Source organism: Leisingera sp. ANG-S5 (genome assembly GCF_000813925.1).
Lineage (GTDB): Bacteria > Pseudomonadota > Alphaproteobacteria > Rhodobacterales > Rhodobacteraceae > Leisingera.
In genome coordinates this window covers 1-55,140 of record NZ_JWLH01000010.1, presented here as the reverse complement: position 1 = coordinate 55,140, position 55,140 = coordinate 1, and the positions used below count along the sequence as shown (strand labels likewise).

The 55,140-nt window shown below is 63.8% G+C and carries 56 protein-coding genes and 1 tRNA gene (1 of these 57 only partly in view); 17 read left to right on the top strand and 40 right to left on the bottom strand.

The window, feature by feature from the left end; translation table 11 throughout:
• The 9 genes from RA25_RS22165 to RA25_RS14805 all read right to left on the bottom strand — a co-directional run.
• Positions 1 to 403: the 5' portion of a type II secretion system F family protein gene (locus RA25_RS22165; protein WP_052254259.1), read on the bottom strand. Its footprint begins 590 nt before the window's first position; the window shows 403 of its 993 coding nt (coding positions 1-403); its start codon is at positions 401 to 403; its stop codon lies beyond the left edge, outside the window.
• Positions 403 to 1,797, bottom strand: coding sequence for a CpaF family protein (locus RA25_RS14840; protein WP_241477423.1), 1,395 nt, complete (start codon positions 1,795 to 1,797; stop codon positions 403 to 405). Before RA25_RS14840 ends, RA25_RS22165 begins: the two co-directional genes overlap by 1 nt.
• 1 nt (position 1,798) lies before the next feature.
• Positions 1,799 to 3,028, bottom strand: a complete 1,230-nt coding sequence (locus RA25_RS14835; protein WP_039173542.1) for an AAA family ATPase — start codon at positions 3,026 to 3,028, stop codon at positions 1,799 to 1,801.
• Between the two features lie 23 nt (positions 3,029 to 3,051).
• Positions 3,052 to 3,696 carry a TadE/TadG family type IV pilus assembly protein gene (locus tag RA25_RS14830; protein ID WP_039173539.1) on the bottom strand — a complete coding sequence of 215 codons (645 nt, stop codon included), beginning with the start codon at positions 3,694 to 3,696 and terminating at the stop codon, positions 3,052 to 3,054.
• Entirely contained in the window at positions 3,693 to 4,196 is a 504-nt protein-coding gene (locus RA25_RS14825) for a TadE/TadG family type IV pilus assembly protein (protein WP_019298057.1), read from the bottom strand. Before RA25_RS14825 ends, RA25_RS14830 begins: the two co-directional genes overlap by 4 nt.
• Positions 4,197 to 4,201: 5 nt before the next feature.
• Positions 4,202 to 5,656 (bottom strand): TadE/TadG family type IV pilus assembly protein, encoded by a 1,455-nt coding sequence (locus RA25_RS14820; RefSeq protein WP_039173535.1) that lies wholly within the window; start codon positions 5,654 to 5,656, stop codon positions 4,202 to 4,204.
• Between the two features lie 30 nt (positions 5,657 to 5,686).
• Positions 5,687 to 6,499 (bottom strand): Flp pilus assembly protein CpaB, encoded by an 813-nt coding sequence (cpaB, locus tag RA25_RS14815; protein ID WP_039151272.1) that lies wholly within the window; start codon positions 6,497 to 6,499, stop codon positions 5,687 to 5,689.
• 181 nt (positions 6,500 to 6,680) lie between these two features.
• Positions 6,681 to 6,878: a Flp family type IVb pilin gene (locus tag RA25_RS14810; protein ID WP_019298054.1), complete on the bottom strand. Its 198-nt coding sequence runs from the start codon at positions 6,876 to 6,878 to the stop codon at positions 6,681 to 6,683.
• A 227-nt stretch (positions 6,879 to 7,105) separates the two neighbouring features.
• On the bottom strand, positions 7,106 to 7,801 hold the full coding sequence (locus tag RA25_RS14805) for a GntR family transcriptional regulator (protein WP_019298053.1): 696 nt from the start codon (positions 7,799 to 7,801) through the stop codon (positions 7,106 to 7,108).
• Between the two features lie 134 nt (positions 7,802 to 7,935).
• On the opposite strand from RA25_RS14805, the gene RA25_RS14800 reads away from it, so the two are divergent.
• Positions 7,936 to 8,634, top strand: a complete 699-nt coding sequence (locus tag RA25_RS14800; RefSeq protein ID WP_039173532.1) for an aspartate/glutamate racemase family protein — start codon at positions 7,936 to 7,938, stop codon at positions 8,632 to 8,634.
• A gap of 22 nt (positions 8,635 to 8,656) precedes the next feature.
• Entirely contained in the window at positions 8,657 to 10,024 is a 1,368-nt protein-coding gene (locus RA25_RS14795) for an NCS1 family transporter (protein WP_019298051.1), read from the top strand.
• Positions 10,025 to 10,093: 69 nt separating this feature from the next.
• On the opposite strand, the gene pbfA is transcribed toward RA25_RS14795, so the two are convergent.
• The 4 genes from pbfA to RA25_RS14775 all read right to left on the bottom strand — a co-directional run bounded on the left by pbfA (position 10,094) and on the right by RA25_RS14775 (position 15,438).
• Positions 10,094 to 11,440, bottom strand: coding sequence for a (R)-1-hydroxy-2-aminoethylphosphonate ammonia-lyase (pbfA, locus tag RA25_RS14790; protein WP_039173531.1), 1,347 nt, complete (start codon positions 11,438 to 11,440; stop codon positions 10,094 to 10,096).
• A gap of 79 nt (positions 11,441 to 11,519) precedes the next feature.
• On the bottom strand, positions 11,520 to 12,968 hold the full coding sequence (gene phnY / locus RA25_RS14785; RefSeq protein ID WP_039173899.1) for a phosphonoacetaldehyde dehydrogenase: 1,449 nt from the start codon (positions 12,966 to 12,968) through the stop codon (positions 11,520 to 11,522).
• Between the two features lie 17 nt (positions 12,969 to 12,985).
• Positions 12,986 to 14,230 carry a phosphonoacetate hydrolase gene (gene phnA, locus RA25_RS14780; RefSeq protein WP_039173529.1) on the bottom strand — a complete coding sequence of 415 codons (1,245 nt, stop codon included), beginning with the start codon at positions 14,228 to 14,230 and terminating at the stop codon, positions 12,986 to 12,988.
• Between the two features lie 20 nt (positions 14,231 to 14,250).
• Complete coding sequence (locus tag RA25_RS14775) at positions 14,251 to 15,438, bottom strand: 2-aminoethylphosphonate--pyruvate transaminase (RefSeq protein ID WP_039173527.1); 1,188 nt, start codon at positions 15,436 to 15,438, stop codon at positions 14,251 to 14,253.
• 116 nt (positions 15,439 to 15,554) lie between these two features.
• Between RA25_RS14775 and RA25_RS14770 the strand changes: the two genes are divergently transcribed.
• Positions 15,555 to 16,457 carry a LysR substrate-binding domain-containing protein gene (locus tag RA25_RS14770; RefSeq protein ID WP_039173897.1) on the top strand — a complete coding sequence of 301 codons (903 nt, stop codon included), beginning with the start codon at positions 15,555 to 15,557 and terminating at the stop codon, positions 16,455 to 16,457.
• Between the two features lie 78 nt (positions 16,458 to 16,535).
• On the opposite strand, the gene RA25_RS14765 is transcribed toward RA25_RS14770, so the two are convergent.
• The 4 genes from RA25_RS14765 to RA25_RS14750 all read right to left on the bottom strand — a co-directional run bounded on the left by RA25_RS14765 (position 16,536) and on the right by RA25_RS14750 (position 20,311).
• A tRNA-Arg gene (locus RA25_RS14765) sits at positions 16,536 to 16,612 on the bottom strand.
• Positions 16,613 to 16,703: 91 nt separating this feature from the next.
• Positions 16,704 to 18,089, bottom strand: coding sequence for a sensor histidine kinase (locus RA25_RS14760; protein ID WP_039173524.1), 1,386 nt, complete (start codon positions 18,087 to 18,089; stop codon positions 16,704 to 16,706).
• 15 nt (positions 18,090 to 18,104) lie between these two features.
• Positions 18,105 to 19,523, bottom strand: a complete 1,419-nt coding sequence (locus tag RA25_RS14755) for a dihydrolipoyl dehydrogenase family protein (protein WP_039173521.1) — start codon at positions 19,521 to 19,523, stop codon at positions 18,105 to 18,107.
• A 2-nt stretch (positions 19,524 to 19,525) separates the two neighbouring features.
• Positions 19,526 to 20,311 carry a TVP38/TMEM64 family protein gene (locus RA25_RS14750; protein ID WP_039173519.1) on the bottom strand — a complete coding sequence of 262 codons (786 nt, stop codon included), beginning with the start codon at positions 20,309 to 20,311 and terminating at the stop codon, positions 19,526 to 19,528.
• 318 nt (positions 20,312 to 20,629) lie between these two features.
• Between RA25_RS14750 and rpmH the strand changes: the two genes are divergently transcribed.
• The 10 genes from rpmH to RA25_RS14700 all read left to right on the top strand — a co-directional run bounded on the left by rpmH (position 20,630) and on the right by RA25_RS14700 (position 29,242).
• Complete coding sequence (gene rpmH, locus RA25_RS14745) at positions 20,630 to 20,764, top strand: 50S ribosomal protein L34 (protein WP_008554144.1); 135 nt, start codon at positions 20,630 to 20,632, stop codon at positions 20,762 to 20,764.
• Positions 20,765 to 20,787: 23 nt separating this feature from the next.
• On the top strand, positions 20,788 to 21,213 hold the full coding sequence (gene rnpA / locus RA25_RS14740) for a ribonuclease P protein component (RefSeq protein ID WP_039173517.1): 426 nt from the start codon (positions 20,788 to 20,790) through the stop codon (positions 21,211 to 21,213).
• Positions 21,214 to 21,269: 56 nt separating this feature from the next.
• Complete coding sequence (gene yidD, locus RA25_RS14735) at positions 21,270 to 21,500, top strand: membrane protein insertion efficiency factor YidD (RefSeq protein ID WP_039151097.1); 231 nt, start codon at positions 21,270 to 21,272, stop codon at positions 21,498 to 21,500.
• Positions 21,501 to 21,556: 56 nt separating this feature from the next.
• The gene (gene ttcA, locus RA25_RS14730) at positions 21,557 to 22,444 is read left to right on the top strand and encodes a tRNA 2-thiocytidine(32) synthetase TtcA (protein ID WP_039151095.1); all 888 of its coding nucleotides are present in this window, start codon (positions 21,557 to 21,559) and stop codon (positions 22,442 to 22,444) included.
• 66 nt (positions 22,445 to 22,510) lie between these two features.
• A complete protein-coding gene (locus tag RA25_RS14725; protein WP_039173515.1) occupies positions 22,511 to 24,052 on the top strand; it encodes a putative bifunctional diguanylate cyclase/phosphodiesterase in 1,542 nt (513 codons plus the stop codon).
• Positions 24,053 to 24,197: 145 nt separating this feature from the next.
• On the top strand, positions 24,198 to 26,003 hold the full coding sequence (gene yidC, locus RA25_RS14720; RefSeq protein ID WP_039173510.1) for a membrane protein insertase YidC: 1,806 nt from the start codon (positions 24,198 to 24,200) through the stop codon (positions 26,001 to 26,003).
• The gene (locus RA25_RS14715; protein ID WP_039173508.1) at positions 26,003 to 26,755 is read left to right on the top strand and encodes an MOSC domain-containing protein; all 753 of its coding nucleotides are present in this window, start codon (positions 26,003 to 26,005) and stop codon (positions 26,753 to 26,755) included. The genes yidC and RA25_RS14715 overlap by 1 nt, the downstream gene beginning before the upstream one ends.
• On the top strand, positions 26,755 to 27,402 hold the full coding sequence (yihA, locus tag RA25_RS14710) for a ribosome biogenesis GTP-binding protein YihA/YsxC (protein ID WP_019298036.1): 648 nt from the start codon (positions 26,755 to 26,757) through the stop codon (positions 27,400 to 27,402). The genes RA25_RS14715 and yihA overlap by 1 nt, the downstream gene beginning before the upstream one ends.
• A gap of 5 nt (positions 27,403 to 27,407) precedes the next feature.
• Complete coding sequence (locus RA25_RS14705) at positions 27,408 to 27,773, top strand: DUF2946 family protein (RefSeq protein WP_193747983.1); 366 nt, start codon at positions 27,408 to 27,410, stop codon at positions 27,771 to 27,773.
• A gap of 71 nt (positions 27,774 to 27,844) precedes the next feature.
• Positions 27,845 to 29,242: a PepSY-associated TM helix domain-containing protein gene (locus tag RA25_RS14700; protein WP_039173506.1), complete on the top strand. Its 1,398-nt coding sequence runs from the start codon at positions 27,845 to 27,847 to the stop codon at positions 29,240 to 29,242.
• A gap of 138 nt (positions 29,243 to 29,380) precedes the next feature.
• On the opposite strand, the gene RA25_RS14695 is transcribed toward RA25_RS14700, so the two are convergent.
• A complete protein-coding gene (locus tag RA25_RS14695; protein ID WP_019298033.1) occupies positions 29,381 to 30,109 on the bottom strand; it encodes an SDR family NAD(P)-dependent oxidoreductase in 729 nt (242 codons plus the stop codon).
• Between the two features lie 134 nt (positions 30,110 to 30,243).
• Between RA25_RS14695 and argB the strand changes: the two genes are divergently transcribed.
• Positions 30,244 to 31,104: an acetylglutamate kinase gene (argB, locus tag RA25_RS14690; protein ID WP_039173504.1), complete on the top strand. Its 861-nt coding sequence runs from the start codon at positions 30,244 to 30,246 to the stop codon at positions 31,102 to 31,104.
• A gap of 101 nt (positions 31,105 to 31,205) precedes the next feature.
• Here argB and RA25_RS14685 read toward each other — a convergent pair whose 3' ends face one another.
• Positions 31,206 to 31,538: a GYD domain-containing protein gene (locus RA25_RS14685; protein WP_029205014.1), complete on the bottom strand. Its 333-nt coding sequence runs from the start codon at positions 31,536 to 31,538 to the stop codon at positions 31,206 to 31,208.
• 238 nt (positions 31,539 to 31,776) lie between these two features.
• On the opposite strand from RA25_RS14685, the gene RA25_RS14680 reads away from it, so the two are divergent.
• The 3 genes from RA25_RS14680 to RA25_RS14670 all read left to right on the top strand — a co-directional run bounded on the left by RA25_RS14680 (position 31,777) and on the right by RA25_RS14670 (position 33,526).
• The gene (locus RA25_RS14680) at positions 31,777 to 32,478 is read left to right on the top strand and encodes a hypothetical protein (protein ID WP_039173501.1); all 702 of its coding nucleotides are present in this window, start codon (positions 31,777 to 31,779) and stop codon (positions 32,476 to 32,478) included.
• Entirely contained in the window at positions 32,475 to 32,972 is a 498-nt protein-coding gene (locus RA25_RS14675) for a SixA phosphatase family protein (RefSeq protein WP_039173498.1), read from the top strand. Before RA25_RS14680 ends, RA25_RS14675 begins: the two co-directional genes overlap by 4 nt.
• Before the next feature lie 101 nt (positions 32,973 to 33,073).
• Positions 33,074 to 33,526, top strand: a complete 453-nt coding sequence (locus RA25_RS14670) for a DUF411 domain-containing protein (RefSeq protein WP_039173495.1) — start codon at positions 33,074 to 33,076, stop codon at positions 33,524 to 33,526.
• Positions 33,527 to 33,609: 83 nt separating this feature from the next.
• Here RA25_RS14670 and RA25_RS14665 read toward each other — a convergent pair whose 3' ends face one another.
• From RA25_RS14665 to RA25_RS22760, 21 genes are all read right to left on the bottom strand, one after another.
• The gene (locus RA25_RS14665) at positions 33,610 to 34,401 is read right to left on the bottom strand and encodes an amino acid ABC transporter ATP-binding protein (protein WP_039173494.1); all 792 of its coding nucleotides are present in this window, start codon (positions 34,399 to 34,401) and stop codon (positions 33,610 to 33,612) included.
• A gap of 12 nt (positions 34,402 to 34,413) precedes the next feature.
• Positions 34,414 to 35,712: an amino acid ABC transporter permease gene (locus RA25_RS14660; protein ID WP_019298026.1), complete on the bottom strand. Its 1,299-nt coding sequence runs from the start codon at positions 35,710 to 35,712 to the stop codon at positions 34,414 to 34,416.
• Positions 35,713 to 35,715: 3 nt separating this feature from the next.
• Entirely contained in the window at positions 35,716 to 36,948 is a 1,233-nt protein-coding gene (locus tag RA25_RS14655) for an amino acid ABC transporter permease (protein ID WP_019298025.1), read from the bottom strand.
• 126 nt (positions 36,949 to 37,074) lie between these two features.
• A complete protein-coding gene (locus RA25_RS14650) occupies positions 37,075 to 38,091 on the bottom strand; it encodes an amino acid ABC transporter substrate-binding protein (protein ID WP_029205012.1) in 1,017 nt (338 codons plus the stop codon).
• Positions 38,092 to 38,322: 231 nt separating this feature from the next.
• Entirely contained in the window at positions 38,323 to 39,027 is a 705-nt protein-coding gene (locus tag RA25_RS14645) for an ATP12 family chaperone protein (RefSeq protein WP_039151064.1), read from the bottom strand.
• 3 nt (positions 39,028 to 39,030) lie between these two features.
• Positions 39,031 to 39,699 (bottom strand): HAD family hydrolase, encoded by a 669-nt coding sequence (locus tag RA25_RS14640; RefSeq protein WP_039173491.1) that lies wholly within the window; start codon positions 39,697 to 39,699, stop codon positions 39,031 to 39,033.
• Complete coding sequence (locus tag RA25_RS14635) at positions 39,696 to 40,742, bottom strand: RluA family pseudouridine synthase (protein WP_019298021.1); 1,047 nt, start codon at positions 40,740 to 40,742, stop codon at positions 39,696 to 39,698. Before RA25_RS14635 ends, RA25_RS14640 begins: the two co-directional genes overlap by 4 nt.
• The gene (crcB, locus tag RA25_RS14630) at positions 40,739 to 41,119 is read right to left on the bottom strand and encodes a fluoride efflux transporter CrcB (protein WP_019298020.1); all 381 of its coding nucleotides are present in this window, start codon (positions 41,117 to 41,119) and stop codon (positions 40,739 to 40,741) included. The genes RA25_RS14635 and crcB overlap by 4 nt, the downstream gene beginning before the upstream one ends.
• Before the next feature lie 198 nt (positions 41,120 to 41,317).
• Positions 41,318 to 42,640: a replication-associated recombination protein A gene (locus RA25_RS14625; RefSeq protein ID WP_019298019.1), complete on the bottom strand. Its 1,323-nt coding sequence runs from the start codon at positions 42,638 to 42,640 to the stop codon at positions 41,318 to 41,320.
• A complete protein-coding gene (locus RA25_RS14620; RefSeq protein ID WP_039173488.1) occupies positions 42,640 to 44,046 on the bottom strand; it encodes a trypsin-like peptidase domain-containing protein in 1,407 nt (468 codons plus the stop codon). The genes RA25_RS14625 and RA25_RS14620 overlap by 1 nt, the downstream gene beginning before the upstream one ends.
• Before the next feature lie 222 nt (positions 44,047 to 44,268).
• Entirely contained in the window at positions 44,269 to 45,345 is a 1,077-nt protein-coding gene (locus tag RA25_RS14615; protein WP_039173485.1) for a 3-deoxy-7-phosphoheptulonate synthase, read from the bottom strand.
• Positions 45,346 to 45,641: 296 nt separating this feature from the next.
• Positions 45,642 to 48,062, bottom strand: a complete 2,421-nt coding sequence (locus RA25_RS14610) for a CHASE3 domain-containing protein (RefSeq protein ID WP_039173482.1) — start codon at positions 48,060 to 48,062, stop codon at positions 45,642 to 45,644.
• 171 nt (positions 48,063 to 48,233) lie between these two features.
• A complete protein-coding gene (gene rplQ, locus RA25_RS14605; RefSeq protein WP_019298015.1) occupies positions 48,234 to 48,662 on the bottom strand; it encodes a 50S ribosomal protein L17 in 429 nt (142 codons plus the stop codon).
• Positions 48,663 to 48,798: 136 nt separating this feature from the next.
• On the bottom strand, positions 48,799 to 49,815 hold the full coding sequence (locus RA25_RS14600; protein ID WP_019298014.1) for a DNA-directed RNA polymerase subunit alpha: 1,017 nt from the start codon (positions 49,813 to 49,815) through the stop codon (positions 48,799 to 48,801).
• 113 nt (positions 49,816 to 49,928) lie between these two features.
• Positions 49,929 to 50,318 (bottom strand): 30S ribosomal protein S11, encoded by a 390-nt coding sequence (gene rpsK, locus RA25_RS14595; protein ID WP_019298013.1) that lies wholly within the window; start codon positions 50,316 to 50,318, stop codon positions 49,929 to 49,931.
• A 14-nt stretch (positions 50,319 to 50,332) separates the two neighbouring features.
• Positions 50,333 to 50,701 (bottom strand): 30S ribosomal protein S13, encoded by a 369-nt coding sequence (gene rpsM, locus RA25_RS14590; RefSeq protein WP_019298012.1) that lies wholly within the window; start codon positions 50,699 to 50,701, stop codon positions 50,333 to 50,335.
• Between the two features lie 224 nt (positions 50,702 to 50,925).
• On the bottom strand, positions 50,926 to 51,321 hold the full coding sequence (locus RA25_RS14585) for a hypothetical protein (RefSeq protein WP_039173479.1): 396 nt from the start codon (positions 51,319 to 51,321) through the stop codon (positions 50,926 to 50,928).
• Positions 51,322 to 51,392: 71 nt separating this feature from the next.
• Entirely contained in the window at positions 51,393 to 52,040 is a 648-nt protein-coding gene (locus RA25_RS14580; RefSeq protein ID WP_019298010.1) for an adenylate kinase, read from the bottom strand.
• The gene (secY, locus tag RA25_RS14575; protein WP_019298009.1) at positions 52,037 to 53,401 is read right to left on the bottom strand and encodes a preprotein translocase subunit SecY; all 1,365 of its coding nucleotides are present in this window, start codon (positions 53,399 to 53,401) and stop codon (positions 52,037 to 52,039) included. Before secY ends, RA25_RS14580 begins: the two co-directional genes overlap by 4 nt.
• A 111-nt stretch (positions 53,402 to 53,512) precedes the next feature.
• Positions 53,513 to 53,983 (bottom strand): 50S ribosomal protein L15, encoded by a 471-nt coding sequence (gene rplO, locus RA25_RS14570; protein WP_019298008.1) that lies wholly within the window; start codon positions 53,981 to 53,983, stop codon positions 53,513 to 53,515.
• 141 nt (positions 53,984 to 54,124) lie between these two features.
• Positions 54,125 to 54,646, bottom strand: a complete 522-nt coding sequence (locus tag RA25_RS22760; protein ID WP_152612211.1) for a hypothetical protein — start codon at positions 54,644 to 54,646, stop codon at positions 54,125 to 54,127.
• Positions 54,647 to 55,140: the final 494 nt, after the last annotated feature.

The window sequence follows — 55,140 nt, the reverse complement described above, 5'->3', positions numbered from 1 at the left end:
CCAGGACCGCAATCGCAGCGGCCTGCAACAGCCCCGCAAATCCCGCCGCGGCAAGAAAGATCAGCACCCCCAATGCGCCGCATGCGGTCCAGAACACGCCTGTGCTTAGCGGCACATCCGCCTGGCGCAGGATCTTCGGAAGAGCACCGGCCACAGGAATGCGCTGCCAGCCGGTGCGGCGCGGCGGCGGCTTCAGGATGGCAAGGCGCTCGCTGCCGCTGCGCCCCTGATTGATCAGCCGCATCCGGCGGCTGCGGAAGACCACCGAACGGCTCTTGCGGCTGGTCAGCTGCCGCAGGCCGGACAGCAGCAGCAGAACGCCCACCGCCACGCCGCAGTACACCGCATATCCGCCCAGATGGCCGTTCCATTCATGCAGTTCTTTCAACAGATCATTCAGCATCAGGCGCCCTCCGGCTGGAACAGAGTCTGGTCAAAGCCAACGCCCGCAGCCTCCAGCAGCGCAGCGCATTGCGGCCGGATGCCAGTTGGAATGAACTCGCCCGCGATGCCGCCCTCCGCGGTCTTACCCATCCGCCGGAACACAAAGATGTCCTGCATGGTGATCACCTCCCCCTCAAGGCCGGTGAGTTCGGAAATGCTCATCACCCGCCGCTGGCCGTCCGACAGCCGCGCCAGCTGCACGATGATCTGCAAGCCGGAGGCGATCTGCGCCCGGATTGCCGGCAGCGGCAGCTCCATCCCCATCATCGAAACCATCTGCTCGATCCGGCCCAGCGCGTCGCGGGCGGAATTAGCGTGCACCGTGGTCATCGAACCGTCGTGGCCAGTGTTCATCGCCTGGAGCATGTCAAAGGTCTCGGCACCACGCACTTCGCCGACTATGATCCGGTCCGGGCGCATCCGCAGGGCGTTGCGCACCAGGTCTCGCTGGCTGACGGCACCGCCGCCGGACGGATTGGGCGGACGGGTTTCCAACCGCACCACATGCGCCTGCTGCAGCTGCAGCTCCGCAGCATCCTCAATGGTGACGATCCGTGCACGCGGATCGATCCCCGCTGAAATCGCGTTCAGCATCGTGGTCTTGCCGGAGCCGGTGCCGCCGGAGATCAGGATATTCATCCGCGCCTCGACCAGCGCCTGCAGGAAGGCGGCTGCACGCCCGTTCAGCGCGTTGCCCGCCACAAGCTTCTCCAGCGTCAGCGGGTCACGGGCAAACTTGCGTATCGACAGCGACGGGCCGTCGATGGCACAGGGCCGGATGATCGCGTTGACCCGGCTGCCATCCTCCAGCCGGGCATCCACCCAGGGGTTGCTCTCATCCACCCGGCGCCCGACGCGCGAAACCACCTTGTCGATAATCCGCAGCAGGTGCTTTTCGTCACGGAACCGCACACCCGTCTGCTCCAGCACGCCGCTGCGTTCGACAAAAACCGTCTTGTGGCCATTGACCAGAATGTCGTTGATGCCGGGGTCCGCCAATAATGGCTCCAGCGGGCCCAGCCCCAGAACCTCGTCGATCAGCTCATCCACCAGGCGGCGGAATTCATCCGCGCGCAACGGGTTGTTCTCCTCTGCCAGAACATCGCCGACCAGCGCCGCCACCTCGCGGCGCAGCTCTTCCGGCTCAACCTTGTCGATCACCGCCAGATTCAGCCGGTCGATAACCGCTTCGTGCATCCGGCTTTTCAGCTCCAGAAAGGCTGTCAGCTTGCGGGTTTCCTCACTGATTTCCGGCTCGCCCCCAGGCGGCTGCGCGCCTACCTCCGGCCACAGCGGCACCACAGTATCCGCAGGAGAGACGTTTTCTGTTCGCTTGCCAAAATTCCTGAACATCTCAAACCGCCTTTCCGTGCTGGGGCTGCGCCGCACCGGCGCGGGCATTCTTAGTTTCAATCAGATCGCGGGACAGCCGCCGGATCGCCTTGGCCAGGCTGGAACGCCCAGCGGCTGCCGACAACGGCACGCCCCTGTCAGCCGCAGCAGAGGCCGCCGACGGATCATTGGGCAGCCAGTATTTGAACGGCTTCTGCAAAAGCTTGGCCGCTTCCTTGTGGTGGCTGGCAGCGATCAGCGGCTTGCGCTCGCGGCTGATCACGATGTCGGTCTGCAGGCTCATGCTGGCCTCGGCATAGAAATCCAGCAGCCGACGCGCCTGACTGATTGCCGGCACTGAGCTGCCGGTCACCATCAGCAGCCGCTCGCTGGCCTCCAGAACCGGTGTCAGCCAGTCTGCCAAGGCGCGCGGCAGGCCGATCACCACGAAATCGAACTGCAGGCGCAGATGCGCAATCAGCGTCTGCACCTGTTCCGGCCTCAGCGCATGCAGCGGCGCGATCTCGGCCGGTGCGGCCATGACCCACAGGCCCGGCGCCGCCTCGGTCAGCGACTGTTCGGCAAAAACCTGGTCAGGCACGAAACCTTCGCTAGCCAGTTCATAAAGGCAGCGGTTCGGCGGCAGATCTAGAAAGCTGCCGATGGCACCGAACTGCAGGTCGAAGTCAAGGAGAGCGACCTTAAATTCCGCCTCCTGCCGCCGCAGCCCGCGCCGGCAGGTCATGCAATCAGCCAGGTTCACCGCCAGCGTCGTCGCCCCGGCACCCCCGCAGGACTGGCTGACCGCAATCACCATCCCCTCACGGTTGCCCCGGGCACCGCCGGGGACGGGCTGCGGCTCATCTGCCCGCAGGCATTTGCGGATCGCCGCCGACATCTCATCGGCAGAGGCCGTATCAGGCAGCACGTCCTGCACCCCGGCCTCTGTCAATTGCCGCAAATCGGCAAACGGCATACTGGAACCCGCCAGAGCCAGGATCCGCGCCGCACCGCCAGTGTGGCGCATCATCTCTTGCACCGCAGCGGCATCGCGAGCCGCATCTGCCCCGGCACGGAAGATGATCAGGTCGTTTTCCTTGGCCAGCTGCAGCGCGGTGCCGTTAATTTCGCTGAGCGCCGAGGCGCATTTCCGCACCCCGGTGCCCGGCTGGAACTGCGCCACGCTGGCAACCAGCGCACAGACAGCCGGGTCTTCTGAGATGACCACGATGGATTGTGTCTCAGCCTGCATCGGCCTCTCCTTCCTCTATCGCTTCAGCCGCTCTGGCCCAGTGCCAGATCCTCGCCCGGCAATGACACACTCATCGACGGAAAGGGCACCGAGGCGCCCAGCGCGCCTCCCCCGGCGGACCCCGCCAGCGCTGCCAGCCGCCCAAGCGGCGATACGAATTCAAACGTCTGGTTTTGCAGCTCCACCGTGACCACGGGAACATAGGGCCCGCCCAGGAAGCCGAGGCTGCCGTCGTAGCTGTAGCTGAACGACAGCGCGGCAATGGTGGCGTCGGGCGGCATCGCACCGCCTACCAGTGCCCAGATTTCATTCGCTGTGGCGTTGGCCGCGGAACCTGAGCAGGTCACCGTGCCCGCATTCAGGCAGATGTCCGGCCCTGCCCGGCAGGAGGTGCCGTAAATGGGCAGCGGGGCATTGGCAGACGGATCGCGCCGGTGGATCTGCGGTACCCCGGCACAGGCAGGCGGGCGCACCGCCGCCACCCGCGCGGCCACATTCATCGCCCGCTCCGCCACCACGTAGTGAAACGCCATACGGCCGTAGTCGATGATACCCATGAACAAGAGCAGGAACAGCGGGATCGCAACCCCCAGCTCCACCAGCGCGGCGCCGTTCTGGTCCCGGCGGAAACGGCGCAATGCGGCATATGCCCTTCCTGGCCCGATCATGTCCCGAACACCCGGCTTTGATCGGTGATGACCGTGTTGATGGTGTTCAGGCTGCCGCCGTTCAGCGCAAAGATGCCGGCAAACGGAAAGGTCATGGTCAGATTGGCCTGCACCTCCACCACCGGAGCCGGTGAAATCCGGTAGCTTCCGGCTTGGCAGGTCAGGCTGGGGGTGACTGCGGTCACGTTCAGGCTGGGTGGAAACAGCGCATCGCCATCAATGCTCTCACGCACGATGTCCAGCAGCTGCGGCTGGTGCGCGGCGACGGAGCCGCCGGTGGAGCAGATGTCCTGCGGCGCCACCCGCGCCAGGTAGCGCGCAGCATCGCGCACACCGGAGATTGCCGCCTGGTAAGACCACATCATCCGCCCGCCTTCGATGATCACCGCAAAGACCAGCAGCATCAGCGGCAGCATCAGGGCAAACTCCACCAGCACCGCCCCCTCTTCTCCTTTGCGAAAGGCGGCCCAGCGGGCGGCGGTATGTTTTGCCTCCCCCATCCCGCTCACCTGTAGAGCTGCACGACGTCGCGGAAAATGCCCGCATCGCCGGTGCCCCCTGCCCCGCCGCCAGCGCTGCCGACAACCTCGCCCCAGATATTGAGCGTCGGAGGAGAGGTTGTGTGGGTGCCAACCGGCTCAGTCAGGAAGATCTTCACGAATTCCTCAACCGGAACACCGGTGACGGACCCGCTGACCGGATTTGCCGTGCAGTCGATCCCGGCTGCAATGACAACGCGGCGGTTAATGTCAGCGCTTTGATTGGCTGAGCACATAGGGCGGCCGGTTTCGTCCAGACCCGAGAGAATGGGGTTGCCGGACCCTGGCCCGCCTGCTGCGTTTATCTCTGCCACATAGTATTCAAACCGCGTGGCGGCGGCGGGGTGCGGATCCACACCACCATAGTTTGCGTCCACATATTTGGTCCGGCCCGCCGCCCAGTTCCCATCTCCAAAGCGGGCGCATCCGCCGCTCTCGAAACAGTTGTCCCTGGGCAGCGCCACTGAATCGGCGGCTTCCTCATTGTTGCCGATGCAGCTGCCACCTCCCTTTGGCTTGCGCCCCTTGATGACATTGGGTGCGGGCGGGTAGTCGGGGTCATTGCGCTTGCCGTTCATGATCGCGTGATACATGTCGAAGCGCACGTTGAAGACCGCATCGCGGATGCCGACCTTCTGGCCCGGCTCGATATCGACGCCGCGCTGGCTGAAACACTGGGTAATGCTGCCCTCGGCGCCCAGCAGGCAGGCATCCAGCTGCGCGCCGTTGAGACCCGCACAGGGGCCATCCTCATCGACCAGCACCTTGCCCGGATCAAGAAAACCGAAATCCCCCGGCCCCCAGGCGGCCCCATTGCCGCCGGAGCGCAGCAGGATCATTTCGCCGATGCTGGCATCCGCGGAAAACCCCGGCGGCACGCAGAACATCAGCGGGGTGATATCACAGGCATACTGGGTGAAGCCCGCCACTGACGATGCCCGCGCCTGTTCGTTCGGGCGGTTTGTTCCGGTCAGCGCAGCAAAAGCCGCGCCGTAATAGGCGCCAACCGTGCTGGGCGTTGCCACGGCACGGACAAAGGCCGCCTCTGCCGGATCGGTGGTCACAGATGTCAGGGCAGCAGTATCGTCTGCGGGCAGCTCGGAAAAAAACGTCAGCGTGTAATCGGTATCGCCGCTCAGCACGCTGCCACCGCCGCCAAAGGTCTTGCGGTCGCTGATCAGATTGGCTGCTGCGGCGCGGGCGCGGGTGATGGCATCGTCCTTGCCGTCCAGTTCCCCCGCAGCCGCCAGCGCCACATTGTCCGTAAACGATTGCAGCTCGCTGCGGGTGATACCGGTGCGCCCCAAGTCGAAGGACATCGCGGCAATGCCCAGAAGCACCACGAAAGTCAGCCCCCAGGTGACCAGCATGGTGCCGCTGTCTTCCCGGGCAAACTGTCTTATGCGGGTATTCAGGCTCATGGTCTGGCAAGGCTCCCGGGGCCGCGGCCCTCAGCGGATTTCGGTTTCGGACACTTCGGTGCCGCGGCGGATCAAAACGGTCTTCCGAACCGGCTGTTCGACCTCCTCCTGCTGCGGCCGCAGATTGCGCAGCACGTCGTTCAGGCTGATCGAGTCCAGCGGCACTTCCTCTGCCGGTGCATCCAGATTGCGCAGGGTCAGGCTCAGCGTGCCGGCCCGCTGCGCCAGCGCCAGGCGCTGGCCTTCGTCCGGGGTCACTTCAACCGTGACGGTGCGGGCCACACCGGGCGTTTCGGATTCTTCGTTGGCATCCTGGTCCACCCCGATCACCCGGGCGTTCTGCAGAATTGTCACGGTCTTCAGGCCGGCACCGCGGCCCTGGGTCAGCAGGACATCAACGCTGTCACCCGGCGTCACAAAGCCGCCCACCGCGGTTTCCGCGCTGACCTTGATGGCCATCGCCCGGTGGTCCGGGCTGAGCGTCTGCACGATGGTCACCTTCTCGCCGAACTTGGAAATCTTCGCAGCCCGGATCAGCTCCCCCTGCGCAATCGCGCGGCGGGCGCGGCGCGGCGGCTGGCCGGGATCCGGCAGCAGCACGTCATAGCTGGTGAATGTGCCTGCGGGCCGCGCTTCGGCCGGCCAGGCGATGGTAGTCAGGGACTGCGCCGTCAGCGCTGTGCCGAAAGCAATATCCTGCGACGCAACGACGACCTCGACCAGCGCCGGGCCTTCTGAACCGCCCGTCACGGCCTGGCCGTCGATGTAATCCTTGGCGACATAGGCGGAGCCGCCCGCCAGGGCCAGCCCGGAAATCATGCTGAGAAGTGATGAAATATTCATGCCAAACATCCTTTCGTCGCTGGCTGACGCAGCAGAAGGACGGTCCCGGCATGTGGTTGACGACTGAGTCCGCAGGCTTCTGCTTCCTGCCATGCTTGCCGCCGCCCTTCTGCCGGGCGGCCTTCAGGCGCACAGGCTCTGCTCCCCCTTGCAGAGCCTGTGCTGCCTTGCTGGCGAAACCCTACTGAGTTGCAGGGCGTTCGCCGGGCATTTCGTTGCCCGCGGCGATCATGCCGCCTTCGACATCCAGCGCCAGGTTGCTCAGGGCAGTCACGCCCAGCGCCACTGCCAGCGCAATGGCAATGCCGTATTCCACCAGCGTCACACCGCGCTCATCACGGCGCAGCTTGGACAGCATCTTTTTCACATATCCAGTCATGTCAGTCTCCCATCAGATAAACACCGGCACGCCGGCGGTTCATATGGCTGCAGCACCATCCGGCACCGGCCTGCATTGACTCTAGCGGGCGCGAAACGCGCAGCGCATCAGCCGGAAAGACCAGAAACACACGTCATGGATGTATTTGTCCCCGGGGCCTTCGCGGGCGGGAGGGGAGTCGTCAGGACAGGGAGTTTGACCGCAGCAGATACGCTCTGCGCGCTGCCTTACTTGGCCGACGGTGTGCTGCGCGGCACCATCAGCTGCTCCTGCAGGCTCATCGGTGCGGCAGGCGGCTCGTCGAAGTTCAGCCCTGCCTCCAGATGGCGCAGGTGCTCGTCGGCCAGCCGGACCAGCTCATCGGTACTGCCGGCCTCCAGCGCATCGACAATCCGGTCGTGCTCATCCTCGGCGCAGGAGGAACTGCCGGTGGGGGAGTAAAGCCCCAGGATCAGCGTGCTGCGCATGGTCAGCTCCGACAGGAACCGCTCCAGCACCAGATTGCCGGCAATCTGCGCAATCCGCATATGAAACTGGCGCGAGGCGCGCAGCTCTGCCGGTTTGTCACCCGCTCTGCGCGCCGCGGCTTCCTCCAGGATGTTGCCCCGCAGAAAGGCAATGTCGTCCGGCGAGGCCTGCCCGGAGGCGTGGCGCGCAATGGTGCGCTCGATCGCGCGGCGGGCCTGGAAAATGTCGCGCGCCTCCTTGGGCGAAGGCGTCATCACAAAGGCGCCGCGGTTCGGGCGCAGCTCCACCACCTGCTGCGCCGCCAAGGAGGCCAGCGCCCGGCGCACATTGGCACGGTTGCAGGAAAACAGATCGCTCAGCGCCTGCTCGCCCAGCTTGGTGCCCGCTGGCAGCCGCTGTTCGGCAATCGCGTCGAGAATCGCATTCACGATCAGATCTTCGGGAGAATCCTTCATGGAGCCTCAAAAAAGTTTTCCTGCGCCGCCGCAACTTAAGGGCCGTCAGAGCGCTTGGCAATGGCGCCGCGGCGTGGTCGGCTTGACGTGTTATCAAATATTGTTAACAATAAATGACAACAAAGGAGGAGCGCATGAAAATCCTGGTCGTCAATCCCAACTCGACCGAGTCGATGACGCGGAAGATCGTCGCGGCTGCCGAGGCCGCTGCCAGCCCCGGTGTCACCATCATGGGTGCCACCGCAGCAGGTGCGCCCGCCAGCATCGAAGGCCATTTCGACGAGGCGATGTCGCTGCCCGGCCTGCTGGCCCAGGTGGCGGCGGGCGAGGAGCAGGGCGTGGACGGCATCGTTGTCGCCTGTTTCGACGATCCCGGCATCGGCGCCTGCCGTGAGCTGGCGTCCGGGCCGGTGCTGGGCATTTGCGAAGCGGCGGTAAAGGCGGCCAGCATGCTGGCAACCTCCTTCACCGTGGTCACCACCCTGCCCCGCGCAGTGCCGGTGATCGAACATCTGGTCCACGGCTACGGCCTCAGCCACCAGTGCCGCCGGGTGCGCTCTGCCGCGATCCCGGTGCTGGCGCTGGAGGAGGAAGGATCAGGCGCGCGCCAGAAAATCCGCGCCGAGATCCTGCGCGCCATCGAGGAGGACCATTGCGAAGCGGTGGTGCTGGGCTGTGCCGGCATGGCCGATCTCACGGCGTGGCTCAGCCAGGAAACAGGCATTCCCGTCATCGACGGGGTCAGCGCGGCAACGCGGATGATCGAGGCGCTGGCGGGCTGCGGCCTGAAGACCAGCAAGATCAACGCCTATGCGCGCCCCAACCGGAAATAATGGTATCGTCAGGGAGGACAACATGACCATGAACGCAGAACTGGAAGCCGCCAGCCCCGGCGGTGTAACAGAGGACCACAGCAGCAAGGGCATCGGGGAGGAGAGCCTTGCACCGCAGGAAACGCGGATCATGGATCCGTGGTCCTATCTCTTTGCCTGGCTGGGCGGCTGCGTGTCGATCGGCACCTTCACCATCGGCTCCGGCCTGGTGGGCACACTGAACCTGCTGCAGACCTTTGTTGCCATCGCCATCGGCTGCACCGTGATCGGCCTCGCGCTGATGATCAACGGCCAGGCCGGGCACAAATACGGCATTCCCTTCATGGTGCAGGCACGCTCTGCCTTCGGCTTTGCCGGAACCCGCCTGCCGGCGCTGGTGCGTTCCGTTCCCGCCATCGTCTGGTTCGGTTTCCAGAGCTGGATCGGCGCAGGCGCCCTGAACCTCGTCTCCGACACGCTGTTCGGCTACGACAACATCGTGGTGTTCTTCATCGGCTTCCAGCTGCTGCAGATCGGCCTGTCGGTGCTGGGCTTCCACGGCATCAAGTGGCTGGAGAACATCGGCTCCGTCTTCATCATCGGCTCGCTGGTCTACATGTTCTTCAGCGTGATCAGCAAATACGGCGAGGAAATCTCCGCCAATCTGGTCAATGTCGAAGGCACCTGGGGCGCGCCCTTCTGGGGAGCCACCATGCTGTTCCTGGGCATCTACAGCACCATGATGCTGAACGTCTCCGACTACTCGCGCGAGCTGCGCCGCAACGTCGGCCCGTTCCGCCAGGTGGCGATCTATGCCAACTCGATCCTGCCCGCGACACTGTTTATGGGGCTGATCGGCCTGATGGTCTCCGGCGCCACCGGCGAGGTCGACCCGATCAAGGTGTTCTCCAGCGCCGTCGACAACAAGCCGCTGCTGGTCATCACCCTGCTGTTCATCGCCTTTGCGCAGGTCACCACCAACATCCTGAACAACGTGGTGCCGCCGGCCTACGCACTGATGGATATCTTCAAGATCAAGTTCAAGACCTCCGCCGTTATCGTCGGCCTCTTGGCCTTCGCCACCTTCCCGTGGGAACTGGTCAAGGATGAATCCGCCGCTGGCCTCAGCCTGTTCATCCAGACCTATTCCGCCTTCCTGGGCCCGATCTTTGCGATCCTGGTGGTGGACTACTTTATCCTGCGCAAGCAGAAGCTGGATCTGGACAAGCTTTACGATGAAACCGGCCCCTACCAGGGCGTGAACTGGGCCGCGGTCATCGCCATGGGCATCGGGGTTGCAGCAGCGCTGATCTTCTCCGGCATCTCCTGGTACGCCAGCCTGCTGCCCGCCGGTGTCTCCTACTACTTGCTGATGCAGCACTTGCCGGCCGCCAAACGGTTCCTGGACTGACCGCAAGGCACCAGGCAAATGGAAAGCCCCGCCGATGGCGGGGCTTTTCCTGTGCGCCGAAATGCCGGATCAGACAGCCGCCTTCACCGCGGCAATCACGATATCGAGCGCCCGGTCCAGATCCTCGCGGGAAATGGTCAGCGGCGGTGACAGGGTCAGCACGCTGCCCTGGCTGATCTTATAGCTGAGGCCGGCCTCAAGGCAGGCGTAATAGATCTGCTCTGCCATGGCGATGTCGGGCGACATGGTCTGGCGGTCCTCGACAATCTCCACCCCGAACATCAGCCCGCGGCCGCGGATGTCGCCGACGATGGCCACCTGGCCCAGCGCATCGCGCAGCCGCTCCAGCGCGCGGCGTCCCAAATCGGCAGAACGCTCCACCAGCCCTTCCTCTTCAATGATCTGCAGCGTGGTCAGGGCGGCGCGGGCAGTCACCGGGTTTTTCTCATGCGTGTAATGGCCGATGGCAAAATCTCCGCAGACATCCAGATCGCGCCGCGCCACGCAGGCAGCGATGGGCAGAATGCCGCCACCCAGCGATTTGCCCAGCGTCAGGATGTCCGGCACGATCCCGTCATGCTGGAAGGAGAACATCTGCCCGGTTTTGCCCAGCCCGGTGGGAATCTCATCCAGGATCAGCAGCACGCCATGCTTGTCGCAGATCTCGCGCACCGATTTCCAGAACCCCGGCGGCGGCACATTCGGGACCGCACGCATCGCCTCGGCGATGAAGGCGCAATAGTCGCCGTCGCGGCCCAGCACATAGTCGATCATCCGCGCGCAGGCCTCGGCGCTGGCCTCCAGCGACTTGTGGCCATAGGCGCAGTTTGACGGGCTGAACGGCGCCACATGCTCCGTTCCCGGCAGCAAAGGGCCTGCGATATGGCTGCGGAAAGTGGCCTCTCCCCCGACCGAGGCGGCGCCAAACCCCGCGCCATGGAACGCATCCCAGAAGCTGAGCGTCTTGAACCGCCCGGTGGCGGCGCGGGCGATCTTCAGCGCCACCTCATTGGCGTCGGAACCGCCGGTGGTGAACAGGGTCTTGCCCAGATCGCCGGGGGTGATTGCCGCCAGTTTCTCGGCCAGTTCCACCGCGGGTTCATTGGTGAAACGGCGCGGTGCAAACGGCAGGTTGTCCAACTGCTGCTTGATGGCCGCAACCAGTTTGGGGTGGCCATAGCCCAGATGGTGCACAGAGTTACCGTGGAAATCCATGTAGCGGCGGCCGTCCATATCCTCGATCCAGATGCCTTCGGCCTTGGCGATGGTGCTGACGCAGGGGCTGGATAGGCTCTGGTGCAGGAAGGCATCCGCATCCCGCTCCAGCAGCGGTGCGGAATGGGGGCCGATGGATGTTTTCAGCCAGGCCTTGCGGGCCTCGGACGTATTGGATTCACCTTCCGTATGGACGAGCATGTGCCGCCTCCGTGCAGGGGGTCAAAAGAGAAAGCTAAAAAGGCCGGGGCCAGGTGGAGCCAGCCCCGGCGGGCCGGTGTTATTCCGGCCAGGGGAGTGAGTAGGTCTTCACGTTGGTGAAGAATTTCATCGCCTCGATCACACCTTCCTTGACGCCATTGCCCGAGTCCTTGATGCCGCCGAAGGGGGACATCTCGATCCGGTAGCCGGGCTGCTCCCAAATGTTACAGGTGCCCACGTCCAGACCGTTGATATAGGCAATCGCCCGGTTCAGATCATTGGTGCAGACACCCGACGACAGCCCGAACTCGGTGGAGTTGGAGATCCGCATCACCTCAGCGTCGTCATCCGGCACCCGGACGATGGGCACGATGGGGCCAAAGGTCTCCTCCATCACCAACTCGCTGTTGTGCGGCACCTTGTCGACCACGATCGGCGGCAGCAGCGCGCCCTGGCGGCCAGGGTGGTAGAGGATCTCGGCCCCCTCGGCCTCGGCCATGTAGACACGTTTCTCGAACAGCTCCGCCGCCTTGTCGTGGATGACGCAGCCGAGTTCCGTCTCGGGATCCTGCGGATCGCCGAACTTGATCTTCTTGGCTTTTTCCAGAACCAGCGGCACGAAGCGCTCCGCGACACTTTCCTGCACCAGGATGCGCTTGATCGCGGTGCAGCGCTGGCCGGAGTTGCCGGTGGCGCCCGCCACGGCAATGGTGGCCGCCTTTTCCAGATCGGCATCGGACAGATCATTCAGCACGATCAACGGATCGTTGCCACCCAGTTCCAGCGCCTGGCGCTTGTAGACGCCCTTTTCGGCAATCATCTTGCCCACCGGCACACCACCGGTGAAGGTGATGATGTCGATGTTTTCATTGGTGATCATCTCGTCGCCAATGTCCTTGGGCCAGCCGGTGACCACCTGGAACATCTCCGGCGGCAGCCCCGCTTCGTACAGGATATCGGCCAGCGCAATGCAGGTCAGCGGCGTCAGTTCGGTCGGCTTACAGACCATGCAGTTGTTGGTCGCAATCGCGGGCGCAATCTTGTGGCTCACCATGTTCAAAGGATGGTTAAACGGGGTGATCGCCGAGATCGCCTTGACCGGTTCGCGCTTGGTGAAGATCTTGCGCGCCTTGCCGTTGTGCGTCAGATCGCAGGAAAAGATCTCGCCATCGTCCTTCAGCGCCTCGGCAGCGGCAAACTGATAGACGTCCTGCGCACGCTTGGTCTCATAGATCGCGTGCTGGTGGCAGATGCCCAGCTCCAGCGTCAGCCATTTGGCCAGCCACTCTCGCTTCTCGCCGATCAGCTCCCCTGCCCGCTGCAGGATCCGGCTGCGCTCATAGCGGGTCAGCTTGGGCGTATAGTTCGCGGCAATCTCAAACGCCTTGCGGGCGTGCTCGGCCTGACCGGCCGGCACATGGCCCACCACCTCGTTGGTATAAGGGTAGAGAACCGGCACGGTTTCCTCGGTAAAGACCACCTCGCCGCCGATGCGCATGCCCTCGTTGCGGATTTCGGTATCGCTCATCGCCTGATCCTTCATGGTTACAGCGCCGCCGCCTGCGCGGCATAGAAAAACGCATCAAAGTTGCGCAGCACCGGGCGCTCCGGCAGCGGCAGGACGCGGTTGCAGATGAAGGGTACCTCCTGTTCGGTCAGCCCGCCATGGCTGCGCAGCGGTTCATTGAGCGCGGCCAGATCGTGGCGGTGCTCAGACGTGCCGATGCAGATGTTCTCGCCCGAAACCAGGATGATGTCGCCGATCCGGTCGGCGGGCAGCTCGAACCGTGCCACCGCCTCCTCGCGGGTCAGCACACCGGTAATCGCGTCATAACCCGCGAGCCGCTCCATGATCTCCGCACGGTCCGCGCCCTCTGGCAAGTAGCAGGTGGCAAAGGAGCCAAGCGCGCCGTGATGCACCACATAAGGGTCGGTGATCGGCAGGATCACCCGCGCCTGGCCCTCGCCCAGCCAGTCATCCATCAGGTCCTGCACATAGATCACGCTGGGGGAGCCGTCGGCGTGGTGCTTGGGCTTCATGCCGTGGTCGGCGGTCACCACGATGGCAGCGCCCAGCGCGTCAAGCTCCGTCAGGTACTTGTCGAACATCTCATAGAAGGCCTTGGCCTCTGCCTGATCGGGGCTGTACTTGTGCTGCACATAGTCGGTGGTGGTCAAATACATCACATCCGGCGCCCATTCCTTCAGCAGTTTTACACCGGCGGCAAAGACAAACTCGCTGAGTTCAGCCGAGTAGACCTCCGGCTGCGCCATGCCCAGCCACTCGCTGGCTTTCTCCTGTCCGTGCTCGGCTGCGGTCGAAGTGTCGGATTTTTCTGCAGAGAAGCACTTGGCTCGGTCGTCGCCGAACTCCAGGCCTGCCCCCAAGAGCGCCCGCAGCTTGTCCTTGGCAGTGACCACGGCCACCCGCGCGCCAGCGTCATAGAACGCCTTGAACACCGTCGGCGCCCGCAAAAAGCGCACGTCGTTCATCATCACCTCTTCGCCGGTGTCCGGGTCGATCAGGTAGTTGCCGCAGATCCCGTGCACCACCGGCGGACGGCCTGTCGCAATCGACAGGTTGTTGGGGTTGGTGAACGAGGGCACCACCGAATGCGCCAGCCGGTCGGTGCCTTCCGCGCGCATCCGCTTGAGCGTGGGCATCAGACCGTCAGCAATTGCCTTGTCCAGATACTCCGGCTCGCAGCCGTCCAGGCAGATGGCAATCGCGCAGGTCTTGGGCACATCATAGGCGCGGCCGTTTGCCACGACGGGGGATTGAATGGTCATATGTCGAAGTCCTTTATGTCTCAGGCGGCCAGTTTGGCGCGTTCTTCCAGCGCCGCGGCGGGCGGGGCCGCGCTGGCGACGCCCATTTCGGCAAGTGTTTCCTTGGCGGCAGTCACGACCTGCCGCATCACATGTTCATCCATCTGCCCGATGCAGCCGACGCGGAAACTGTCCACAACCGTCAGTTTGCCCGGATAGATGATAAAACCCTTTTCCTTCATCAGATCGTAGAAGCGGTCGAAGACGAAATTCGCATCCGCAGGGCAAAAGAATGTGACGATGATGGGCGACAGCCAGCGGTTCTGCAGCAGCGTCTCGAACCCCAGCTCGCGCATGCCAGCAACCATCACATCACGGTTGCGGGTGTAGCGGCCACCGCGCCCCGCGACGCCGCCTTCAGCCTCATGCGCCTTGAGCGCCTCAAGGAAAGCCGCAACCACATGGGTCGGCGGGGTGAACCGCCATTGGCCGGTCTTTTCCATATGCGCCCATTGCGCATGCACATCCAGCGACAGCGAATGGCTGTTGCCCCTGGCGGCTTCCAGCTCCGCCTTGCGGGCAATGACAAAGCCGAAGCCCGGCACGCCCTCAATGCATTTGTTGGCCGAGGACACCATCGCTTCATAGCGGATCTGCGACGGCTGCAGTTCAATCGCGCCAAACGCTGACATCGAATCGATCAGCAGCTTGCGGCCCGCAGCATAGACGGCCTCGGAAATCTCCTCCACCGGGTTCAGGATGCCCGAGGAGGTTTCGCAGTGGATCGCCACCACATGAGTGATCAACGGATCATTTGCCAGGATCTGCGCCACTTCATCGCCGCGCGGCGGCAGGTAATCGCCCTTGTCCAGCAGCTGATAGGCGCGGCCCAGGTATTGCAGCGTCTGCGCCGAGCGCAGCCCGTAGGCGCCATTGGCCAGCACCAGCGCCTTACCGTCCCGCGGCACAAAGGACGCCAGCATCGCCTCCACCGCAAAGCTGCCGGAGCCCTGCATCGGCACGCAGTCATATTCGCCAGCCCCCTCCCCCAACAGCGCCAGCAGGCGGCTGCGCATGTCGCGGGTCATGGCACGGAAGTCATCGTCCCAGCTGCCCCAGTCCCGCAGCATGGCTTGTTTCACCTCATAGGATGTGGTCAGCGGCCCAGGGGTCAGGAGGTAAGGTTCGCCTAGAAAAGGCGGGTCAATCTGCGGTGCGGAAGCGGTCATTGCCTGTCTCCAATGCATGGTTCGAGAGCATGATTGCGCCAGCCTCAATCATATGTAAAATTGCAAAAAACAATTCAATGATAGGCCATGCCTATACAAAGTCACAGGGACGGATCATGCGCCATTCACAGCTCAAGGCCTTTCACCACGTGGCCCTCCTGGGCGGCTTTTCCCGCGCTGCAGAGGCGCTGCGCCTGACCCAGCCCGCGGTCTCCGAACAGGTGCGCAAGCTGGAGCAGGACCACGATCTGCTGCTGTTCCGGCGCGAGAAGAAGCGGGTGTTCCTGACAGAAGCGGGCGAGGAGCTGCTGCATCTGACCAAGCAGTATTTCGAGGTCGAAACCCAGATCGGGGACTATCTGTCAGCCACCCGCGCCGCGGTGGAAGGGGAACTGCGCATCATCGCGGACTCCGCCCAGCACATGACCGGTTTCCTGGGCCCGTTCCAGAAACGCTATCCGAATGTCGTGATCTCTCTGCGGGCCGGAAACACTGGTGAAATCATTGACGAGCTGCGCGCCTATAATGCCGAAATCGGCGTGGCCGGCAGCCTGTCTCCGGGCAAGGACATGAGCGTGCTGAACCTCGGCGCCACCGGCATCGTCGCCTTTGCCGCCCGCGGACTGCTGATGGCTTCGCAAACGGCTCTCTCGTTCCAGGAACTGGCGCAGCTTCCGCTGGTCTTCCGCGAGGAAGGCTCCAAGACCCGTGAGAAAGTGGAGATGGCCGCCCGCGAACACGGCATCCGCCTGAAGCCCGCGATCGTCGCCGAAGGCCGCGAGGCCGTGCGTGAGCTTGTGGCCTCCGGTGCTGGCATCGGGTTTGTCTCCGAGGCCGAGTTCGGCCATGACAACCGCCTGGTCAAATACGGCCTGCGCGATGCGGATCTGGAGATGAGCGAAAGCATCATCTACCTGACCCAGCGCCGCGACGTCCGGGTGATCCGAGCCTTTATGGAGTTCGCCAAAGGTGTTCAGGCCGATAGGGATACCCTGCAAAACACTGTGCACCCAGGCTGATCGCAAGGACATCGGCCGTTCACCCCGGGCAGCGCATCAGCCGAGGAATCATGAGGCATCGCCTGAAAATTTAGGAAGTGGCGGACCGAGGAGGATTCGAACCCCCGACCCCTTGATTCGTAGTCAAGTACTCTATCCAGCTGAGCTATCGGTCCACTGCGGCGGGGTTTAATCATAGCATCGGGGAGTCGCAACCCCAAAACGAAAAATTATCTGCTGCCCTGCCGCACACCGCGGCCGCAGAGGTCAGAGGGTGCCGTCGCCCTTGGGCAGGCAGATTTCGAATATGGTGCCTTCAGGGCCGGTTTGCGTCAGCTTCACGCTGCCGCCATGGCCGCGGGCCAGCTCGCCGGCAATCGCCAGCCCCAGGCCGGTGCCGCCCTTGCGGATGCCGCCCTGAAACGGCGTGAACAGATTGTCCTGCGCCTTCTTCGGCAGACCCGGCCCGGTGTCGGCAACCGTGATGTACCAGGCCTCGTCCTCTTCGCGCGCGTCCACCGTGATACGGCCCGGCTTGCCGCTGGCTGCAATCGCCTGGCGGGCATTACGCACCAGGTTCAGCACGATGCGGAACAACTGCTCCGGGTCGGCGCGCAGCATCATCGGCTTGGCCACCGCATTGATGATCTCCACATTGCCGCTGTCCGCTGCCAGCAGTTCGCTTTCGGCGATGTCGGCGGTGATCTCATGCAGGCAGACCACGCCGAATGTGGGCGATGGCTCCTCCGCCTTGCCAAAAGCCAGGGTGCCTTCGCATAAGGATACCGCGCGGGTGATCGAATTCACCAGCTTCGGCGCCAGGCGGCGCACCAGCGGGTCCTCGCTCATCTCAATACGGTCGGTGAACAGCTGCGCCGAGGTCAGGATGTTGCGCAAATCATGGCTGACTTTGGCAACCGCTCCGCCCAGCTGCGCCAGCCGCTCGCGCTGCTTCAGCGCCTGGGTCAGCTCGGTCTGCAGCTGCATCAGCGCCTCCTCGGCCTCGCGCAGCTCCACCACGCTGGAGCTCGGGTGGATGATGCCGCGCGCATCCTCCGGCGCCGCCGCATAGCGCTGCATGTAGCCGACCACGCCCTTGATCGGCTTCACCAGCACGATCCGCACCGCGATGAACAGCAGCACCGCGGTAAAGACAGAGATCACGGCGGACAGGATCAGGATCCGCACCCCGTAGTCGATCATTGCAGTGCGCAGCGGCGCGGTCTCCATCGTTACCTCGATCAGCAGCCCCGCCTCGCGCACTGGCGCGCCGATCACCCGGATGATCTCATTCTCCGGGCGGGCCAGCCGCATCATCGCATCGCGGATCAGGGTCATGGCACCGGCCATGCGCAGATCAAAGGTGCCGGTGATCTCCCGCGGGATCGGCGAGGCCAGCATCAGCTGGCGGATCTCGTCGCGGCGCAGCACCACGTTGTAGACGCCCGCGTTCTCCAGCAGTTCCGCTTCCAGCTCTGTCTCCAGCATGTCATCGGCCAAAAGCGCCAGCGAGGCGATCTGCGCCCGCTCCAGCCGGTCGGCCAGATAATCCTCGCGGAACCGCGCAATCGACGGCACAAAGATCAGCACCTCGGCCAGCATCACGAAGACCGTGGTCAGGATCAGGAATCGGCCCGAGAGCGTGTTGAGCATGAAGCGGCCTTCAGTTCATGAAATCCAGCGCTGAACAAAGCGCACGGCGCGTTTAACAAAGCTACTCTCAAACAGCCGCGGGGAGAAATAGGCCCCCGCCACCCGTTTGTTAATCTCGCTCATACTGGGATAAGGCGCAACCATTGCAGCCACTTGGCTCATTTTCAGGGTGTTGGCGATGGCCATCGACCATAGCCCGATCAGCTCCCCCGCCTGATGGCCCGCGATGGTGGCGCCCACGGGGCGGCCCTTGAAGACCATGACTTTGATGAAACCATTGATCTTGCGCTCGGCAATAGCGCGGTCGTTGTGATGGTAGTCGAACCGTGCCACCTCAAGCTTCACCCCGTAACGATCACGCGCCTGCATTTCGGTCAGTCCCACCTGTGCCAGTTCGGGATCGGTATAGGTGGCCCAGGGGATATGGCTGGTCTTCGCTTTGGACGGCAGGCCGAACAGGGCAGAGCGGATGATGACGCTGGCATGGTAGCCTGCCACATGAGTGAACTGCATCCCGCCCGCCACATCGCCAATGGCATAGACGCGGCGGTTGGTGGTCAGCAGGCTCTCGTCCACCTTGATGCCGTTGCCTTCTGTTTCGATCCCGGCGGCGGCGAGGTTCAGCCGTTCCATGTTGGCCTTGCGCCCCACCGCCATCAGCAGGTGGCTGCCCTTGAAGGTGCTGCCGTCCTTGGTCTCAACCTCAATCGCCCCGGCCTGACCGCCAATGCGGGAGACCATAGCGCCCTCGGCAATTTCCACACCCTCGGCGCGCAGCGCATCCAGCACCAGCGCCGCCGCTTCGGGATCATCCTTGCCCAGCGCCTTGAAGCCTTCGATCACTGTCACCTTGCAGCCCAGCCGCACATGGGCCTGCGCCATTTCCATGCCAATTGGACCACCGCCGATGATCAGCAGGTGCTCCGGCTTCTCGCGCAGGTCGAACAGTGTCTCGTTGGTTTCATAGGGAACCTTGTCCAGTCCCGGAATAGGCGGCACCAGCGGCGCCGAACCGGTGGCAATCACCATCCGCCGCGCCGTGATGCGACAGTCTCCGGCGGCCACCTCGGTTTCCGAGACGAAATGCCCGAATTCGCGGATCACCCGCACGCCGAAGCCCTCAAACCGCTCCTGGCTGTCCACCGGGGCGATGGTTTCGATGACCTGATGCACATGATCCTTGGCCGCCGCGTAATCTGCCTGCGGCACCTGATCTGCCACGCCAAAGGCTTGCGTGTGCGCCTGCCCGTAAGCCGCCTTGGCACTCGCCAGCAGCGCCTTGGAGGGCACACAGCCGTAATTCAGGCAGTCGCCGCCCATCTTGTGGCCTTCCAGCAGCACCACATCAGCCCCCATCTGGCTGGCGCCCGCCGCCACCGACAGCCCGCCGGAGCCGGCCCCGATCACCAGAAGATCGCATGTGATGCTTTGCATGTTCAGCTGTCCTTCTTCGCTTGCCCGCGCAGGTTGCCGCGCACCGCTTTCACGATGATCGGCATCGCCGCCAGCACGCACAGTCCCAGGATAGGCCCGATCACATGCGGCTCCCACAGCAGGCTCAGGTCCGGATCGCCGCCGCGGTCAAAGACAGAGCCGACGCCAACGCCGATCCAGGTAAACACGATGGCACCGGGAATGATGCCCGCCGCGGTGGTCCACAGGAAGTTGCGGAATTTCACCCCCACCAGAGCGGGCAGCAGATTGGCGACAAAAAACGGCACCGCCGGCACCAGCCGCAGCAGCAGCAGAACCTCGACCTCATTTTCGCGCAGCGCCTGTTTCAGCATCTGCACCCGGCCCTCTGCCGCTTCGATCTTGGCGGTCAGCCAGGCCCCCAGCCCCATACGCGCCGCCAGAAAGATCCCCGCCGCGCCGATGGTGGCTGAGATCACGTTGAACGCGGTGCCTGCCGCCAGCCCGAACAGGAAGCCGCCGGTGACCGACGCCACCGCCGCACCGGGCAGCGAGAACACCACGATCACGATGTAGATCCCCATGAACAGCGCCACCAGCCCCAGGTAGTTCTGATCCCGGAACGCCATCAGCGCCTCCCTGTTGTCGCGCAGCGTGTCGAAGGTCAGGTAATCCTTCAGCACCACCGCGCCGATCAGCGCCACCGCCACCACCGCAATCAGCGGCAGATGCCGCGCCAGGCCCGGCTTGGCGCCGTCCTGTTCCTTGGGCTGGGGGCCTGTTTCCGGTGTCTCTGTCATGTCACTCATCGGTCCGTCTCAAATGAAGCTCTTTGTTGCTACGCATAAAATGGCCCCTGCGCGAGGTCCGGCAGCCCCGGATCACAGGCGCTTGATCGCCTGCCCCGGATTCGTGAGCTTTGTGGCAGAATCACTGCCCCGATGTTACATCCGCCCTGCCCGGAGGCCGCTCCGGCGCGGTTTTTGGCAGAAATGTTGCATATCTCCCCGAAAACCCGCCCCGCAGGGTTTGACTTACCCGCCATTCCCTCCTAAAGACCGGGCTTCGAGATAGACCCCGGGCGGGCGATTCCGCGCACCCGAAGAAAAAATGTGGAGACCGGAGCGATGAAACGCACCTATCAGCCTTCGAACCTGGTTCGCAAACGCCGCCACGGCTTCCGTGCGCGCATGGCCACCAAGGCAGGCCGCAAGATCCTGAACGCACGCCGCGCCCGCGGCCGTAAAGAACTGAGCGCATAAGCTCAGTTCCTGTTCTGACGGACATGACACCGCCGGAGGCCCCCAAGGACGGCAACGCTGCCCGCGGGGACACGCCTCCGGCGGTGTCCGTTTGTCCGCATGACACCCAAAAGATCGAGGTCATGGCCAAGCGCCGTGATTTCCTTGCCTGTGCCCGCCCCCCTGCCCGCAAGCAGGGCACCAAGGCGATGATGGTGCAGGGCCGGAACCGCCGTGATGACGGCGGCATCCGCATGGGTTTCACCTGCTCCAAGAAAGTCGGCAATGCGGTCGCCCGCAACCGCGCCAAGCGCCGCCTGCGCGAGGCGGCGCGGATGATTCTGCCCACCCATGGCCGCCCCGGCTGGGATTACGTGCTGATCGGCCGCGCCGTTGAGACCGCCCAGCGCCCGTTCGAGGAGCTGAAGCGCGACCTTATCTATGCATTGAAAAAGATCCACGGCCAGTAACCGCCCCGGCCTTTGACCGCATTGCCACTAGGCCGCTCTGCCCCTATCTATCCGCCATGACCCCGCTGGCCCATATCCTAGCCCTGCCTGTGCGCGCCTATAGGCTGCTGTTCAGCCCCTGGGTCGGCTTCAACTGCCGCTACCAGCCCACCTGCTCGGCTTATGCATTGGAAGCTTTGGAGAAACACGGCGCCATCAAAGGTGCCTGGCTGACCGCGCGGCGCATCGGCCGCTGCCACCCGTTCGGCGGCGACGGCTATGATCCGGTGCCGGAGAAAAGGGACTGATCCCTCGCACGCCTTTTTTCCTTGGCAAAACGCCCGTCCTCGGCTAGGGCGCGCGCATGCTTGATGATGATCTGGACGAAATCCACCCGCTGTTTGCCGGCGCCCCCTCGACCACTGAGTTCAAGAAACTCAGGAAGCGCATCGTGCGCTACGCGCGCGAGGCGATTGAGCAATACGGCATGGTGGAGCGCCGCGAGGACGGCAGCACGCCCAAGTGGCTGGTCTGCCTGTCGGGCGGCAAGGACAGCTATACCCTGCTGGCCGTTCTCTATGAGCTGAAATGGCGCGGGTTGCTGCCTGTGGACCTCTTGGCCTGCAACCTCGATCAGGGCCAGCCCGGCTTTCCGGCGACGGTGCTGCCGGAGTTCCTGGAAAAGATGGGCGTGCCGCACCGGATCGAATATCAGGACACCTATTCCATCGTCGTCGACAAAGTGCCGCAGGGGCGCACCTACTGCGCGCTCTGCTCGCGTCTGCGCCGCGGCAACCTCTACCGCATCGCACGCGAAGAGGGCTGCTCGGCGGTCGTGCTGGGCCATCACCGCGACGACATCCTGGAAACCTTCTTTATGAACCTGTTTCACGGCGGCCGGCTGGCGACCATGCCGCCCAAGCTGGTCAATGAGGAAGGCGACCTGTTCGTGTTCCGCCCGCTGGCCCATGTGGCAGAGGCCGACTGCGAGAAATTTGCCCGCTCCATGAACTACCCGATCATTCCCTGCGACCTGTGCGGCAGCCAGGACGGGCTGCAGCGCCAGCAGGTGAAACAGATCCTGGACCAGTGGGAATCAAACTCGCCGGGCCGCCGCCAGGTGATGTTCCGGGCACTGATGAATGCACGGCCCTCGCATCTTCTGGACCCGAAACTGTTCGATTTCGCGGGCCTTGAGCTGAAGATTGCCGATTCCGCGGACGAAAATCCGGAAATTCCCCAGCTGCGTTAACTCCCGGGTTATATCAGCACCTTAGTCTCAGGGCCGAACGAACGGCTGCAGACGAAAGGTCTGGGAATGACAAATACGGGTTCAGGCATTTTGGCACGCCTCAGGCAGACCCTTGCCCCCGCTCTTGCGGGACCTGCGATGCTGGCCTTTCTGCCCGCCCTGACGCTTGCCACTTTCTGGCTTGGCGGCGAAACCGCGCTGCTGGCAGTTGCCCTGGGCCTGCCCGTGCTGATTGCCGCTGCCGGCGGCTTCAGCAAGCGCGGCAACACGGTGCCGCGCGACGCTGTCACCGGCATGATCCTGCGCGACGGGTTTGAGCAGGAGGCCGCCCGGATCCACACGGAATGCAGCGAGGGCGGCCTGCGCTCTGCCATCTTCGTGCTGGAGCTTGACGACTACAAGGAGCTGACCGACCGCCACGGGCAGGAGGCCAGCGACCGGATCATGCAGCATTGCGGCGCGCAAATCGTGTCGGCGCTGCGCCAGAACGACATCATCGCCCGGATCGGCGACAGCCGCTTTGCGGTCTGCCTGGCACCGACCCTGCAACTGGATCTGGAGCTGTGCATTCAGCTGGCCGGGCGGATGCAATCCGCGACGGAGGAGCCGGTGGCGCTGGACGGCACCACCCTCTACATGACCTCCTCGCTTGGCTTCTGCCAGCACAACCGGGCGCCCGGCAGCACCAACGCCGAATGGAACAACGCCGCCATCGCCGCCCTGTCGGAGGCGCAAAGCAACGGCCCCGGCGGCATCCGCGCCTATTCCGCTGATATGCCCGGCCACGCCAGCAGCCGCTCCAGCCTGCGCGACGAAGCCGCAGCGGCACTGGAAACTGGCCAGATCCAGGCCTGGTTCCAGCCGCAGATCTGCACCGACACCGGCCGGGTTTCGGGGTTTGAGGCGCTGGCCCGCTGGCTGCACCCGGTGCAGGGGCTGATCCCGCCCTCTACCTTCCTGCCCGCGCTGGAGGAGGCCGGGCTGATGGACCGTCTGAGCCAGGTGATGCTCTATAACGCGCTGGTCGCCATCAGGGCCTGGGACGAGGCCGGGGTGAAAGTGCCTTGCGTCGGCGTCAACTTCGCCACCCAGGAGCTGCGCAACCCGGGCCTTGCAGGCCGCGTCAAATGGGAGCTGGAGCGTTTCGGCCTGCCCGCGGACCGGCTCTGCGTGGAAATCCTGGAAACCGTGATGACCGATCAGCCCGACGATGTGGTCACCCGCAATATCCTCTCCCTCAGCGAGATGGGCTGCCCGATCGACCTCGACGATTTCGGCACCGGCCATGCCTCGATCTCCGCGGTGCGCCGCTTCAATATCTCCCGCATCAAGATCGACCGGTCCTTTGTGATGAAGGCCGATCAGGACCCGGAGCAGCAGAAACTGATCTCTGCCATTCTGACCATGGCCGAGCGGCTGGAGCTGGAGACCCTGGCCGAAGGGGTGGAAACCGCAGGCGAACACGCGCTGCTGGCACAGCTGGGCTGCGGCCATGTGCAGGGCTTTGGCATCGGCCGCCCGATGCCGTTCGACCAGACGCTTGATTGGATCGCCGCGCATGAGGCCAAGCTGCAGGATGCGCCCGCGATTGGCCGCCAAACGCCCTGACAGCCCCCCTGAACGCTCAATTCCTTTGATTTTCTGCCGCAGCGGTGCCCTTTGACGCGCCGCTGCACCGCGATTCTGCTTGACCTTTGCGGCCCACCTCTGTTGAACCCCACGTGTCCTTCCCTACACGAGGTGGCAGTCCCCAATGGACGATCAGAACAAAAATCTTATTCTCGCAACCGTACTCAGCTTTCTGGTGATCCTCGGGTGGTATACTTTCTTCCCGCCGCCGGAACCGGAACAGGCGCCGGAAACCGCGGTCACTGAAACCGCCCCGGCCGGCGACACCGCCGCAGCGCCCAGCGCCGCTGGTGCCGATGCCGTGGCCGAGGCTGCCCCGGAAGACGCCGCCGCCCCGGATGCGCCGCGCGTCGCCATCGACACGCCCCGCGTCACCGGCAGCATCTCGCTGCAGGGCGGCCGGATCGACGACCTGTCGCTGAAGGACTACCGCGAGACGCTGGATGAAGGCTCCCCGATCGTCAAACTGCTGAAACCGGTGGGCGAGGCCGGCGCCTATTACGCGCTCTACGGCTGGGCCCCGGGTGCGGGCCTGACCCTGAACGACGTGCCGGGCGCCAACACCATCTGGTCTGCCCCGGACGGCGCCACCCTGTCCGCGGACAGCCCGGTGACGCTCACCTGGGACAACGGCAAGGGCCTGACCTTCTCCCGCACCATCGCGGTGGATGAGGACTACATGTTCTCGGTCACCCAGTCGGTTGCCAATGCCTCCGGCGGCACCGTGTCGCTGGCGCCCTACGGCACCTTGGCCCGCCACGGCCAGCCCGAGGGGCTGAAGAACTTCTTCATCCTGCACGAGGGCCTGGTCGGCATGACCGACGGCGAGCTGGCCGAGACCGACTATGATGACATGGCCGACTTTGAGCCCGACCCGCGCGACGGTTCCAAGTCCAGCGTCAAGCAGGTCGAAGCCAACGGCTGGATCGGCTTCACCGACCACTACTGGATGTCCACCCTGGTGCCCGCACCGGGCCAGGGTTTCCGCTCCATCGCCAAGTTCGACGAGCGCCGCGAGATCTACCAGACCGACATCGTGCTGCCGACCGTCACCGTGGCCGAGGGCCAGTCCTCCGAAGTGACCACCCAGCTGTTTGCCGGCGCCAAGGAATGGGACGCCATCCGCGGCTACGAGAAAGCGGGCATAGAGGGCTTCCTGGACGTGATCGACTGGGGCTGGTTCTTCTTCCTGACCAAGCCGATGTTCTGGCTGCTGCACAACCTGAACGTCCTGATCGGCAACATGGGCTGGGCGATCATCGGCCTCACGGTGGTGATCAAGATCCTGGTGTTCCCGCTGGCCTATAAATCCTATGCCTCCATGGCGAAGATGAAAGAGCTTCAGCCGGAGATGGAAAAGCTCAAGGAGCGCGCCGGCGACGACCGCCAGAAGATGCAAAAGGAGATGATGGAGCTCTACAAGAAGGAGAAGGTGAACCCCGCCGCGGGCTGTCTGCCGATCCTGATCCAGATCCCGATCTTCTTCTCGCTCTACAAGGTGATCTTCGTCACCCTGGAACTGCGCCACGCACCCTTCTTCGGCCCGTTCCAGGACCTCAGCGCGCCGGACCCGACCTCGATCATGAACCTGTTCGGTCTGCTGCCCTTCGCCTCCCCGGCACCGGAAAGCATCCTGGCCCTGGTCTTCATCGGCATCCTGCCGATCCTGCTCGGCATCTCGATGTGGCTGCAGCAAAAGCTGAACCCGGCGCCCACCGACCCGACCCAGCAGATGATCTTTGCTTGGATGCCTTGGGTGTTCATGTTCATGCTCGGCGGCTTCGCCTCCGGCCTGGTGGTCTACTGGATCGCCAACAACACGATCACCTTCAGCCAGCAGTACCTGATCATGCGCAGCCACGGCTATAAGCCGGACGTGTTCGGCAACATCAAGTCGAGCTTCAAGAAGAAGCCCAAGGCTGAGAAGTGATGACCCATCAGGTCACAGACATCTGGCGCCACCCGCTCAAATCCCATGGGCGGGAGGCACTGGAAAGCGTCACCATGATCGCCGGGCAGACCATGCCCGGCGACCGTGTTTGGGCGGTTGCTAACGAACAGTCCAAGGCTGATGGCAGCAAATGGGTGGTCTGCGGCAACTTCTCCCGCGGGTCGCAGTCCCCTGCCCTGATGGCCATCAACGCGCGGCTGGAGGACGCTACCGGGCTTCTCACGCTGACCCACCCGCAGCGGCCCGACTTTACCTTTGATCCCGAAAATCCGGCGGACCTGCAGCGCTTTCTTGATTGGGAAAAGCCGCTGCTGCCCGCTACCGCCCGCGCCTCAGCCCGCATCATCCGGGTGCCGGGCCGCGGCATGACTGACACTGACTTCCCCTCGGTCTCCCTGTGCAATTGGGCTTCCCACCGCGCGGTAGAGCAGGCCATTGGGCACGAACTCTCTCCCCTGCGCTGGCGCGGCAACATCTGGTTCGACCTGGATGATCCTTGGGCCGAAAACAATTGGCTGGGCCGCGAGGTGCAGATCGGCGAAGCCGTCTTTGCGGTGCGCGAGCGTGTGGTGCGCTGCCAGGCGACCACTGCCAACCCCGAAACCGGCGAACGCGACGCCGATACGCTCAAGACCCTGAAAGAAAATTGGGGCCACCAGGATTTCTCGGTCTACGCCGAGGTGGTGCGCGGCGGCGAAATCCGCCTGGGCGACGCGGTAAAGGTGCTGTGATGCAGATGCAATTTTCCCTGGCCGAAGCGCCGGACGACATTTCCGCTGAAAAGGGCCGCAAGCTGTTTGCGGGCGAGACCGAGTTCCTGAAAGGCGTGGTCGCGATGAACGGCCTGCCGGATGCCGACCGGGTGGAGGTCTGCTTTGCCGGCCGTTCCAACGTCGGCAAGTCGAGCCTGATCAACGCGCTGACCGGCACCAAGGGCATTGCGCGCGCCTCCAACACACCGGGCCGCACCCAGGAGATCAACTTCTTCACCCAGGGGCCTGAGCTCTATCTGGTCGACCTGCCCGGCTATGGCTATGCCAACGCACCGCTCAAGGTGGTGGAGCAATGGCAGAAACTCTTGAAACGCTATCTGTCAGGCCGCCAGAACCTGCGCCGCGCCTTTGTGCTGATCGACAGCCGCCATGGCGTGAAGGCGGTGGATGACGAGATCATGAAGCTCTTGGACAGCTCCGCCGTTACCTTCCAATGCGTGATGACCAAGGCCGACAAGGTCAAGGAAAAGGACCGCGCCAAGGTGCTGGAACAGGTCAAGGGCGCGCTGGCGAAACACCCCGCCGCCTACCCCGAGATCGTGCTGACCTCGTCTGAGAAGGGCGACGGCATCGCCACCCTGCGCTCGATCATCGCGGGGCTGTAACACCCGTGCTCAGCCGCCTGCCCTCCCTGCTGGTTGTGATCGCCCTGGCCGTCGCCGGGCTGATCCCATCCGGCTGGATGCCGGCCTCGGCGCAGGACGGCAAGGTGCTGCTGGTAATCTGCACCGGCCACGGCCCGGTAGAGACCTGGGTTGACCTGGACAGCGGCGAACCCCATGCGCCCGCCGAGCAGATGGAAGACCGCAGCTGTCCCTTCGCCGCGCTTGGCGCGGTGGCGCTGCTGCCGGACAGCCTGATCGAGCTGAACCTGGAAACACCACTCAGCGACCGCTGGTCGCGCGAGGCCTTCACCCATCACACCGCCGGTTTCCACTGGCGCTACGACGCCCGCGGTCCGCCCGCGCTCTCCTGACTTTCTGAACAAACCTGACATTTCCGCCGGCGCCCCGCGCGCCCGGCCCTGTTCCGATATGGAGAGACCCAATGGCAACCAGCCAACCGCATTCCGCGGGCCAATCGCGCCCGCTTTCCCAAAAATTCTACGCCGCCGTCTGGCGCTGGCATTTCTATGCCGGCCTGTTTGTTATCCCCTTCCTGATCATGCTGGCCGTGACCGGCCTGATGATGATGTTCATCACTCAGTTCGACGGCCGCGACGGCGAGAAAATCACCGTCACCCAAGGCCCCGCCGAACTGACCCTGGCTGAGCAGGAGGCCGCCGTGCTGGCCGCCCAGCCCGGCACCATCGCCGAGTGGATCGGCCCCAAGGCCCCCGATCTGGCCGCCGTGTTCCGAGTGAAAACGGATGACGGCCAGCGCCTGGTCGCCCTTGACCAGTACAGCGGCGAGGTGATCGAGGTCTGGGACCGCCGCGCAGGCTGGTACGATCTGGCCGACAACATCCACTCCACCCTTCTGATTGGCGACACCGGCGACCGGCTGATCGAGATTGCCGCCGGTTTGGGTATCGTGCTGGTGCTGACCGGCCTCTACCTGTGGTGGCCGCGCGGCAACACCATCAGCGCCTTTGTCCCCAACCTCCGCACCCGTGGCCGCGCCTTGTGGAAGAACCTGCACGCCGTGACCGGCTTCTGGATGTCGGCCCTGCTGGTGATCTTCCTGATCTCGGGCTTGTCCTGGACCGGCATCTGGGGCGGCCAGATGATGCAGGCCTGGAGCACTTTCCCGGCAGCCAAGTGGGACAACGTCCCCCTGTCGGACGACATCCACGCCAGCATGAACCACGGGTCCACCAACGACGTGCCCTGGGCGCTGGAGCAGACCCCGATGCCCGCCTCCGGCTCTGACGCCGGGATCACCGGCACGATCGAGGGCGCGCCTGTGGATGCCGCCAGCCTGATCGCCCTGGGCCGTGCCCTGGGCATGGAGGGCCGCTTCCGCCTCGCCTACCCCGGCGGCGAAACAGGCGTCTGGACCCTCAACCGCGACAGCATGAGCGGCGACGGCGACAGCCCCTTCATCGACCGCACCGTGCATGTGGACCAGTACAGCGGCAAAATCCTCGCCGATGTGAAGTACGAGGACTACTCCTGGGCCGGCAAGGCGATGGCCGTCAGCATCCCCTTCCACATGGGACTGATGGGCACCTGGAGCTTCGTGCTGAACGCGGTGTTCTGCCTCGCGGTGATCTTTGTCTGCGTCTCCGGCCTGGTGATGTGGGTCAAGCGCCGCCCCGCCGGTGCCCCCCGCCTCGCCGCGCCGCCGGAACCGGCAGATATGCCGTTCTGGAAGGGTGCTGCGCTGATCGCGGTGCTGGTCTCGCTGGCCTTCCCGCTCACCGGCCTGGCGCTGCTGGCCGCGCTGGCGTTCGACGTGCTGCTGCTCGGCAACCTGCCGGTGCTGAAACGCGCGGTGAGTTGAAGAAAAACGGAGGGCAGCGCCCGTCCCGGCGGGGTGGGAAGCGAAGCGCCCGCCCCGTCGTGCTGGAAGCACGCCTTCGGCATGACGGAGGGCGGGACGGGCGCTGCCCGGCCTCACGGCCAGGCGGTAGATCTGCAACTACACGTGCTGCGCGCCGTTCACCTCGATCTCGGCGCCGGAGATGTAGGAACTGCCCTCCGAGCACAGGAAATAGATCGCTGAGGCGACCTCCTCCGGCTGGCCCAGCCGCTGCATCGGCAGCTTCTCGACGATCTTCTCGGTGCCGGGCGACAGGATCGAGGTCTCCACCTCCCCCGGCGCAATCGCGTTGACCCGCACCCCCATCGGCCCGAAATCATGCGCCATTTCGCGGGTCAGCGCCGCCAGTGCCGCCTTTGACGTGGCATAGGCCGCGCCGGCAAAGGGATGCACCCGGCTGCCCGCGATCGAGGTCACGTTGACCACAGAGCCCTTGGCTGCCGCCAGTTCGTCCTTCAGGCCGCGCGCCAGAACCACTGAGGCAAAGAAATTCACGTGAAACACCTTGCCCCAATCCATCAGGTCGGTGTTGAGCGTGCTGAGCCGCTCCCCCTCCGGCCCCTTGGGCGAGATGCCCGCGTTGTTGACCAGGGCATCCAGCTGCCCGTCCAGCATCTCCTGGATCCGGCCCACCGCGTTGATGGTGTCCGACGGGTCCGACAGGTCCAGCTGCACATGGTTTTCCTGACCGCCGCCCCAGGGGCATTCCTGCGGGAACGGCTGGCGCGAGCAGGTGATGACCCGCCAGCCCTCGGCATTGAAGCGGCGCACGGTGGCATGGCCGATGCCGCGGCTGGCACCCGTCAGCAGTAGTGTCTTCTGGCGCATGGCGCCCTCCTGATGAGAGAATCTGCGCCGAGCCTAGCATCCGCGCCGCCATCTGCAACGGGCTGCGCCAAACCCTCCCCTTGGCAGCAGCGCCGGAACCCCGTAACACATCCTGACCAAGGGATGATGCAGCAATGAAGAAACAAGACATGAACCGCGATTGGATTGCCACCGCCGAAACCCTCTCCAGCGCGCTGCCGTATTTCCAGCGCTTTGCCGGGGCGATTGTCGTCATCAAGCTGGGCGGCCACGCCATGGGCAGCGACGAGGCGATGGAGACCTTTGCCCGTGACATCGTGCTGATGCGCCAAGTGGGGGTAAACCCGGTTATCGTGCATGGCGGCGGACCGATGATCAACGCGATGCTGGAAAAGCTGCAGATCAAGTCGGAGTTCGTGAACGGCAAGCGGGTCACTGATGCCGCCACCATGGAAGTGGTGGAGATGGTGCTGTCCGGCGTCGTCAACAAGCGTATCGTGCAGGCGATCAACAGCCAGGGCGGCCGCGCCGTCGGCCTGTCGGGCAAGGACGCGAACCTCATCACCTGCGATCAGGCCGACCCGGATCTGGGCTTTGTCGGCGCGCCCGCGGAAATGGACCCCAAGGTGCTGCACGGGCTGTTTGAGAAGAACATGATCCCGGTCATTGCCCCTATCGGCGCAGGCCGGAATGGCGAGACCTACAACATCAACGGCGACACGGCTGCCGGCGCCATCGCAAAGGCGCTGCAGGCCGACCGCCTGCTGCTGCTGACGGATGTGGCCGGCGTCAAAAACGCCGATGGCGAAGTGGTGACCGAACTGAAGGCGGCGGACGTCGAGGAGATGACCGCCAGCGGCGTCATCGCCGGCGGCATGATCCCCAAGACCGAAACCGCGCTGGACGCGGTCCGCGGCGGCGTGCGCGCCTGCATCATCGTCGACGGACGGGTGCAGAACGCGGTGCTGCTGGAGCTTTACACCGACCACGGCGCAGGCTCGATGATCCGCGCCTGATGGCGTCAGGAAATCAGGTCAAGAGGGGCGCTGCCCCTCTTGGCTCTCCCGGGCCAATCCGCCCCGGGATATTTTCAGTCAGATGAACGGAGGGCTGGGCCTCAGCTCCCCGGCGCCTTGTAGGCACCTGCAATCGATCCCGCCTTCTTCTGAATTTCCGTAAATTCATCCGAGGTGAAGGCACGCACGGTCCTGAGGTTGCTGACCGCGCCGCTGGCGCCGGTTGCCAACAGGCCCGCCAGCAGACCGCTGATGTCGTCAATCGTGACCTTGATCGCAAAATCGCGGTCCCCCGTGGTCAGATAGAAGGTCTCCAGCTTGCCGCCCGCTGCCTCGACAAGGGCCCGCGCCGCGGCCTCGCGGTCGCTGGGGTTCTCGATCATCGCCTTCATTGCGGAAGACGTGTAGTTCCCGGTCACGATAAATCTCGGCATTTGGTCACTCCCTGGGGTGGAAAATGCACGCCGCTGCTGGGCAGGATGCCGAACTTTGCGGCCTGCATGCCCCCGGGGCGGAGGATACCACAAATCCGCTTTTCAGCATATGTGCCCGGCCGCGGCGGCAGCGGACGGCGGGAAGACGCCGGCAGGCGATTGCGGGACGTTTTTTGCCCTCCGGCCAGGCTCCGGGCGCTGCTAGGCTCATCCCAAGCCCGCCGGAAGGACACCGCCAATGACCCTGACAGACCAGCCTGCCCCCGCCCCCCGCAGCCTGCCGACCTGGAACAGCATCGAAACGGCCGCCGCTGCGGCCGGGCTGGAGGTCTGCGCGGCCCTGCATCCGGCGCGCCAGCCGGTTCAGGCACTGGCAGGAGGCACCCTGATCCTTCTGGGCACCGGCACCGCCTTCTGGCCGCTGTTCAAGACCAGCCCCGAATACCAGGACAGCGTGCCCGACCCGGTCGACAGCTGGTCCGGGCGGGTGGTTGGCGCGCTGGCAAGGGATTTGGGCGGCACCGCCTATTTCCCTTTTGGCGGCCCGCCCTACACGCCTTTCATCAACTGGGCGCTGGCGTCGGGGCGGTTCTTCACATCACCGTCACAGATGCTGGTGCATGATACTGCCGGCATGATGATTTCCTTGCGGGGGGCCATTCATTTTGAACAGGAATTTGACATCCCCCCTGCACCTTTGGCACAGTCTCCCTGCGACTGCTGCCCCTCGCGTCCCTGCCTTGCCGCCTGCCCCGTCAGCGCCCTGGCCGACGGAGGCCCCTACGATCTGGCGGCCTGCCACGCGTATCTCGACACCAGCGCAGGCGCCGGCTGCATGTCCGGTGGCTGCCTTGCCCGGCGGGCCTGCCCGCTGAGCCGCGCCGCCGGCCGCGACCCAGAACAAACCGCACATCACATGAGGCATTTTCACCCGCAATGACCTGCACCCTGATCCTGACCCGCCACGCCAAATCCGCCTGGGACACCAATGTGCCCAGCGACCACGCCCGCCCGCTGAACAAGCGCGGACGCCGCTCAGCCCCGGCCATTGCCGCCTGGATGCGCGAATGCGGCTACCTGCCGGATCAGATCATCTCCTCCTCTGCCCAGCGCACCCGCGAGACCTGCGAGCTGATGGAACTGGGGGTGCCTGCAACTTTCACCGAGCGGCTGTATCACGCCAATTCGGACATCCTGTTCAAGGTGCTGAGCCAGGCGGAGAAACCGCGGGTCATGCTGGTCGGCCACAATCCCGGCATTGCCGCCTTTGCCCATACCATCGTGTCCAGCCCGCCGGACCATGCGCGGTTCGACGACTACCCGACCGGTGCCACCCTGGTTGCGGAATTCGACATTGAGAGCTGGCGGGATCTGACCTGGAGCAGCGGCAAGGTGATCGACTTTGCGGTGCCGCGGGAGCTTTTGGGCGAGTGAGACCTGCGGCAAGCTGGCGCATCCCGCGCGGGAGGGCTCTGGCACAGGTGCGGCTGCGTGCCTAGGTTGCCTGACAGACCTTTCCCGGACTGGAGACCGTCATGCACCGCCGTTCCCTGCTGCTGGCCGCAGCCGCCCTCCCCCTCGCATCCCTGCCCGGTTTTGCCGCGGCGGCAGAGACCATTCGCATCATGAAGTCGCCCAGCTGCGGCTGCTGCACCGCCTGGGCCGATCATGTGACCGCCGCCGGTTTTCAGACCGAGGTGCGCAATGTCGCGGATGAGGAGCTGTGGGCAATGAAGGAGCGGCTGGGTGTCAGCGGCGATCTCGCCTCTTGCCACACCGCGATGGCCGGGCCTTATGTGATCGAGGGCCATGTGCCTGCCGAAGACATCCAGCGGCTGCTGGCGGAACAGCCGGCCGCGCTGGGGCTCTCCGTGCCGGGGATGCCGATCGGCTCGCCGGGGATGGAAATGGGCGATGAGCGCGAGGCGTTTGACACCCTGCTGATCCTGACCGATGGCACCACCGAAGTGTTTGCCAGCCATTCCTGATCTCACCCATTCCTGAACGCAGGTTCCGAAACAAAAAAGGCCGGGCGCAGTGCCCGGCCTTTCTGTTTGGTGGTGCCGTTTTCTCAGTGGCCCAGGATCTGGCTGAGGAACAGCTTGGTGCGGTCGCTCTTCGGGTTGTTGAAGAACTCTTCCGGCTCGTTCTGTTCCACGATCTGGCCCGCGTCCATGAAGATCACCCGGTTCGCCACCTGACGGGCAAAGCCCATCTCGTGGGTCACGCACAGCATGGTCATGCCTTCTTCGGCCAGTTCGATCATGGTGTCCAAGACCTCCTTGATCATCTCCGGGTCGAGCGCCGATGTCGGTTCATCGAACAGCATGATGCGCGGCATCATGCACAAGCTGCGCGCGATGGCCACACGCTGCTGCTGGCCGCCCGACAGCATGCCCGGGTACTTGTGGGCCTGCTCCGGGATCTTCACCTTCTCCAGGAAATGCATCGCCCGCTCTTCGGCTTCCTTCTTGGGGGTCTTGCGGACCCAGATCGGCGCCAGGGTGCAGTTCTCCAGGATGGTCAGATGCGGGAACAGGTTGAAGTGCTGGAACACCATCCCGACCTCGGACCGGATCTTGTCGATGTTCTTGAGGTCGTTGGACAGTTCCGTACCATCCACCACGATCTTGCCCTGCTGATGCTCTTCCAGCGCGTTCAGGCAGCGGATCAGGGTGGATTTGCCGGAACCCGACGGCCCCGCGATCACGATCCGCTCGCCCTGGTTGACGGTCAGATTGATGTCGCGCAGCACGTGGAAGGACCCGTACCACTTGTTCATGTTGGTGATTTCGATGGCAACCTCGTCGCTCACCTGCATTTTGGAGCGGTCGATTGCGCGGTCGGACATAAGTTCAGACATATGTTGAACTCCTTAACGGTGGTCGGTGGCGAGACGGCGCTCGAGCCACTGTGAGTATTGAGAAATGCCGTAGCAGACGACGAAGAACAGAAGCGCAGCAAAGCCCAGAAGCTCCCAATAGACCCCGTTCCACTCGGTGGAGGCGAGGATCGGGCCGCGGATCATGCCAACCAGGTCGAACATCGAGATGACCGAGACCAGGGTGGTGTCCTTGAACAGGCCGACGGCCACGTTCACGATGCCCGGGATGGAGATCTTCAGCGCCTGCGGCAGGATGATCAGCCGCATCGCCTGGGGGTAATCCAGACCAAGGCTGTCAGCCGCTTCGTACTGTCCCTTGGGCAGGGCCGCCAGACCGCCGCGGATCACCTCGGCGATATAGGCTGCCGAGAACATGGTGATCATGATCACCACGCGCAGGAACAGGTCGACGGTGCTTTCCGGCGGGAAGAAGTAGGCCAGCATCACCGATGCCACGAACAGCAGGGTGATCAGCGGCACGCCGCGCACGAACTCGATGAAGACCACGCAGATCCACTTGATCAGCGGCATGTCCGACTGACGGCCCAGCGCCAGCGCGATGCCCAAGGGCAGCGACAGCGACACACAGGTCACGCCCAGCATCAGGTTCAGCATGAAGCCGCCCAGATCGCGCGACGGCACGGCCTGCAGCATGGCGTTGTCGGACGCCCCGTCCGGGATCAGCATTCCGCCGATGATCCAGACAGCAAAGGCTGCGGCAATCGCTCCGAAGAAGCCGACCGCAAAGCTGCTCTTGCCGTAGGTCTGGAATACAAAGGCGCCCGCTACAAAGCCCACCAGCGCAACAATCGGCGCCAGGATGGTGCCACCCCAGATCAGCCAGAAGGCCAGGAAGGGGTAGACGGCGGTGAAGGCCAGCAGCTTGCGCGGCAGGTCAAAGAACAGCACCGGCGCAATGGCAAACAACAGCAGCACCAGGGCCAGGTTCGGGCGCCAGTACTGATCGGAGGGGTATTTGAAACCGTACAGAAGCTGGTTCCAGCGCTCGGTCAGGACCGAGAAACAGGCGCCTGTCTTGCCTTGCAGAACCTCGCGGCATTCCGCCAGCGAGCTGGTGGTCCAGACCCCGTTCAGCAGCCACGGCAGGGTCTTGCTGAGCAGCAGATAGATGACCAGCAGCGCCGCAATGGTCAGGGCAGAGTTCACCGCGTTGGAGAACAGGTTTTCGCGCAGCCATTTAACCGGGCCGGTTTCCCCTGCCGGCGGCGGGGCCGGCGGGATTTCGGTTTCGCGGACAAAGGCGATGGAGTGTGCGTGTGTATCGCTCATGTCTCAGCGCTCCTTCAACTTAACAGATGCGTTGTAGACGTTCATCACCATCGAAATGGTCAGCGAAGCGGTCAGGTAGAACAGCATCAAGAGGAGAACGCATTCAATGGCGCGGCCGGTCTGGTTCAGGGTGATCCCGCCCAGAGTTGCGGTGATATCCGCATAGCCCACGGCAATCGCCAGCGAGGAGTTCTTGGTAATGTTGAGGAAGTTGGAGATCAGCGGCGGGATGATCACCCGCAGCGCCTGCGGCAGAACCACCAGGTTCATCACCCGGCGCGGACGCAAGCCCAGCGCGGATGCGGCCTCGGTCTGGCCTTTGGACACCGCCTGGATGCCCGCCCGGACGTTTTCCGCGATGAAGGCGCCGGTGTAGATCGACAGTGCGAACCACAGCGCGATCAGCGGGCCGCCGACCTTGATGCCGCCGCTGAAGTTGAAGCCCTTCAGCTCAGGATATTCCCAGGTCAGACCCATGATCAGCATCAGCGCCAGGAACGGCACCAGCCACGCGGCGAGGATCATTGCCGTGGTCTTGGGCCGCACACCGGTGGCTTCCTGCTTGGCGTTGGCCCAGACATTGATCTGATGGGCCGCAATCCAGGAGCCTGCAAAGCCACCCAGCACCAGCAGCCAGTTCATCGCTGTGCTGGCAAACAGGCCGTTCTCGAACCAGGGCATCGGCACGTAGATACCGCGGTTGGTGAAGGCAAAAGCGTCAAGCACCATGCTGGCTGTGGCATTGTCGCCGCGGAACGCCCGCGGGCCAGGCAGCACCGCCGTCATGATGGTGAAGATGATGATGATCCAGATCAGCACCGGAATGTTGCGGAAGATCTCAACGTAGACCGCCATCAGCTTGGAGACGAGCCAGTTGTTGGACAGCCGCAGAACCCCGGCAACAACGCCGAACACGGTGGCAGTGATACAGGCCAGGAAGGCCACCAGCAGCGTGTTCAAGAGGCCGACCAGGGCCGCCTTGGCATGGCTCGACTGGCTGTCGTATTCAACCAGGCGCTGGTTGATGTCGTAACCGGCCGGATCGCCAAGGAAGGTATAGGAAATGTTAAGCCCGGCAGCGCGGAGGTTCTGGATCAGGTTGTTTCCAAGATACCAGATGCACAGGGCAAGGACGATAGCCGCGATCACCTGAAAGGTCAGTGACCGGTAGCGGGTATCGTTGATGAGCATAGACAGCCGAAAGCCTTCGTTCGGCGGGTCAGTCAACGTTGACATATATTGTGATCCCCTGACTCCGGCGTCCTGATCCTGGCGGGGTTGTCCCCGCTCCGCAGCTTGCCAGAGTTTTTTTCAGATAGGAAAAGGGCGCAGGAAATTCCTGCGCCCCTCCCGGTGGTGTGTTTAGCGGAACGGCGGAGCGTACAGCAGGCCGCCTTCGGTCCACTGTGCGTTCAGGCCGCGGGCCAGGCCAACCGGAGTGTCTTCGCCGATGTTCTTGGCAAAGATCTCGCCGTAGTTGCCCTGAGCGGCAATCGCGTTCTTGCCCCAGTCAGCCGACAGGCCGAGCATCTCGCCCAGAGTGCCTTCGGTGCCCAGCAGGCGGTTGATTTCCGGGTTCTCGGTGCCAGCTGCCATTTCGCTCAGGTTGGCCGAGGTCACGCCCAGCTCTTCTGCCGCGATCAGCGCCATCAGGCTCCAGCGGACCACATCGCCCCACTCATGGTCGCCATGGCGGACCAGCGGGCCCAGCGGCTCCTTGGAGATGATTTCCGGCAGGATCACGTGGCCGGCCGGATCGTCGAAGGTGGCGCGGGTTGCGGCCAGGCCGGAGGCGTCGGTGGTGTAGACGTCACAGGCGCCTGCCAGGTACTGCTGCTGCGCTTCGGCGTTGGTTTCGATCGGAACCGGCTCGTAGCTGATGTTGTTGGAGCGGAAGAAGTCCGCCAGGTTCAGCTCGGTGGTGGTGCCGGTCTGGATACACACGGTGGCGCCGTCCAGTTCCTTGGCGGAGGACACGCCCAGCTCTTTCGGGACCATGAAGCCCTGGCCGTCATAGTAGTTGACGCCCACGAATTCGAACTTCAGGTCAACGTCGCGGCTGAAGGTCCAGGTGGTGTTGCGGGCCAGCATGTCGATTTCGCCAGACGCCAGCGCGGTAAAGCGGGTCTTGCCGGTGGTCGGCACGAATTCGACAGCGCTCGAGTCGCCCAGCACGGCTGCAGCCACAGCACGGCACACGGCAACGTCAAAGCCTTCCCATTCACCGTTTGCATTCGGGGCCGCAAAGCCGACCAGGCCGGTGGTGACGCCGCAGTTCAGCTTGCCGCGGGCCTTCACGTCGTCCAGCGTGCCGGCAGATGCTGCGCCAGCCGCAAGACCGGCAAAGGTCATTGCGCCCAAAATAACGGATTTTTTCATATTTACCTCTTCCTGATAGCCCGCCATTCGGCGGTTCTTATTTTCCGGCGATCCCCCGCCGGATATGAGACTGAAGAAGGGTTTGCCCCTAATTCGTGGCTGAGTTTGGGCGCATTCATCAGCAAACGTCAAGGGCGGTATCAGGAATTTCGATGTACGAATTCCGCACGAACGGCGTCCGCGCGGAATTTTGTTTCCGGTTCGGCTGTGGATAAGTAATTTCTTATCCGGTCAGGAAAAATCGAAGAATCGCTTGGCGTGCAGGAATTCCTGCCGTTTCACTTCGGCTGCAGCCTGGGCTTCTTCGTCCTCACCCCACTGCTCTTCCTGCCAGCGCTCGTCCAGGCGCGACAGCAGCCAGATCTCCTCGGCGCTGCGCCAGCCCGAAGCGGCTGCAAAGCCAAGGATCAAAGAGCCTGAAATGCCTACAAGATCGTGAAATGCAGCCAGCTGGAAGGGAGTCATGGCGCGGGTTTTCTCCGCCAGAACCGCCAGGGCTGCGGGTTCCTGCGGCTGGTGCAGAACCCCGGTCCGAGGCAGCAGACGCACCCCCAGTTCCGCCTCGGCCCAGTCCAGCACCGGGTCCCATTCCGCGGCCTGGCGGGCCGCCAGTTCAACCGGAGAGTCCGCCCGGTAGCACAAGAGATCACTGTCGCCGTATTCGGCCAGCATCGCCGCAACTTCGCTGTGCTGATGTGTCACCTTGTCAATTGCAGCGTTGGCCGACCGGGTGCAAGGCATGGAATTGGGGTTAACTGATTCGGTTTGGGCGTCCCATTCCGCGGCAATCGCCTCGGCCATTTCCCGCGTCGGCACCATCAGCGGTGCCTTGGCCGGGGTCTTGACCCGGCGCCCGTCCAGCTCCACCTCGAAACCCTCCGCAGCTTCCGCCACGGTGACCGCTTTCCAGAACCGTTTCTGTGCCCAGCCGCTCATATCCTAGCCCTTCCAGATTTCTGCCAGCAGCGGGCGCAGCTCCGCGAAATCGCGGATCAGGTAATCGGCGCCCAAGGTTTCTGCCGGGTGATAACCCCAGGGCACGGCGATGGTGGTGACCCCCGCTGCGCGCCCCATTTCGATGTCAAACCGCGTGTCGCCGATCATCACGGTGCTTGCCTGCTCCACCCCGGTCTCCGCCATTGCCGTCAGCACCATCGACGGATGCGGTTTCGACGGGTGATGGTCGGCCACTTGCCGGGTCACAAAGCAATTCAGCCCATGCGCCGCAATCAGCGCATCCACGCCGCGCTGGGATTTTCCGGTGGCGACCCCCAGCAGGTATTCCGGCACCTCGTTCAGCTCTGCCAGCATCTCCCGCGTGCCGGGGTAAAGCGGCGAATGCGCGGCCCCCGCCGCCTCGCGCGCCAGCATGTAGGAGGATTTGTAGCCCTCCACCAGCGCGTCCAGCGTTGCCGCGTCCTGCTCCGGCGCCAGCTCCGCCATGGCCAGGGGCAGCGACAGGCCGACGATGGACAGGATCCTCTCGCGCGGCGGAACGTCCAGGCCAACCCCTTGAAACGCCTCATCCATCGCGCCAGTGATCGCGCCCTGACTGTCCACCAGGGTGCCATCCACGTCAAACAGGATCAGCCGCAGGTCCGCGCTCACTTCAGATCCTCAAACGGGTCGTCCGCCGCCAGGTCCTCACTCCAGCCGAAGGTGTCCCAGCTTTCCTTCATGTGATCCGGCAGCGGTGCTACCACCGAGACCTGCTTGTGCGTGACCGGGTGCTCAAACACCATCCGGCGCGCGTGCAGGTGCAGCTTCTTGGAGATCACCCCGCCAATCGAGGCGCCCCAGCCGTCGCCCAGGTTCTCCTGGCCCGAACCGCCGTATTTGCCGTCGCCTGCGATGGGATGGCCCATGCCGGACATATGCGCCCGCAGCTGGTGGGTACGGCCGGTGATCGGCTCCATCGCCACCCAGGCGGCGCGGCTGGCAACGCGGTAGAGCGTGGCATAAAGCGTATGCGCCCGCTTGGCGCCGGGCGTGTCGTCGATGTCGTGCGGATGCACGTTGATCATCTTCTCGCCCTCGCCGGATTTGCCATGCCCCGGCGCCTTGACCAAGCCATTCTTGATCTCGCCCAGGTACGGCGTTGGCACGCCGGCCACGAGGGCCCAGTAAATCTTGCGGGTGTTCTTGTGGCGGAACGCGGCCGTCAGCCCCTGCGCCGCCTTGCGGTTGCGCGCCAGCACCAGAACGCCGGAGGTGTCCTTGTCGATCCGGTGCACCAGCTTGGGCTTGTCCTCCAGCCCGAACTTCAGCGCCTCGGCCAAGCCGTCCACGTGCTTGGTGGTGCCGGAGCCGCCCTGCACCGCCAGCCCGGCGGGCTTGTTCAGCACGATCACGTCATCGTCGCGGTAGATCACGCAATCGCGGATCATCTTGGCATCGGCATCCGAGACCTTCATCTCGCGCGGTGCGGCCGGTTTCAGGTCGCTGTCCGCCAGCGGCGGCACCCGCACCACCTGCCCCGCCTCGACGCGGGTATTGGCCTTGACGCGGGCGCCGTCCAGCCGCAGCTCGCCCTTGCGGCACATCTTCTCGATGCGGCCCTGGTTCACATGCGGAAACAGCCGCCGCAGCCAGCGGTCGATGCGCTGGCCGCTGTCGTCTTCGCTGACGGTAATCATCTGAACGCCGCTCATGCGAACACTCCTCTTGCGGCCACCAGGCCGAGAAACAATCCGCCGACCGACAGGCCCACGGACAAAGCTACATACAGCGCCGCCTGCCCGAAGGCGCCGCGCTCGATCAGGTTGGCGGTCTCCAGCGAGAACGCCGAGAAGGTGGTGAACCCGCCCAGCAGCCCGGTCATCACCAGCGGGCTCAGCCAGGTCAGGTCCCGCAGCGCCGCCGCCACCACGAACATCCCCATCAGGAAGGATCCGAGGATATTCACCGTCAGGATCGCCACCGGGAAATCGTGATGCCCCAGCAGCCGGATGATGCCCAGCCCGGCCAGATAGCGGCACACCGCCCCGATTGCGCCGCCAAGGGCCACCATGGAAACCGAAGAAATCATCCCCGTCCTGTCGCCGGCACAGGCAGGGATGTCAAGTTTTGCCCGTATTGCACAGCGCGCAGGGCTGCCAGCAAAAGGCTCCCGCCCTTTCATCTTTCCCAGGGCTCCGCCCGTTCGTGATTGAAACCGTCCCCCAGACGGTTTCCGGGACATCACTCACCCCCCGCCGGAGGCCGCGGCTTTGCCGGCAAAGCCGCTTTACTTGTTTCGCTTCAGCCTGAGGTTCGCGAAATAATCCGTGCGCCGCTTCAGCTCGCGCTCAAACCCGCGCTCCACCGGCTGATAAAGCACCGGCCGCTTCACCCCGTCGGGGAAGTAATTCTGGCCGGAAAACCCGTCCTCCGCATCGTGGTCATAGGCATAGCCGTCGCCATAGCCCTGCTCCGACATCAGCTTGGTCGGCGCGTTCAGGATGTGCTTGGGCGGCGGCGCGCTGCCGGTCTGCTTGGCCAGCCGGCGGGCGGCCTTGATGCCCACATAGACGGCGTTGGATTTCGGCGCCAGCGCCAGGTAGACGGCGGCGTTGGCCAGCGCCAGCTCGCCCTCCGGGCTGCCAAGGCGCTCATAGGTCTGCCAGGCATTGAGGCAAACCGTATTGGCCTGCGGGTCGGCCATGCCGATGTCCTCAGTCGACATCATCGTCAGCCGCCGGGCCAGGAACCGCGGGTCCTCGCCGCCCTCCAGCATCCGCGCCAGCCAGTAAAGCGCCGCATCCGCGTCGGAGCCGCGGATCGACTTGTGCAGGGCGGAAATGAGGTTGTAATGCTCGTCACCGGACTTGTCGAACTTGGCCGCCCGGCGCATCAGCCGCGCCGACAGCGCCTCCCGCCCCAGCGGTGCCTCCACCTTCCAGGCGGCAACCTGTTCAATGAGGTTCAAAAGCGCCCGCCCGTCGCCATCCGCCATCTCATGCAGCGCGTCGCGGGCATCCCCGCTCAGCGGCAGGGCCCGGCCCAGCTCCTTTTCGGCGCGCTGGGTCAGGCGTTCGAGATCGGCAAGCGACAGCCGTTCCAGCACCAGCACCTGCGAACGGCTCAGCACAGCGGCGTTCAGCTCGAACGAGGGGTTTTCCGTGGTCGCCCCCACCAGGAGGATGGTTCCATCCTCCATATGCGGCAGGAAGCCGTCCTGCTGGGCCTTGTTGAAGCGGTGGATCTCATCCACGAACAGCAGCGTCCCCTGCCCGTTCTGGCGGCGGATCTTGGCGGCTTCGAACACCTTGCGCAGCTCCGGCACGCCGGTGAAGATCGCCGAGATCTGCACGAAATGCAGGTCGGTCTCCTGCGCCAGCAGCCGCGCGATGGTGGTCTTGCCCACCCCCGGCGGCCCCCAAAAGATCAGCGAAGAGAGCGAGCCCGAGGCCAGCATCACGCCCAAGGGCGCCTCCGGCCCCAGCACCTGTTCCTGGCCGATCACATCCGCCAGCGACTGCGGCCGCAGCCGGTCTGCCAGCGGCCGGTTCTTGCTGGCCTGCTGTGCCTCGCCGTCCGATGGCGCCGGGGTGCCGAACAGGTCCGCCATCAGGTGCGGAACCGCAGGGTGACGCGCTGGCCGCGGCGGTTCAGGTCCAGCTGAATCCAGCGGCCGCTGTTGGCGAGGATGGCATAGACGTCCTCGGTGCCGGTGACCGCCTGGCCGTTCACCGCCAAGAGCGCATCGCCCGGCTGCACCCCGCCGCGGCCCGCATAGGGGCCGGGATCGGTGACCACCACGCCCTCCGCCGACAGCGGCAGGCCGAGGCGGGCAATCACCTGGGGATTGATCTGCGCCACCGTCAGGCCGGGCAGCGCGGTCTTTTCATCCAGCTGCACCGGGTTGGCGGGCGGCTGGTCCGGCGCGGTGATCATCGGCACCGCGACCACGTCGCGCTCCGCCCCGCGCAGGCGGGTGATTTCAGCGGTGCCGCCAAGGCCCGAGACAGACATCCGGAACACCATCTCGGAGGGCGAATTCACCACCTCTCCATCCACATGGGTGATCACGTCGCCCACCTTGAAGCCTTCCTTGGCAAACGGACTTTCCCGGTGCAGGTCGGAAACCACCATGCCCTCCGGCACCTCCATGCCCATCGAGGCGGCGAGGTCCGCATCCACCGGCTGCCCGGCCATGCCGGCCCAGGGGCGCTGGAACTCCTCGGCGCCGGTTTTCGCCTGCTCCACAAACTGTTTGACCAGGTTGGCAGGAATGGCAAAGCCAATGCCGTTGGAGCCGCCGGAGCGGGACAGGATGCGGGTGTTGATGCCAATGAGGTCGCCATTGACGTCGATCAGCGCGCCGCCGGAGTTGCCCGGGTTGATCGGCGCGTCGGTCTGGATGTAGTAGCCAAAGCCGTCGCCCGCCCCCATGCCGGTGCGCGCGAGCCCTGAGATAATGCCGCTGCTGACGGTCTGCCCCACCCCGAACGGGTTGCCGATCGCCAGCGCCAGCTCGCCCACCTGCACCCCGTCGCTGTCGCGCAGGTCCAGATGCGGCAGGTCCGCGGCCTCTTCCAGCTGCAGGATCGCCAGGTCGCTGGCCTTGTCACCCAGGATCACCCGCGCATTGTATTCGCGCCGGTCGTTGGTCACCACGCGGATTTCGGTGGCACTGCCGACGACGTGGTAGTTGGAAACCACGATACCGTCCGCTGACAGGATCACCCCGGAGCCCAGCGAGTTCTCCACCCGCGGCTGCGGTTCGGCAAAGCCGCGGAAGAAATCATCGAAGAACGGATCATTCATGAACGGCGAGCGGCGGCGCTGCTGCACCTGGCGCACCACCTTGGCATAGATGTTGACCACCGCAGGCGAGGCTTCCTGAACCAGCGGCGCAAACCCCAATGCGATCTCCGCCTGGGACTGCGGCACCTTGGTTTCAGCCGCCGCGGGCAAGGCCAGCGCAGGCAGGGCAAGACACAGGGCAAGGGCGGTCAGGGCTGGGCGGATCATGGGGGCTCCCGTTTGTTGCTGCGTGAAGGATATGCGGAGCGCGCGCCCGGATTGCAAGACGGCAGCGTCCCAGAGGGCGGAGGGGCGCTGCCCCTCTTGGCCTTGCGGCCAATTCACCCTGGAGTATTTGGAACCAGAAAGAAGCAGGCCGGCAAACAGAGGCAGGCCTTTCTTCTTTGACTAAATAATCATTGCCGAAGGCGCGCCCTCAAGGCGCCGGCCTCAGCCATCGACCAGCTCCGCCTGCGCGGCGGTGCGCCGTTTGGCAACTGCATCCGCCAGATGCTCCAGCGCGGCCACGGTGTCTTCCCAGCCGAGGCAGCCGTCGGTGATCGACTGGCCGTAGGTCAGTTCCCCCTTGCCCAGATCCTGGCGGCCCGCCACCAGATGGCTTTCCACCATCACGCCGGTGATGCGGCTGTCGCCGCCTGCGATCTGTGCCGCCACATCGCGCAGCACCGCGGGCTGTTTCATGGGATCCTTGCCGCTGTTGGCGTGGCTGGCGTCGATCATCACATGGCCGCGAATGCCGTCCTTTTCCGCCAGCTTGCAGGCCGCATCGACCGAGGCCGCGTCATAGTTGGTGCCGCCGCCGCCGCGCAGGATCAGGTGGCAGTCCGGGTTGCCGCTGGTGGCCGCAATCGCCGCGCGGCCCGATTTGGCCAGCGCCATGAAATGATGCGGATGGGCGGCCGAGCGCACCGCGTCCACCGCGATTTGCACATTGCCGCGGGTGCCGTTCTTGAAGCCGACCGGGCAGCTGAGGCCGGAGGCCATCTCGCGGTGGATCTGGCTTTCGGTGGTGCGGGCGCCAATGGCGGCCCAGGCCACCAGGTCGGAGATGTACTGCGGCACCGCGGTATCGAGGAACTCTGTCCCGACCGGCAGGCCCAGGGCATTGATGTCCAGGCACAGGCGGCGCGCCAGCCCCAGCCCCTCGTTGATGCGGAAGGAATTGTCGAGACCGGGATCGTTGATCAGCCCCTTCCAGCCGCTGATGGTGCGGGGTTTCTCGAAGTAGACCCGCATCACGATTTCCAGCTCACCCGCCAGCCGCGTGCGCAGCGGGGCCAGACGTTCGGCGTATTCCATTGCCGCCTTGGGGTCGTGGATGGAACAGGGGCCGACCACGGCGACGACGCGGCCGTCGCGGCCGTGCAGCACGTCCTGAATGGCGGTGCGGCTGGCCAGCACGGTATCGGTGGCCTCAGCCGTCGTGGGCAGCTGTGCGGCGAGGTCTTCGGGAGAGATCAGTTCCTGCATGCCGGTAATGCGGAGGTTTTCGGTCTGGGGTGTCATGTTTCAGCTTCCTTGGCGGGTGGCCCTTGGCGCTGCGGCGGATACAAAAAAACCGCCTGCGGGCTGCGGGCGGTTGGTGGTATCCTGGTGCGTTTCCTGTCTGTCTTCAGAACGCGCTGACCCCTCCGTCCGCCATGTGGCGCGGATAAAAGAAATACCAGAATGCGGCATAGCTACGGGTCATGGGCCGGACGCTAGCGGAGATTCGCGGGGCTGTCACCCCGGAAATGCGCCCGCAGCACAGCAAAAGGCCCTCCCGCGTGGGAGGGCCCTTGGCATTTTCCTGGCGGCAGCGGTCAGAAGTCCTGCCACAGATCGCGGGCGGCATTGCCATCGCTGGCGGCGGCGGCAACCGGCGCCGGGCTGGGCTCGGCCGCCCAATCCTCATCGCCCCAATCATCATCGCCATGGGCGGAGGGCTGCGCCGCGGGCGCTTCCGGCGCCGCAAGCGCAGCGCTGCTGCCGTCCACCTGGAAGCGCGTCACCAGATCGGCGAGCTTCATTGCGTCGCTGTTCAGCATGTGGCCTGCGGCAGTTGCCTCCTCCACCATGGCGGCGTTCTGCTGGGTCACCTGATCCAGCTGGGTGACGCCGGTGTTGATCTCATGCAGGCCGGTGGACTGTTCCTCGGCGCCTTCGGCGATTTCGGAGACCAGCTGCGAGATATGGCTGACGCGGCCCACGATGGACTGCAGCGCCTGCCCTGCACGGCCGACCAGATCAACGCCCTGATCCACCTGGCGGGAGCTGTCGGAGATCAGCGTTTTGATTTCCATCGCCGCGTCAGAGGATCGCTGCGCCAGCGCCCGCACCTCGGACGCAACCACCGCAAAGCCGCGGCCTGCTTCGCCTGCGCGGGCGGCCTCCACTCCGGCATTCAGCGCCAGCAGGTTGGTCTGGAAGGAAATGTCGTCGATCACGCCGATGATCTGACTGATCTTCTTGGAGCTGTCCTCGATCCCGCCCATGGCGGCAACCGCCTCCTGCACCACCTCGCCGCTGGTTTCGGCTTCCTGGCGGGCTTCGCGCACGGTGTTTTCCACGTTGCGGGCGCCCTCGGCTGCCGATTTCACCGATGCTGTCAGCTCATCTATGGCAGCGGCAGTTTCTTCCAAAGTCGCCGCCTGGCTTTCGGTCCGGTGCGACAGGTCGTCAGAGGCCTGGCTGATCTCGGCCGCTCCGCTGCGGATGCTTGTGGAGGCCTCGATCACCTGCTGCACAGTTGCATTCAGATTGTCGACCGAACCATTGAAATCGGCGCGCAACTGTTCGTATTCCTCGGGGAATTCCTCGGCAATGCGGATGGTGAGATCGCCATGCGCCAGTCGCGACAGACGTTCGCTCAGCTCGCGCACGACACCCGCCAGTTCGGCGTCCTTGCTCTCTGCCTTTTGCGCTTCCGCCTCTTGCATCCGCACCAGCTCGTCGCGGAATTTCTCCAGCGCGCGGGCCATGTCGCCGACCTCATCGCCGCGGGTCTGGCCCTGGATCTCAACCGCGTTGTTGCCCTCTGCCAGGCCGCGCATCGACACGACGATGCGGCGGATGCCCGACGCGATGCCTGAGGCGATCACAAGTGCCAGGATGCCGCCGATCAGGATCGCGCCGCCGATGGCTGCGGGGATCATGGTGCGGGTCTGGGCGCCCAGTTCCTCATTGGCGGCACGGCGTTCCGCCATGGCCGCGGTGCCAGCGGCCTGCAGCGTCTCCATAGTCGCGCGGAAGCTGTCAAAATACTCCTTGCCGCGGCCCTCAGCGACCAGATCAGCCATGTCGTCCATAGTGGCGGCGCTGCCGATCACCCGGCGCAGCTGCAGCATCGGCACGACAACTTCATTGCGCCATTCGTCAATGATCCCCGCCACCTTGTTCAGGCGGTTTGCCTGCATCAGGTTGTCTGCCAGCGCCAGCCGGAGATCGGCCAGAACCTCGTTGAAGCGGCCGTTTCCTTCCATATAGGGTTCCAGAAACTCCCGGTCGCCCGCTAGAAGAAAGCCGCGCATACCGGTTTCCATGTCTACAGCGGCGGCCAGAAGGTCCTTGGCCCGGCTGATGATCTTGTGAGTCTGCTCCACCGCCTCAAGCGAGGTGTTCAGGTAATCCGGATCGGCAATGCCCGCGTTCACTAGCGACATGAAGGTGTTGCGGCGGTTGTTGAGCTCAACTTCCTCCTCCTCGATGACATTGGTCATCTCGGTGCGGAACTGCTCGAAATAGACCCGGCCCTTGGATTTCTTCACCTCGGCGGCCATGTCGTTCATGGTCATGGCGTCGCCGATTTCCTGGCGCAGCGCGATGGCGCCGGCGGCCACGTTTTCCTGCCAGCCCGCCAGTGTCTGCTCCGCCTCGTCCAGAGTGGCAAGAATCTCTGCGTCGCCTGCTGCCAGAGTGCGCAGGCTGGCGAGGGTTTCAGCGACCTGCGCCTTACCGTCCTCAAAGGGGACCAGATATTCCTCCCGGCCCGCCAGCAGGTAGCCGCGCAGGCCTGCCTCCATCTGCGAGGCAGCCTCAGCCAGGGTCTGCGAGCCGGTCAGGATTTCCTGGGTGTGATCCACGGCCTTGGCCGATTGATCCATCCGGCCCAGGTTGAAGACGGCAAGCACCCCCACCCCAAGCACCAAAAGAAGCGGCAGCAGCGCAACGGATACGATTTTCACCTTGGTACTGAGATTTGCCAGTGAAAACCGCCTGGCCGCGGATGTCTTCTTGTTTGCCATCACATCTGTCCCGGAAATTTCGGATGGCAGAGTTAAGCCAGAAGAAAATTACGATTCCCTTTCACCTGAAAAGTGAATCTTAAACGCCCGGGAAGTGCCGTGGCGTAAAGAAAAACCCCCGCTCCGGATGGAGCGGGGGCCAGACAGTGAACCCGGAAGGTTCAGCGCGTCTTATTCGTCTGCTTCAGCAGCTGCTTCTTCTGCTTCCAGGCGGGCCTTGTCGGCAGCACCTTTGGCGGAAACGTCGCGGTCGACGAACTCGATGATGGCCATCGGAGCCATGTCGCCGTAACGGAAGCCGGCCTTCAGAACACGGACATAGCCGCCCTGACGGTCCTTGTAGCGCGGGCCCAGAACCTCGAACAGTTTCGCGACGTCCTTGTCCTCTTTCAGCTTGGAAGCTGCCTGACGGCGGGCGTGCAGGTCGCCGCGTTTCGCCAGAGTGATCAGTTTTTCAATGATCGGGCGCAGTTCTTTTGCTTTGGGCAGGGTGGTCTTGATCTGCTCGTGCTCGATCAGCGAGCCGGCCATGTTGGAGAACAGGGCCTTGCGGTGCTCATGAGTACGGTTCAGGCGGCGGTAACCACGTGCGTGACGCATTTTTCAATTCCTTATCTTGCGTTTTGCTTTGTCAGGCAGCGGATGCGTGTCTGCTGCTCACCTTGGGGCGGGTGCCCATGTCGTCCCCGGCAAACCCGGGCATTGAAGAGGAGGGCCGGAGCCCTCCTCGAAACCTTTAGAAGCTGTCTTCGAACTTCTTGGCCAGATCTTCGATGTTGTCCGGCGGCCAGTCCTCGACGTCCATGCCAAGGTGCAGGCCCATGCCCGACAGCACTTCTTTGATCTCGTTCAGCGACTTGCGGCCGAAGTTCGGGGTGCGCAGCATCTCGGCTTCGGTCTTCTGGATCAGGTCGCCGATGTAGACGATGTTGTCGTTCTTCAGGCAGTTTGCCGAACGGACAGACAGTTCCAGCTCGTCCACTTTCTTCAAGAGAAGCGGGTTGAACTCCAGACCATCGTCCTCGTCCTGGCGGCCAGCCGATTCCGGCTCGTCGAAGTTGACGAAGATCGACAGCTGGTCCTGCAGGATGCGGGCGGCATAAGCCACGGCATCGTCAGGGGAGATGGAGCCGTCGGTTTCCACCTTCATGGTCAGCTTGTCATAGTCCAGCACCTGGCCCTCACGGGTCGGCTGAACGTCATAGGAGACCTTCTTGACCGGCGAGTAGATCGCGTCGATCGGGATCAGGCCGATCGGAGCGTCTTCCGGCTTGTTCTTGTCTGCCGAGACATAGCCTTTGCCGGTGTTCACGGTCAGTTCCATGAACAGATCGGCACCGTCGTCCAGGTGGCAGATCACGTGGTCGCGGTTCAGAACCTCGATGCCTGCGGTTTCAGCAATGTCGCCTGCGGTGACAACTGCCGGACCCTTGGCATTGATCGACAGGCGCTTGGGGCCTTCGACTTCCATGCGCAGGGACACGCCCTTGAGGTTCAGGATGATGTCGGTGACGTCTTCACGGACACCGGCCACGGACGAAAACTCGTGCAGGACGTTATCAATCTGCACGCTGGTGATGGCCGCGCCTTGCAGCGAGCTCATCAGGACGCGGCGCAGCGCGTTGCCCAGGGTCAGGCCGAAACCGCGTTCCAGCGGCTCTGCGACGACAGTTGCCTGGCGTGCAGGATCGTTGCCCGGCTTCACTTCCAGCTGTGCCGGCTTGATCAGCTCTGCCCAGTTCTTATGGATCATGCGTTCCCTCCATTCCTGTCCCTGCCCCATGTCCGGAAGGCCAAGGACGCCCGAGGTTTAAATGACGCACTGGGGCCCTGCGAATCAAGCGGGGCCCCAGCAAAAAATTCGAATTAGACGCGGCGGCGCTTCGGCGGGCGGCAGCCGTTGTGTGCGATCGGGGTCACATCACGGATCGAGGTGATGTTGAAGCCGACAGCGGCCAGTGCGCGCAGAGCCGATTCACGGCCAGAGCCGGGGCCCTGAACTTCGACTTCCAGGGTCTTCACACCGTGTTCCTGGGCTTTCTTGCCCGCGTCCTCAGCAGCCATCTGAGCCGCGTAAGGAGTGGATTTCCGGGAGCCTTTGAAGCCCATGGTGCCGGCGGACGACCAGGAGATCGCGTTGCCCTGCACGTCGGAGATCAGGATCTTGGTGTTGTTGAACGAAGAGTTCACGTGAGCAACGCCGGAGGCGATGTTCTTGCGCTCTTTACGCTTAATGCGGGTTTTATCGCGTGCCATTGATCAAGCCCCCCTTACTTCTTCTTGCCGGCGATCGGCTTGGCCGGGCCCTTGCGGGTACGGGCGTTGGTGTGGGTACGCTGACCGCGGACCGGCAGGTTGCGGCGGTGGCGCAGGCCACGGTAGCAGCCCAGGTCCATCAGGCGTTTGATGTTCATGGTCACTTCACGGCGCAGGTCGCCTTCGACGGTGTAGTTGGCGTCGATGTGCTCGCGCACGGCCAGGACTTCAGCGTCGGACAGTTCGTTCACACGACGGGTTGCGTCGATGCCAACAGCCTCACAGATGGCTTTCGCCGAGGTGTTGCCGATACCGGTGATGTAGGTGAGGGCGATGGGAACCCGCTTTGCAGTCGGGATGTTAACGCCGGCAATACGTGCCACGTGTCACTTTCCTTTTCGTTGCGGTTCCGTAACGCCGGAACCTTTTTTCACAACACTTGACCGTGGCAGTGTGGCCAGAGGGTCCAGCATTTCGAGGTGGTAAGGCAGACAGACGAATCCATCCGCCGGGAATCATTCCCAGAAGGGATGGGGTTGCCTATGTGGAATTGCCGCGGGGGTCAACCCGTGATCTGCGAAAACGCCGCGGGCTGCCCCCTGCCCTGTCAGCTGCTGCAGGCGAAGAAGCGCAAGGGTTCCGCCTCGCCCATCCAGATGGATACGGTGCCGGGCTCCTCCGGGTCCAGAACTACCGTGAACAGCTGCGGGAAATACTGCGGGCCCGGCAGCTCGCAGCGGCCGGTGTGGTCGCTCACCCGGTAGCTGCCCCATTCCAGGCTGAGCGCAGGCTGGAAGTTGCAGAAATACTCCATCGAGCTGAAGCCGCTCTGATGCAGGATCAGCCCGCCCTCATTGGCATAATCCGTAATGCCGTTCTCGCTGATCAGCACCCGGTCGCAGGCAGCCGCGTCATCCAGGTAAAGCTGATCGGCCTGAAGCGGGCCGGACAGGGCAATGATCGCGGCAAGTGTGGCGGGCAGTTGCAGGCGGGGTGCGGGCATCGGGGCCTCCGGAAATGAAAATGCCCCGCAGCTTTGCAGCACGGGGCACTTCGATCCGGTAAACGGGCGGCTTATTCGCCCATGATCCAGGCCATGCTCTTGCGGACTTCCTCAATCGAGGCGAGGCCGTCGAGGCGCTGGAGGTTGCCCTTGGCGTAATAGTAGCCAATCAGCGGCGAGGTCTTCTTGTAGTATTCCATCAGGCGGGTCTTGAGGCTGTCCTCATTGTCGTCCGCCCGGCGCTGCACGTTGTCGCTGCCGCAGTTGGCGCATTTACCGTCTGCCGGCCAGGGTTTGGTCTGGTCGTGGTAGACCTCGCCGCAGCCACCGCAGGTGGAGCGGCCGGTGATGCGGGCGACCAGCGCGTCGTCGTCAACCTGCATCTCGATCACGGCGTCGAGCTTGAGATCCATCTCATCGAGCAGCTTGGCCAGCGCATCGGCCTGGGCCAGGGTGCGCGGGAAGCCGTCGAAGATGAAGCCGCCTTCGGCGCCGCCCTGCAGCTTCTCGCGGATCAGGCCGATCACGATCTGGTCGGTGACCAGCTTGCCCTCGGCCATGATGGCGGCAACTTTCTTGCCCATTTCGGTGCCGGAGGTCTGGGCCTCCCGCAGCATGTCGCCGGTGCTGAGCTGCACCATGCCGCGGGATTCAACCAGGTAACGCGCTTGCGTACCTTTGCCCGCACCAGGCGGGCCAAGGAGAATAATATTGGTCATCGGCGAGAGGGTCCCCGTTTTGTCCGTTTCTTGTTGCGCCCGCGCAGCTGGCTCTTCTCGATAAGGCCCTCATACTGATGCGCGAGGAGGTGGCTTTGCACCTGCTGAATGGTGTCCATGGTGACGGATACCACAATCAGAACGGACGTGCCGCCAAAATATACAGGGATGGCGAATTGGCCGCGGAGGACCTCCGGCAGGAGGCAGACCAGGGCCAGGTAGCCGGAGCCCAGAACCAGGATGCGGTTGACCACGTATTCGATGTATTCAGCGGTCTTCTTGCCGGGGCGGACACCGGGGACAAAGCCGTTCTGGTTCTTCAGGTTGTTCGCCACGTCTTCCGGTTTGAAGGAGACGTTGAAGGTGTAGAAATAGGCAAAGAACACGATCATCGCGACGAAGAACAACAGGTACAGCGGCTGGCCGGGGCCGAAGTTCGCGAGCAGCCAGGACATCACCGGGCCGGTCGCCGCGCCCGAGGAGAACGCCGAAATGGTGGTCGGCAGCAGCAGCAGCGAGGAGGCGAAGATCGCCGGGATCACGCCCGCCGGGTTCACCTTGACCGGCAGATGCGAGGAGCCGCCGTCATAGACCTTCATGCCGACCTGGCGGCGCGGGTACTGGATGTGGATCTTGCGCAGCGCGCGCTCCATGAACACCACGAACATGATCACCGCGATCACCATCAGGATCACGCCGATGATCACCGCCGGGCTGATCGCGCCGGAGCGGCCGGAGGCAAAGAACTGGGCAATTGCTGCCGGAACCTCGGCGATAATGCCGACGAAGATGATCAGCGAGATGCCGTTGCCGATGCCGCGCTGGGTGATCTGCTCGCCCAGCCACATCAGGAACATGGTGCCGCCAACCAGGGTGATCATGCAGGCCATGCGGAAATACATGCCCGGATCGGTCGCCAGATCGCCTTGTTCCAGCGACACGGCGAGGCCATAGGCCTGTGCGGTCGCCAGCGCCACGGTGCCGTAGCGGGTGTACTGGTTGATCTTCTTGCGGCCCTGCTCGCCCTCTTTCTTGAGCTGCTCAAGCGAGGGCACCATCGAAGTCAGAAGCTGAACGATAATGGAGGCGGAGATATAAGGCATAATGCCGAGGGCAAAGATCCCCATGCGGCCAAGTGCGCCGCCGGTGAACATCGACACCATGCCGCCGATGCCCTGGCCTGCCTGCTCCATGAACTGGCGCAGGGCGGCTGCGTCGATGCCGGGAACCGGAATGAAGGTGCCCAAGCGGTAGACGATCAAAAGGCCGATGGTGAACAGGATGCGGTTGCGCAGATCCGTAGCTTTGCCAAGGGCAGCCCAGCTGGTGTTTGCCGCCATTTGTTCTGCTGCTGATACCATGAAAAGGTCTCTTCTTTAGCGAAACGCCGCCCGGAACCGTTTTCCGGCTCGGGCGGCGTTCTAGGAAAACTCGGAGACTATGTAAGCGGCATTGGCGCCGCTCACAAGCCGTTACTCTGCGGCGGCGGGGGCTGCCACAGTCAGAGTGCCGCCAGCTTTTGCAACAGCGTCAACAGCTGCAGCGGATGCGCCGGTGACTGCGATGGTTGCTTTGGCAGTGATTTCGCCTTTGGCCAGGATGCGGACGCCGTCCAGTTTGCGGCGGACCAGGCCGGAGGCAACCAGCGAATCCTCGGTGATGGAGGCTGCGTCCAGCTTGCCTGCGTCGATGAACTTCTGGATCAGGCCCAGGTTCACAACAGCGTATGCCTTGCGGTTCGGCTTGTTGAAGCCGCGCTTGGGCAGACGCTGGTACAAGGGCATCTGACCGCCTTCGTAGCCGTTGATCGAGACGCCCGAACGGGATTTCTGGCCTTTGATGCCGCGGCCGCCCATTTTGCCTTTGCCGGAACCCGGGCCACGGGCCACACGGGTGCGTTTCTTGGCGGCGCCTGCATTGTCGCGCAGTTCGTGAAGTTTCATGTCGCTTCTCCTTGCCGGATGTGGCCCCCGAAGCGTGATGGGCCAAACACGGCGTTTCTTGATTGGTGATTCCGTGGCGCGGAACGCCACCGGGTGCCTATAGACGGGTTGGGGGATGGGATCAAGGGGACTAAGCCCTCTCTACTCTAGACCGGATGTTCTTCGCAGATCATAGTATTCAGGAGACCCAAACTTGGTTATCGCCGCGATTTCGCTCCGTCTTCCGTTCAGAAAAACAACGACCTCTCCCAAGATTTTACCCAATATCCTCTCCGCAATTTTTTCTTTTGTTGTGTAACTTCTAAGGCCAGGCAGTGGCTCAACATTTCCACTATGTATTTGAACATTAAGGCCTACTGGAAAGTGTACGACATCGTTGATCTGGACAACGTTTTCTCGCGAAACGCTGAATTTTGGTTCAAACTTTGAAGTTGCCTCAAGAATTTCCGGGCTGGCACTAACTTCAGTTTGCGACGCTACACGCCACATCTCCTCTTTGACCAAAGACAGAAGCAAACTAACCCTTGGAGTCAGTTTGCGATAATGGAAAACCTCGTCGAAAATCTTGCAAAGCGTCAGAAAGTTTGCGGAACGCCCATGTACGATTTCTTCCAATTCGAAAACTCTCGCATTTAGGTAGTCCCGCTCGTCAAAGATCCCCATAGTATCCTCTTCACAAAATCCATTGAACGCTCTTCTAGCTGCAAAACAACTCACTGAAAAAACTCGTCTATTGAAGTCAATCAACGATATCTCAATAGAAAAGTACAGCGCGCCGCACACCCGCCAAGGCCCCTGCCCTGCCGGTTGCGTGTCTTGCCATCGGTCTCTGTCTCTGTTTCCGTTCCGCTGCTGGCCGTCCGTTAAAGGGTGGCGGCGCCGCCGGGGTGGAGATGGGATGGGGTTTCCCCCATGCGAAAACGCGTCTGCGCGCTCCGGGTGCCAGACCGGAGCCCTGTTCCAGGTGCCGGGGGTGTCAGGCCCGGCGGGTGATCATGACCGGGGATGATACTGCCACTGCCGGGTTAAAACCCCGTAGGCGGTGCGTACGGTGGGTGCGCAACGGGTGCTTTGGCCTTCTACTACTCGGCTTCAGTTGCGGGGCCCTTTAGGGCAGCGCCCGGCCCGGCGGGGTGGGAAGCGAAGCGCCCGCGCCG

What these genes read in the sequence shown, in the direction of transcription:
- RA25_RS14840 (WP_241477423.1), bottom strand. Translation starts at nt 1,797, where the DNA reads ATGTTCAGGAATTTTGGCAAGCGAACAGAAAACGTCTCTCCTGCGGAT.
- RA25_RS14835 (WP_039173542.1), bottom strand. Translation starts at nt 3,028, where the DNA reads ATGCAGGCTGAGACACAATCCATCGTGGTCATCTCAGAAGACCCGGCT.
- RA25_RS14830 (WP_039173539.1), bottom strand. Translation starts at nt 3,696, where the DNA reads ATGATCGGGCCAGGAAGGGCATATGCCGCATTGCGCCGTTTCCGCCGG.
- RA25_RS14825 (WP_019298057.1), bottom strand. Translation starts at nt 4,196, where the DNA reads ATGGGGGAGGCAAAACATACCGCCGCCCGCTGGGCCGCCTTTCGCAAA.
- RA25_RS14820 (WP_039173535.1), bottom strand. Translation starts at nt 5,656, where the DNA reads ATGAGCCTGAATACCCGCATAAGACAGTTTGCCCGGGAAGACAGCGGC.
- cpaB (WP_039151272.1), bottom strand. Translation starts at nt 6,499, where the DNA reads ATGAATATTTCATCACTTCTCAGCATGATTTCCGGGCTGGCCCTGGCG.
- RA25_RS14810 (WP_019298054.1), bottom strand. Translation starts at nt 6,878, where the DNA reads ATGACTGGATATGTGAAAAAGATGCTGTCCAAGCTGCGCCGTGATGAG.
- RA25_RS14805 (WP_019298053.1), bottom strand. Translation starts at nt 7,801, where the DNA reads ATGAAGGATTCTCCCGAAGATCTGATCGTGAATGCGATTCTCGACGCG.
- RA25_RS14800 (WP_039173532.1), top strand. Translation starts at nt 7,936, where the DNA reads ATGAAAATCCTGGTCGTCAATCCCAACTCGACCGAGTCGATGACGCGG.
- RA25_RS14795 (WP_019298051.1), top strand. Translation starts at nt 8,657, where the DNA reads ATGACCATGAACGCAGAACTGGAAGCCGCCAGCCCCGGCGGTGTAACA.
- pbfA (WP_039173531.1), bottom strand. Translation starts at nt 11,440, where the DNA reads ATGCTCGTCCATACGGAAGGTGAATCCAATACGTCCGAGGCCCGCAAG.
- phnY (WP_039173899.1), bottom strand. Translation starts at nt 12,968, where the DNA reads ATGAGCGATACCGAAATCCGCAACGAGGGCATGCGCATCGGCGGCGAG.
- phnA (WP_039173529.1), bottom strand. Translation starts at nt 14,230, where the DNA reads ATGACCATTCAATCCCCCGTCGTGGCAAACGGCCGCGCCTATGATGTG.
- RA25_RS14775 (WP_039173527.1), bottom strand. Translation starts at nt 15,438, where the DNA reads ATGACCGCTTCCGCACCGCAGATTGACCCGCCTTTTCTAGGCGAACCT.
- RA25_RS14770 (WP_039173897.1), top strand. Translation starts at nt 15,555, where the DNA reads ATGCGCCATTCACAGCTCAAGGCCTTTCACCACGTGGCCCTCCTGGGC.
- RA25_RS14760 (WP_039173524.1), bottom strand. Translation starts at nt 18,089, where the DNA reads ATGCTCAACACGCTCTCGGGCCGATTCCTGATCCTGACCACGGTCTTC.
- RA25_RS14755 (WP_039173521.1), bottom strand. Translation starts at nt 19,523, where the DNA reads ATGCAAAGCATCACATGCGATCTTCTGGTGATCGGGGCCGGCTCCGGC.
- RA25_RS14750 (WP_039173519.1), bottom strand. Translation starts at nt 20,311, where the DNA reads ATGAGTGACATGACAGAGACACCGGAAACAGGCCCCCAGCCCAAGGAA.
- rpmH (WP_008554144.1), top strand. Translation starts at nt 20,630, where the DNA reads ATGAAACGCACCTATCAGCCTTCGAACCTGGTTCGCAAACGCCGCCAC.
- rnpA (WP_039173517.1), top strand. Translation starts at nt 20,788, where the DNA reads ATGACACCGCCGGAGGCCCCCAAGGACGGCAACGCTGCCCGCGGGGAC.
- yidD (WP_039151097.1), top strand. Translation starts at nt 21,270, where the DNA reads ATGACCCCGCTGGCCCATATCCTAGCCCTGCCTGTGCGCGCCTATAGG.
- ttcA (WP_039151095.1), top strand. Translation starts at nt 21,557, where the DNA reads ATGCTTGATGATGATCTGGACGAAATCCACCCGCTGTTTGCCGGCGCC.
- RA25_RS14725 (WP_039173515.1), top strand. Translation starts at nt 22,511, where the DNA reads ATGACAAATACGGGTTCAGGCATTTTGGCACGCCTCAGGCAGACCCTT.
- yidC (WP_039173510.1), top strand. Translation starts at nt 24,198, where the DNA reads ATGGACGATCAGAACAAAAATCTTATTCTCGCAACCGTACTCAGCTTT.
- RA25_RS14715 (WP_039173508.1), top strand. Translation starts at nt 26,003, where the DNA reads ATGACCCATCAGGTCACAGACATCTGGCGCCACCCGCTCAAATCCCAT.
- yihA (WP_019298036.1), top strand. Translation starts at nt 26,755, where the DNA reads ATGCAGATGCAATTTTCCCTGGCCGAAGCGCCGGACGACATTTCCGCT.
- RA25_RS14700 (WP_039173506.1), top strand. Translation starts at nt 27,845, where the DNA reads ATGGCAACCAGCCAACCGCATTCCGCGGGCCAATCGCGCCCGCTTTCC.
- RA25_RS14695 (WP_019298033.1), bottom strand. Translation starts at nt 30,109, where the DNA reads ATGCGCCAGAAGACACTACTGCTGACGGGTGCCAGCCGCGGCATCGGC.
- argB (WP_039173504.1), top strand. Translation starts at nt 30,244, where the DNA reads ATGAAGAAACAAGACATGAACCGCGATTGGATTGCCACCGCCGAAACC.
- RA25_RS14685 (WP_029205014.1), bottom strand. Translation starts at nt 31,538, where the DNA reads ATGCCGAGATTTATCGTGACCGGGAACTACACGTCTTCCGCAATGAAG.
- RA25_RS14680 (WP_039173501.1), top strand. Translation starts at nt 31,777, where the DNA reads ATGACCCTGACAGACCAGCCTGCCCCCGCCCCCCGCAGCCTGCCGACC.
- RA25_RS14675 (WP_039173498.1), top strand. Translation starts at nt 32,475, where the DNA reads ATGACCTGCACCCTGATCCTGACCCGCCACGCCAAATCCGCCTGGGAC.
- RA25_RS14670 (WP_039173495.1), top strand. Translation starts at nt 33,074, where the DNA reads ATGCACCGCCGTTCCCTGCTGCTGGCCGCAGCCGCCCTCCCCCTCGCA.
- RA25_RS14665 (WP_039173494.1), bottom strand. Translation starts at nt 34,401, where the DNA reads ATGTCTGAACTTATGTCCGACCGCGCAATCGACCGCTCCAAAATGCAG.
- RA25_RS14660 (WP_019298026.1), bottom strand. Translation starts at nt 35,712, where the DNA reads ATGAGCGATACACACGCACACTCCATCGCCTTTGTCCGCGAAACCGAA.
- RA25_RS14655 (WP_019298025.1), bottom strand. Translation starts at nt 36,948, where the DNA reads ATGTCAACGTTGACTGACCCGCCGAACGAAGGCTTTCGGCTGTCTATG.
- RA25_RS14650 (WP_029205012.1), bottom strand. Translation starts at nt 38,091, where the DNA reads ATGAAAAAATCCGTTATTTTGGGCGCAATGACCTTTGCCGGTCTTGCG.
- RA25_RS14645 (WP_039151064.1), bottom strand. Translation starts at nt 39,027, where the DNA reads ATGAGCGGCTGGGCACAGAAACGGTTCTGGAAAGCGGTCACCGTGGCG.
- RA25_RS14635 (WP_019298021.1), bottom strand. Translation starts at nt 40,742, where the DNA reads ATGAGCGGCGTTCAGATGATTACCGTCAGCGAAGACGACAGCGGCCAG.
- crcB (WP_019298020.1), bottom strand. Translation starts at nt 41,119, where the DNA reads ATGATTTCTTCGGTTTCCATGGTGGCCCTTGGCGGCGCAATCGGGGCG.
- RA25_RS14625 (WP_019298019.1), bottom strand. Translation starts at nt 42,640, where the DNA reads ATGGCGGACCTGTTCGGCACCCCGGCGCCATCGGACGGCGAGGCACAG.
- RA25_RS14620 (WP_039173488.1), bottom strand. Translation starts at nt 44,046, where the DNA reads ATGATCCGCCCAGCCCTGACCGCCCTTGCCCTGTGTCTTGCCCTGCCT.
- RA25_RS14615 (WP_039173485.1), bottom strand. Translation starts at nt 45,345, where the DNA reads ATGACACCCCAGACCGAAAACCTCCGCATTACCGGCATGCAGGAACTG.
- RA25_RS14610 (WP_039173482.1), bottom strand. Translation starts at nt 48,062, where the DNA reads ATGGCAAACAAGAAGACATCCGCGGCCAGGCGGTTTTCACTGGCAAAT.
- rplQ (WP_019298015.1), bottom strand. Translation starts at nt 48,662, where the DNA reads ATGCGTCACGCACGTGGTTACCGCCGCCTGAACCGTACTCATGAGCAC.
- RA25_RS14600 (WP_019298014.1), bottom strand. Translation starts at nt 49,815, where the DNA reads ATGATCCATAAGAACTGGGCAGAGCTGATCAAGCCGGCACAGCTGGAA.
- rpsK (WP_019298013.1), bottom strand. Translation starts at nt 50,318, where the DNA reads ATGGCACGCGATAAAACCCGCATTAAGCGTAAAGAGCGCAAGAACATC.
- RA25_RS14585 (WP_039173479.1), bottom strand. Translation starts at nt 51,321, where the DNA reads ATGCCCGCACCCCGCCTGCAACTGCCCGCCACACTTGCCGCGATCATT.
- RA25_RS14580 (WP_019298010.1), bottom strand. Translation starts at nt 52,040, where the DNA reads ATGACCAATATTATTCTCCTTGGCCCGCCTGGTGCGGGCAAAGGTACG.
- secY (WP_019298009.1), bottom strand. Translation starts at nt 53,401, where the DNA reads ATGGTATCAGCAGCAGAACAAATGGCGGCAAACACCAGCTGGGCTGCC.
- rplO (WP_019298008.1), bottom strand. Translation starts at nt 53,983, where the DNA reads ATGAAACTTCACGAACTGCGCGACAATGCAGGCGCCGCCAAGAAACGC.
- RA25_RS22760 (WP_152612211.1), bottom strand. Translation starts at nt 54,646, where the DNA reads ATGGGGATCTTTGACGAGCGGGACTACCTAAATGCGAGAGTTTTCGAA.